38 protein-coding genes and 2 pseudogenes are annotated in these 43,843 nt (G+C 46.7%); 32 read left to right on the top strand and 8 right to left on the bottom strand.

Features of this window, described 5'->3' with window-relative positions; all coding sequences use genetic code 11:
- The 19 genes and pseudogenes from MSA64_RS05495 to MSA64_RS05585 all read left to right on the top strand — a co-directional run.
- Positions 1–522 (top strand): annotated as a pseudogene (locus MSA64_RS05495) (hypothetical protein); the annotation flags it as partial.
- Positions 523–551: 29 nt separating this feature from the next.
- Complete coding sequence (locus MSA64_RS05500) at positions 552–1,187, top strand: response regulator transcription factor (protein ID WP_287890908.1); 636 nt, start codon at positions 552–554, stop codon at positions 1,185–1,187.
- Positions 1,188–1,463: 276 nt separating this feature from the next.
- Positions 1,464–2,981 (top strand): SPFH domain-containing protein, encoded by a 1,518-nt coding sequence (locus tag MSA64_RS05505; RefSeq protein ID WP_287890909.1) that lies wholly within the window; start codon positions 1,464–1,466, stop codon positions 2,979–2,981.
- Between the two features lie 19 nt (positions 2,982–3,000).
- On the top strand, positions 3,001–4,137 hold the full coding sequence (locus MSA64_RS05510) for a DUF4428 domain-containing protein (protein WP_287890910.1): 1,137 nt from the start codon (positions 3,001–3,003) through the stop codon (positions 4,135–4,137).
- 119 nt (positions 4,138–4,256) lie between these two features.
- Positions 4,257–5,369, top strand: coding sequence for a hypothetical protein (locus tag MSA64_RS05515; RefSeq protein ID WP_287890911.1), 1,113 nt, complete (start codon positions 4,257–4,259; stop codon positions 5,367–5,369).
- 16 nt (positions 5,370–5,385) lie between these two features.
- Entirely contained in the window at positions 5,386–6,693 is a 1,308-nt protein-coding gene (locus MSA64_RS05520; protein WP_287890912.1) for a TPM domain-containing protein, read from the top strand.
- Positions 6,694–7,011: 318 nt separating this feature from the next.
- A complete protein-coding gene (locus MSA64_RS05525) occupies positions 7,012–7,860 on the top strand; it encodes a PIN domain-containing protein (protein WP_215636362.1) in 849 nt (282 codons plus the stop codon).
- 21 nt (positions 7,861–7,881) lie between these two features.
- Complete coding sequence (locus MSA64_RS05530) at positions 7,882–9,300, top strand: alanine/glycine:cation symporter family protein (protein ID WP_287890914.1); 1,419 nt, start codon at positions 7,882–7,884, stop codon at positions 9,298–9,300.
- 189 nt (positions 9,301–9,489) lie between these two features.
- Positions 9,490–11,742 (top strand): formate C-acetyltransferase, encoded by a 2,253-nt coding sequence (gene pflB / locus MSA64_RS05535; protein WP_154432163.1) that lies wholly within the window; start codon positions 9,490–9,492, stop codon positions 11,740–11,742.
- 129 nt (positions 11,743–11,871) lie between these two features.
- Positions 11,872–12,627 carry a pyruvate formate-lyase-activating protein gene (gene pflA / locus MSA64_RS05540; RefSeq protein WP_154432164.1) on the top strand — a complete coding sequence of 252 codons (756 nt, stop codon included), beginning with the start codon at positions 11,872–11,874 and terminating at the stop codon, positions 12,625–12,627.
- A gap of 164 nt (positions 12,628–12,791) precedes the next feature.
- Positions 12,792–13,577: an FAD binding domain-containing protein gene (locus MSA64_RS05545; protein WP_287890915.1), complete on the top strand. Its 786-nt coding sequence runs from the start codon at positions 12,792–12,794 to the stop codon at positions 13,575–13,577.
- A 4-nt stretch (positions 13,578–13,581) separates the two neighbouring features.
- Complete coding sequence (locus MSA64_RS05550) at positions 13,582–14,058, top strand: (2Fe-2S)-binding protein (RefSeq protein ID WP_022172293.1); 477 nt, start codon at positions 13,582–13,584, stop codon at positions 14,056–14,058.
- Positions 14,049–16,328, top strand: coding sequence for a xanthine dehydrogenase family protein molybdopterin-binding subunit (locus tag MSA64_RS05555; RefSeq protein WP_022172292.1), 2,280 nt, complete (start codon positions 14,049–14,051; stop codon positions 16,326–16,328). The genes MSA64_RS05550 and MSA64_RS05555 overlap by 10 nt, the downstream gene beginning before the upstream one ends.
- 8 nt (positions 16,329–16,336) lie before the next feature.
- Entirely contained in the window at positions 16,337–16,921 is a 585-nt protein-coding gene (locus MSA64_RS05560; protein ID WP_287890916.1) for a nucleotidyltransferase family protein, read from the top strand.
- A 46-nt stretch (positions 16,922–16,967) separates the two neighbouring features.
- Positions 16,968–17,759, top strand: coding sequence for a prolipoprotein diacylglyceryl transferase (locus MSA64_RS05565; protein ID WP_129258264.1), 792 nt, complete (start codon positions 16,968–16,970; stop codon positions 17,757–17,759).
- 272 nt (positions 17,760–18,031) lie between these two features.
- Positions 18,032–18,787: a class I SAM-dependent DNA methyltransferase gene (locus tag MSA64_RS05570; protein WP_022172289.1), complete on the top strand. Its 756-nt coding sequence runs from the start codon at positions 18,032–18,034 to the stop codon at positions 18,785–18,787.
- A 104-nt stretch (positions 18,788–18,891) separates the two neighbouring features.
- A complete protein-coding gene (gene hslO / locus MSA64_RS05575; protein ID WP_173884253.1) occupies positions 18,892–19,773 on the top strand; it encodes an Hsp33 family molecular chaperone HslO in 882 nt (293 codons plus the stop codon).
- Positions 19,774–19,788: 15 nt separating this feature from the next.
- Positions 19,789–21,702 (top strand): NAD(+) synthase, encoded by a 1,914-nt coding sequence (locus MSA64_RS05580; protein ID WP_287890917.1) that lies wholly within the window; start codon positions 19,789–19,791, stop codon positions 21,700–21,702.
- A gap of 73 nt (positions 21,703–21,775) precedes the next feature.
- Positions 21,776–22,675: an acyltransferase domain-containing protein gene (locus MSA64_RS05585; RefSeq protein ID WP_277664062.1), complete on the top strand. Its 900-nt coding sequence runs from the start codon at positions 21,776–21,778 to the stop codon at positions 22,673–22,675.
- A 14-nt stretch (positions 22,676–22,689) separates the two neighbouring features.
- Here the strand turns inward: MSA64_RS05585 and MSA64_RS05590 are convergent, their stop codons facing one another.
- The gene (locus MSA64_RS05590) at positions 22,690–23,151 is read right to left on the bottom strand and encodes a hypothetical protein (protein WP_277664061.1); all 462 of its coding nucleotides are present in this window, start codon (positions 23,149–23,151) and stop codon (positions 22,690–22,692) included.
- A gap of 128 nt (positions 23,152–23,279) precedes the next feature.
- Between MSA64_RS05590 and MSA64_RS05595 the strand changes: the two genes are divergently transcribed.
- The 8 genes from MSA64_RS05595 to MSA64_RS05630 all read left to right on the top strand — a co-directional run bounded on the left by MSA64_RS05595 (position 23,280) and on the right by MSA64_RS05630 (position 33,460).
- Complete coding sequence (locus tag MSA64_RS05595) at positions 23,280–24,173, top strand: radical SAM protein (protein WP_330639064.1); 894 nt, start codon at positions 23,280–23,282, stop codon at positions 24,171–24,173.
- 176 nt (positions 24,174–24,349) lie between these two features.
- Positions 24,350–27,805 (top strand): helicase-exonuclease AddAB subunit AddB, encoded by a 3,456-nt coding sequence (gene addB / locus MSA64_RS05600; protein ID WP_287890918.1) that lies wholly within the window; start codon positions 24,350–24,352, stop codon positions 27,803–27,805.
- Positions 27,765–31,388, top strand: coding sequence for a helicase-exonuclease AddAB subunit AddA (addA, locus tag MSA64_RS05605; protein WP_287890919.1), 3,624 nt, complete (start codon positions 27,765–27,767; stop codon positions 31,386–31,388). Before addB ends, addA begins: the two co-directional genes overlap by 41 nt.
- A gap of 219 nt (positions 31,389–31,607) precedes the next feature.
- Complete coding sequence (locus tag MSA64_RS05610; protein ID WP_022399506.1) at positions 31,608–31,937, top strand: PadR family transcriptional regulator; 330 nt, start codon at positions 31,608–31,610, stop codon at positions 31,935–31,937.
- Entirely contained in the window at positions 31,927–32,688 is a 762-nt protein-coding gene (locus MSA64_RS05615; RefSeq protein ID WP_117524061.1) for a DUF1700 domain-containing protein, read from the top strand. Before MSA64_RS05610 ends, MSA64_RS05615 begins: the two co-directional genes overlap by 11 nt.
- Positions 32,685–32,927 carry a hypothetical protein gene (locus MSA64_RS05620; RefSeq protein WP_022172279.1) on the top strand — a complete coding sequence of 81 codons (243 nt, stop codon included), beginning with the start codon at positions 32,685–32,687 and terminating at the stop codon, positions 32,925–32,927. Before MSA64_RS05615 ends, MSA64_RS05620 begins: the two co-directional genes overlap by 4 nt.
- Before the next feature lie 59 nt (positions 32,928–32,986).
- Positions 32,987–33,169, top strand: a complete 183-nt coding sequence (locus MSA64_RS05625; RefSeq protein WP_022172278.1) for a PspC domain-containing protein — start codon at positions 32,987–32,989, stop codon at positions 33,167–33,169.
- Positions 33,170–33,235: 66 nt separating this feature from the next.
- A complete protein-coding gene (locus tag MSA64_RS05630; RefSeq protein WP_118575615.1) occupies positions 33,236–33,460 on the top strand; it encodes a small, acid-soluble spore protein, alpha/beta type in 225 nt (74 codons plus the stop codon).
- On the opposite strand, the gene MSA64_RS05635 is transcribed toward MSA64_RS05630, so the two are convergent.
- From MSA64_RS05635 to MSA64_RS05645, 3 genes are all read right to left on the bottom strand, one after another.
- On the bottom strand, positions 33,438–34,040 hold the full coding sequence (locus tag MSA64_RS05635; protein ID WP_154432176.1) for an SGNH/GDSL hydrolase family protein: 603 nt from the start codon (positions 34,038–34,040) through the stop codon (positions 33,438–33,440). The two genes, MSA64_RS05630 and MSA64_RS05635, sit on opposite strands and share 23 nt — an antisense overlap.
- Positions 34,041–34,064: 24 nt before the next feature.
- Entirely contained in the window at positions 34,065–35,237 is a 1,173-nt protein-coding gene (locus tag MSA64_RS05640) for a YncE family protein (protein ID WP_287890922.1), read from the bottom strand.
- A 426-nt stretch (positions 35,238–35,663) separates the two neighbouring features.
- Positions 35,664–37,367, bottom strand: a complete 1,704-nt coding sequence (locus MSA64_RS05645) for an ABC-ATPase domain-containing protein (RefSeq protein WP_277664075.1) — start codon at positions 37,365–37,367, stop codon at positions 35,664–35,666.
- 204 nt (positions 37,368–37,571) lie between these two features.
- Between MSA64_RS05645 and MSA64_RS05650 the strand changes: the two genes are divergently transcribed.
- The gene (locus MSA64_RS05650; RefSeq protein ID WP_022172273.1) at positions 37,572–38,018 is read left to right on the top strand and encodes a CYTH domain-containing protein; all 447 of its coding nucleotides are present in this window, start codon (positions 37,572–37,574) and stop codon (positions 38,016–38,018) included.
- 136 nt (positions 38,019–38,154) lie between these two features.
- Here MSA64_RS05650 and MSA64_RS05655 read toward each other — a convergent pair whose 3' ends face one another.
- The 4 genes and pseudogenes from MSA64_RS05655 to MSA64_RS11985 all read right to left on the bottom strand — a co-directional run.
- On the bottom strand, positions 38,155–38,391 hold the full coding sequence (locus tag MSA64_RS05655; RefSeq protein WP_022172272.1) for a helix-turn-helix domain-containing protein: 237 nt from the start codon (positions 38,389–38,391) through the stop codon (positions 38,155–38,157).
- Between the two features lie 175 nt (positions 38,392–38,566).
- Positions 38,567–38,755: a hypothetical protein gene (locus tag MSA64_RS05660; RefSeq protein ID WP_022172271.1), complete on the bottom strand. Its 189-nt coding sequence runs from the start codon at positions 38,753–38,755 to the stop codon at positions 38,567–38,569.
- 333 nt (positions 38,756–39,088) lie between these two features.
- On the bottom strand, positions 39,089–40,519 hold the full coding sequence (locus MSA64_RS05665; protein ID WP_287890924.1) for an MATE family efflux transporter: 1,431 nt from the start codon (positions 40,517–40,519) through the stop codon (positions 39,089–39,091).
- Positions 40,500–40,823 (bottom strand): annotated as a pseudogene (locus MSA64_RS11985) (DUF6783 domain-containing protein); the annotation flags it as partial. The gene MSA64_RS05665 and the pseudogene MSA64_RS11985, both read right to left, overlap by 20 nt.
- Here MSA64_RS11985 and MSA64_RS11990 point away from each other — a divergent pair.
- The 4 genes from MSA64_RS11990 to MSA64_RS05680 form a co-directional block, all read left to right on the top strand.
- Complete coding sequence (locus MSA64_RS11990) at positions 40,734–40,922, top strand: DUF6783 domain-containing protein (protein WP_328597445.1); 189 nt, start codon at positions 40,734–40,736, stop codon at positions 40,920–40,922. The pseudogene MSA64_RS11985 and the gene MSA64_RS11990 sit on opposite strands and share 90 nt — an antisense overlap.
- Before the next feature lie 101 nt (positions 40,923–41,023).
- Entirely contained in the window at positions 41,024–42,382 is a 1,359-nt protein-coding gene (locus tag MSA64_RS05670; protein ID WP_287890925.1) for a M20 family metallopeptidase, read from the top strand.
- Positions 42,383–42,555: 173 nt separating this feature from the next.
- On the top strand, positions 42,556–43,143 hold the full coding sequence (locus tag MSA64_RS05675; RefSeq protein WP_118575631.1) for an HD domain-containing protein: 588 nt from the start codon (positions 42,556–42,558) through the stop codon (positions 43,141–43,143).
- A 164-nt stretch (positions 43,144–43,307) separates the two neighbouring features.
- Positions 43,308–43,843: ABC transporter substrate-binding protein (locus MSA64_RS05680; protein WP_442945312.1), on the top strand; the 536-nt coding region annotated here is incomplete at its 3' end.

A 43,843-nucleotide genomic window follows, 5' to 3' on the forward strand; every position in this document is an offset into this window, starting at 1 on the left:
CTGGCAGTCCGACAACTTCTGGAAGAGGAAGCAGAACCGGAGAAAATGAAAGGGCAGTTAAAGACCATAAGGCAGACGGCACAGATTTTGCTGGGAAATATGGAGGAAGTACAGGACGAGAATAAAGAGTCCATCACAGAAAAGGCAGAAAAGCTTGGAATCACTGTATTTGTCACCGGAAGCATGCCGGAGGAAGAATATCAGAAGTTATTGATCGACCAGGCGATTATGGAATGTATGACAAACTGTGCAAGGCACGCCGGTGGAACCAGGGTGTTTGTAAAGATCACAAACAATAAAGTGCTTTGTAAGGTACAGATCACCAACAATGGAAAGAAACCCGCAGAAGGATCCCAGGAGGGCGGAGGACTGACATCTCTTAGAAAAACAGTGGAGCGGGAAGGAGGAAATATGCAGGTGATCTTTTCGCCTGAGTTTGAACTGATTCTGTTACTGTCTCATGAAAAAGACAGAGAGATCAAAAGTTCAGAGGAAGTACCTGTGAAGATACTGAACAGTTAATAGAAGAATAAAAAGGGAAGTGATGAAAAATGAAAATACGAGTGTTACTTGTGGAAGACCAGAAGATCATGCAGAAATATTTCGCCAGCATGGTACAGGGGGATGAAAGATTCCTGTTGGTGGACGTTCTGAACGACGGAGAAAAGGCTGTTTCTTACTGTAATCATACAGTGGTGGATCTTGTCCTGATGGACGTGCAGACCTTCCAGAACCATGACGGATTGCTGGCTGCAGAAACTATCAAAAAACAACATCCGGCAGTGAAGGTCATCGTGATCACATCTCTGGTGGATCCGGAGATCCTTGCACGGGCAAAAGAGAGGGGCGCAGACAGTCTGTGGTATAAGGATCACGGACAGGAAGAAATTATGGAGGTGATCGACCGGACTCTGGAGGGGAAACATGTCTTTCCGGACAAGGCACCAGCCGTGGAACTGAAGTGGATGAAAAGCGATGAGATCAGCCCCCGGCAGCTGGAGATGCTGAGACTGTATATCAAAGGCTATTCCTATTCGGAGATTGGAAAACAGATGAACTGTTCGGCAGCAGGGGTTCGATGGAATTTTCAGGATATGATAGCGAAAGCCGGCTACTCCTGTAAGGAAGAATTACTGGCTGCAGTACTGGAAAGCAAGCTGGTCGTAAGTACATTAAAAGACTGGTAGACATTATAAAAAATCAATAAGTACTTCGTTTGCTATCACAAGTGTTAGTGACTGACAATAAGATATCTGTAATAATAATAATACAAAAAAAGAAAAAGATGTAATTGTCAGTAGCCACTGTTGCGCAAGGTGTTTTGGTATGACTATGCCAAGATCCTGAGATATACAAGACAAAATGCCGTCACTGAAAGGGATTTTACATGCATTTTGGCTCGTGACTGTGAAGGTACTGAACAGTTACGAAAAACTATGTATAAAAAGAAGGGAGAAAATCGTATGGGACTTATAAAAGCAGCTATGGGCGCAGCAGGCGGCGTAATGGCAGATCAGTGGAAGGAGTTTTTCTACTGCGACTCCATGGATAAAGATGTAATGGTAAAAAAGGGACAGAAACGTGTTTCAGGAAGATCCTCCAACACAAAAGGCAGCGATAACATTATTACAAACGGAAGTGGAATCGCTGTTGCAGACGGTCAGTGTATGATCATCGTAGAACAGGGTAAGATTGTTGAAGTTTGTGCAGAACCGGGACAGTTTACCTTTGATTCTTCCACAGAGCCATCTATTTTTACCGGCAGTCTTGGATCAAGTATCGAAGCAACTTTCGCAACCATCGGAAAACGATTCACCTATGGTGGAGATACCGGAAAAGATCAGAGAGTATATTATTTCAATACAAAAGAGCTGATCGATAACAAGTTTGGAACACCGAATCCGATTCCATTCCGTGTAGTAGATTCCAAGATCGGACTGGATGTGGACGTGGCAGTACGTTGCTCCGGTGTATATTCTTACCGTATCGCAGATCCGCTTCTGTTCTACAGCAACGTATGTGGAAACGTAGAAGACGAATATCGAAGAGAAGAACTGGAAAGTCAGCTGAAAACAGAATTTATCAGTGCACTTCAGCCGGCATTTGGAAAATTATCGGATCTGGAATTACGTCCGAATCAGATCGTCACTCATAATACAGAACTGGAAAATGCCATGAATGAATCTCTGTCCGCCAAGTGGGGACAGCTTCGTGGTCTGCAGGTAGTAAGTATCGCTCTGGGTTCCGTAACTTTACCGGAAGAAGATGCGGAGATGATCAAACAGGCACAGCGTACCGCGATCATGAGAGATCCTACCATGGCAGCAGCTACTATGGTTGGAGCACAGGCAGACGCCATGAAAGCAGCAGCATCCAATGAAGCAGGTGCAATGACAGGCTTTATGGGAATGGGAATGGCTATGAACGCAGGAGGCGGCGGTATGAATCCGCAGAATCTGTTCGCTATGGGTCAGCAGCAGGAAGAAGCCAGACGTCAGGAAGAAGCACAGAAAAAAGCCCAGGAAGAAGAGATCCGCAGACAGGTAGAGGCAAAACTCCGCGCAGAAGCAGCACAGCAGCAGGCAGCAGCTGCAGCGGCACCGGCTGCAGGTACCTGGACCTGCAGTTGTGGAAATATAGTAAGCGGAAAGTTCTGTCCGGAATGCGGATCCAAGAAACCGGAACCAAAACCTGCAGAAGGATGGAAATGCGCATGTGGCAATATTGCTACCGGAAAATTCTGTCCGGAATGTGGCGCACCGAAGCCGGCAGAAGAAAAACCAGCAGAACCGGAAGGATGGACCTGTTCTTGCGGAACTGTCAATCAGGGCAAGTTCTGTATGAACTGCGGAGCAAAGAAACCGGCGGATGCACCGTTATATCGCTGTGATAAATGTGGATGGACACCGGAAGATCCGAAAAATCCGCCGCGTTTCTGTCCGGAATGCGGAGATCCTTTTAACGAATCTGATATTCAGTAATCCGGAAGGGGGAAGAGGTATGGGTTTATTTGATAAAAAAGTATGTGATATCTGTGGTGAGAAAATTGGGCTGTTAGGAAACAGAAAACTGGATGACGGCAATCTGTGTAAGGATTGTGCAAAAAAACTGTCTCCCTGGTTTGAGGAGCGTCGTCACAGCACAGTAGAAGATATTAAGAAACAGTTGGCATACAGAGAACAGAACAAAGAAGCAGTTCGTAATTTCCGTGTGACCAGGGACCTGAAAGCAGACAATAATTACCATGTATTTATTGATGATAATCATCAGAAATTTGCGATTGGAACCAAGATGGATGTAGAGACCAATCCGGATATTCTGGATATTTCTCAGGTTACAAGCTGTCGTATGGATGTGGAACAGGATCGCACAGAAGAACAGTATCGGGATCAGAACGGCGAGATGAGAGATTATGTGCCTCCAAGATACAAATATTCTTACAAATACAAAATGATGATCGGCATCAACAGCCCTTGGTTTGATGATATGGATTTCCAGTTACATAATTTTGCCATCGATGCAAATGATCGCGGAAAGATCATGGCAGTAGAGCAGATCGGTAATCAGATCATCGCAGCACTCTCCGGCGGCAATATGGCAGGCAATATGAACAATGGAATGTATGGTCAGCAACCGGGGATGATGGGAAATACCCCAATGCATGGCAATCAGCAGCCGGGAATGATGAACCAGGGAGCATACGGTCAGCAGCCGGGAATGATGAATCAGGGAGCATATGGCCAGCAGGGCAATATGAATGCCGGTATGTATGGCCAGCAGGCAGGCATGATGAACCAGGGAGCATACGGCCAGCAGCCGGGAATGATGAATCAGGGCGCGTATGGTCAGCAGCCGGGAATGATGAACCAGGGAGCGTACGGCCAGCAGCCGGGCATGATGAATCAGGGCATGTATGGCCAGCAGCCGGGCATGATGAACCAGGGAATGTACGGCCAGCAGCCAGGAATGATGAATCAGGGCAGCTATGATCCGCGAGCAGGTGTTCCGAATCAGGATTACAGCCAGCCTGTACAGGGAAATCCTGCTGCAGCCGGTGGTGCCTGGGTATGCAGCTGTGGCGCATCCAACACAGGAAGATTCTGTGAATTCTGTGGACAGCCAAAACCAAATCAGTAATCTAAGCCTGTGTGTCCGTCCGCATTATATGCGGTCGACATTATACAAAAATATCTGAGCTACTGTCCCCGGAAAACTTTTTCGGGGACAGAGCGTAAAAAGGAGGGAGAGGGTGAGCTATGGCAGATATGATGGAGTACAAATGCCCTTCTTGTGGCGGAGCCATGGAGTTTGACAGTACGACTCAGAAAATGAAATGTCCCTACTGTGATACGGAAATGGAAGTAGCCCAGTATCAGCAGATGCAGGAGAAAGCCGAAGGAAATGCCGGTGGCAATCAGGGGGGCGATACCGGAGGAAACAATGAAAACTGGTCTGATATGGGCAACAATCAATGGATGGAAGGCGAGACAGACGGAATCCGGGTCTATGTCTGTCAGTCCTGTGGAGGAGAAATCGTTGCAGATGCCAATACCGGTGCAACAAGCTGTCCGTTCTGTGGAAACAGAGTTGTCATGAAAGGACAGTTTGCCGGAGATCTGAAGCCGGATTATATCATTCCGTTTAAGAAAGATAAAAAGGCGGCAAAGGCTGCTTATTTCAACCATCTGAAAGGGAAAAAATACCTTCCAAAGGTATTTAAAAAAGAAAATCATGTGGATGAGATGAAAGGTGTCTATGTTCCTTTCTGGATCTTTGATGTAGATGCAGAAGGAAGTGTCGCATATAACGGTGAGCGTATCACCAAGTGGAGAAATGGAGACACAGAGTACACAAAAACCGAAATGTATTCCATGCAGCGTGGAGGAAATCTGAGTTTCGCCCGCGTTCCGGCAGACGGATCCAGGAAAATGGATGATACTTTGATGGAATCCATAGAGCCTTTTGAATTCCGTGAGGCGGTTCCTTTCCAGGCGGCTTACCTTGCGGGATATATGGCAGATCGATACGATATGGACATGGAAGAACGTATGGAACGTGCCAGGGAGCGAGTGAAAAAAGCTACAGAAGATGCATTTCGAAAGACCCTGCCTCATATGGACCGTGTGACGGTAGCCAGCAGTAATGTAAATGTATGCAATGCCAGATACTGGTATGTACTGTATCCGGTATGGATCCTGAACACCACCTGGAATGGTGAAAAATTTACCTTCGCTATGAACGGACAGAGCGGAAAACTGGTAGGCAACCTGCCGATGGACAAAAAGCAGTTCTGGATCAGCGTATCGGTTCGCGGCGGTATCATCGGACTTGTGATCTATTTGTTACTTTGGATCATTGCACTGATGTAAGAAGGAGGGTGAGAATATGAAGCACAAATTAAAAATTACGATACTCTCCATTTTATTCGGATTGCTCTTCGGCATACCTGTATATGCGGACAGTAATACCTATATCATTGATCAGAGCGATGTGCTGGGGGAATATATTTCGACGCTGAACGAAAAAGCAGAAACAGTATCGGAAGAAGCGGGACTTCGCATTACCTGTATGATCACGAACACCACGGAGGGCATGGGAACTCCGGCAGTATCTGAGCAGGTGTACAAGGGACTGTTTGCCGATGATCCGGGCTTTATGCTGATCTACAGTATCGATGATCAGGAATGGTTTATCTACAGCTCAGGAATGGAGTCAGCTCCACTGACGGAGGAACAGGAAAATGAACTCTGGAACGAATTTGCCATTCAGGATTATTATGTGGATTGTGTAGATGCTTATCTGGATGCGGCAGCTGCTATCTGCAGCGTGGATTCTCAGGGAGTGGCAGAACCGGCTGCTACAGACAGCCAGGGCGATGACCAGACGGCAGGTGCCGATACTTCGGAAACTACAGAAGCTTCCGGTTCGAACACTCAGGAAGCCGGCAGCGCGATTCCGCAAGAAAGACAGCTTCCGCTGCTTGTGGATGATGCAGGTCTGCTGACTGAGGAAGAAGCAGATGCTCTGCTGGATAAACTGGAGGAAATCAGTGAAAGACAGGAATGTGAAGTGGCAGTAGTCACCGTGGATTCCCTGGAAGGAAAGACTTCACAGGATTATGCAGACGATTTCTATGATTATAACGGCTACGGATACGGAAAAGACGATGACGGTATCCTGTTGCTGATCAGTATGGAAGACAGAGACTATGCTATCACTACCTATGGTTTTGGTATCACAGCATTTACCGATGCAGGTCTGCAATATGTGGTAAATGATTTCAAACCTGCCTTAAGTGGCGGAAGGTATGGAGATGCCTTCAACAACTTTGCAGACTGCTGTGATAAGTTCCTTACCCAGGCCCATACGGGAGAACCATATGATGGGGATAATATGCCAAAAGGGACAGTCCATCCCGTATATATCCCCATCTCCCTTGCAATTGGTTTCCTGATTTCTTTACTGATAGGAAGATCGAAGAGTGCAAAACTGAAAAGTGTACGAAAAAAAGAATCAGCAGCGGATTACCAGGTGGCAGGAAGTATGCGCCTGTATCAGAATTCGGATGTGCTGGTTGCATCCAATGTGACATCCAGAGTGGTATCCAGCTCCAGCGGAAGTTCATCCGGCGGAAGCTCCACACACACAAGCTCTTCCGGAAGAAGCCACGGAGGAACATCCGGAAAGTTCTGATGGATGGAAACAATCGACAGCCAATATGAAAAAGGAAAAAGACGAATCATACATTTTCAGTAGATTCGTCTTTTTTGTGCGTGCAGATTGCGGGAATGATTTTTCAGACACGCTCTAAAGTACGTACATCTGGATAAACATTTGGTGTGTATGATAAGACAGGCATTTACCAATGGATCATTGGGAAAACTGTAAGAGAAAAAAGTAGCAGAGAAATGCACAGAGCGTTTGACAGTAATGTCGGGAAAGGGTAAAATAAAATGATGTGCGGTTAAAAGAATAGTATTTCACAAACATGGAAGAAATGGAGAAAAAATTATGGCATATTATCTCGTAGATTATGAAAATGTAAAAGCTGACGGAATGTACGGGGTGGATCAGCTTGGCAAGAAGGATTGTGTGTGTATTTTCTACAGTGAAAACGCATCCACACTTACCTTCGGTCTTCACGAAAAACTGAATCAGACAAAAGGAAAGATCGTATTACAAAAAGTTGAAGTCGGTGTGAAAAATGCACTGGATTTTCAATTGTCCACATATCTGGGATATCTGATCAGTGAAAATGAAGGTAAAAACGAGACATATTATATTGTGTCTGAGGATAAAGGTCTTGCGATCCTGACAGGTTACTGGGCAGAACGTGGAGAAAATGTGAAGACTGCGTCAGATATTGCAGCAGCAAAGGAAGATCTGGAAGAAGAAAAACCTTCAAAAACAGAAAAAAAAGAAAAGAAAGAAAAACCAGGAAACCCGGAAAAAATGGAAAAAGCGGAAAAGGAATCCGGTGAAGAGAGAGAAAAACCTGATCAGCAGAAGAAATTCCATGGAAAAAAACAGCAGAAGAAGGGAAATGCACATCCGGGGCAGACAACAAGACTGCAGGTACACACAAGAAAACAGGAAACAAAATCACAGAATCCGGCGCAGCAGAAACCGGATGTGGAAAACACAGAGATTCCGGTGGCAGAAAAGGTGCTGACAGAAGAGAAACAGGAACAGCAGGTAAAAGAAGTTGCAGTCCGTCAGGAGAATAACGGTGCAGAAATCAGAAAACCGGAACATCGCAAATACAGAAAATACCACAATTACCGGAAGTATCCGCAGAAAAACAGAAAAACACAGGAATCTTCCAAGGTAATCCGTCCAATCCTCTCAGCAGGAGAATAAAAAAAGAAAAGGATAAGTCATATGATAGCGATAATTGAAAAAGTATATCAGTTTTTATGGGGTGACTGGATCGTGCTTCCGCTTCCGGGAGGAAGTTCTTTTCGGCTTTCCCTGCTCGTAATGATACTGATTCCGGCAGGAATCTGGTTTACGATCCGGACGAGATTTCTTCCCATCCGTCTGTTTCCGGATATGCTGCATACATTGTTTGAAAAAAAGGAAAAGGCGGAAGGGGAGAGCCATAACAGTACATTGTCGGCATTACAGACACTGATCGTCTCTACCGCTACACGTGTCGGTATGGGAAACCTAGTCGGTGTGGTTGCGGCAATTTCCGCCGGAGGAGCGGGTGCGGTTTTCTGGATGTGGGTGACGGCACTCATCGGCTCGTCCACGGCCTTTGTGGAAGCAACTCTTGCACAGATCTATAAAGAAAAAGACCCGGTATATGGTGGCTACCGTGGTGGACCGGCCTATTATATGCACAGATTCATACAGGAAAAGCGGGGAGGAAAAAAGAAACGTTATGTGGGAATATCCGTTCTCTTTGCAATCTCCGGACTGATCTGCTGGTGTGGAATCAGTCAGGTTATCAGCAATTCCGTAACTTCTGCATTCCATAATGCCTTTCACATTCCGCCAATCTATACCACAGTGGTTCTGGTAGCACTTGCGGCAGTGATCATTTTTCGAAAAACTGCAACGGTAAAAGTGCTGGATGTGCTGGTACCGATTATGGCAGGATGTTATTTTCTGATTACTGTGATTTTGATCTGTATGAATTTTTCTGCCCTTCCGGGGGTGTTTTCCAGAATCTTTGAGGAAGCGTTTGGTATTCGTCAGGCAGTGGCAGGAGGACTTGGCACGGTGGTGATGAATGGTGTGAAACGTGGTCTGTTTTCCAATGAAGCCGGTTCCGGCTCAGCCCCCTGTGCGGCAGCGGCAGCAGAAAGCGATCAACCGGTAAAACTTGGGCTGACCCAGGCACTGGGAGTTTTTATTGATACGATCGTGATCTGCAGCTGTACGGCGATGATCATGCTTCTGACGCCGGAAAGCCTGACCGAAGGGGCGGTAGGAATGGAACTTTTACAGGCAGCAATGGGCTACCATCTGGGACAGTTTGGTGTGATTTTCATTGCAGCGACACTCTGGCTGTTCAGTTTCTCCACTTTTCTCGGTATTTTATATTATGCAAGATCAAATATATCATATCTGTTTGGAGATGGAATGCTGCCGCAGAATCTCTATAAAGTACTTGCATTGGTGATGATGTTTATCGGCGGACTGGCAGCATACACGGTGGTGTGGGATCTTGGAGACGTCGGCGTGGGTCTGATGACCGTGTTTAATATTATTATGCTTTATCCGATGTCCGGAATCGCCATGAAGGCACTGAAATCTTATGAAACAGAGAAGAAAAACAGAAAAAAAGGATAAAAAACACAAGATATGGAAATTGTTCCTGAATAAATACAATATCTGCCAAAAATTGTACAAAATTGCATACATGCCTATATTTCATGGATTTGGGATTATTTTCTATTTGTTTTTTGAAAAAAGTGATGTTATACTACACTTGACAAAAAGATAACAATTCAAATACACACAAACACAGGAGGATATGCAATGGCTAAGTTTGAACAGTGGGAAGGCTTCCAGGGTAAAAACTGGGTTAATTCCGTAGATGTACGTGACTTCATTCAGTGCAACTACACACCATATGACGGAGATGAAACTTTCCTGGAGGGACCTACAGAGGCAACAGATAAACTGTGGGGAAAACTGCAGGAGCTGCAGAAAGAAGAACGTGCAAAAGGCGGCGTTCTGGATATGGAAACAGAAGTAGTTTCCGGTATCACAGCATATGGCCCGGGATATATCGATGAAAGCATGAAAGATCTGGAAGCAGTCGTTGGTCTGCAGACAGACAAACCGCTGAAGAGAGCATTCATGCCTTACGGTGGAATCAAGATGGCTGAGAAAGCCTGCACAACACACGGATATACACCGAGTGAGAAACTGCATGAAATCTTCACAAAATATCATAAAACACATAACCAGGGTGTATTCGATATCTATACTGACGAGATGAAAGTTGCCCGTCACAATAAAATCATTACCGGTCTGCCGGATACTTACGGTCGTGGACGTATCGTAGGCGATTACCGTCGTGTAGCTCTGTACGGTATCGATTTCCTGCTGGAGAAAAAACACTACGATATGAAACGTTACGAAAGACATGGAATGAAAGGAACTGATTTCCGTCTTCGTGAAGAACTTGCAGATCAGATGAAAGCTCTGAACGAAATGAAAGAAATGGCTGCATCTTACGGATTCGATATTTCCGTACCGGCGAAAAACGCAAAAGAAGCAGCACAGTGGCTGTACTTCGGATATCTGGCAGCAATCAAGACTCAGAACGGAGCAGCAATGAGTGTTGGTCGTGTATCCACATTCCTGGATATCTATATCGAGAGAGACCTGAAAGCAGGCGTTCTGACAGAGAAAGAGGCACAGGAACTGATCGACCATATGGTTATGAAGTTCAGAATGGTAAAATTCGCAAGAATTACTTCCTATACAGAACTGTTCTCCGGTGACCCGGTATGGGCTACTCTGGAAGTTGGTGGTATGGGACAGGACGGACGTTCCATGGTAACAAAGAACGATTACCGTTTCCTGCATACTCTGGAAAACATGGGACCGTCTCCGGAACCGAACCTGACTGTTCTTTATTCTTCCAGACTGCCGGAATCTTTCAAAGATTACGCAGCAAGAATTTCTGTAACAACAAGTTCCATCCAGTACGAAAACGACGATGTTATGCGTCCGGTATGGGGCGATGACTACAGCATCTGCTGCTGTGTATCCGCTACTCAGACCGGTAAAGAGATCCAGTTCTTCGGTGCACGTGCGAACCTGGCAAAATGCTTACTGTACGCAATCAACGGTGGTATCGATGAGAAGACAAAAGTTCAGGTAGGACCTGCTTACAGACCGATCACAGCTGAATATCTGGATTATGACGAAGTAATGGAACATTACGATGTTATGATGGACTGGCTGGCAAAACTGTATGTAGATACTCTGAACATGATCCACTACATGCATGACAAATATTACTACGAAGCAGCAGAGATGGCCCTGATCGATACAGATGTAAGACGTACATTTGCTACCGGTATCGCTGGTTTCTCTCACGTAGTAGACTCTCTGAGTGCTATCAAATATGCAAAAGTTAAAGCAATCCGTGATGAAGACGGTGTGGTAGTAGATTTCGAGACAGAAGGCGAATTCCCAAGATACGGTAACGACGATGACCGTGCAGATGATATCGCAATCTGGCTGCTGAAAACATTCATGCACAAACTGAACAAATGCCACACATACAGAGATTCTGAGCCGACAACATCTATCCTGACTATCACATCCAACGTAGTATACGGTAAAGCTACCGGTACTCTGCCGGATGGTAGAAAACTGGGCGAGCCTCTGGCACCAGGAGCTAACCCATCTTACGGCGCAGAGAAGAGCGGCCTGCTGGCTTCCCTGAACTCTGTAGCAAAACTGCCATACGAACTGGCACTGGATGGTATCTCCAATACACAGACCATCAGCCCGAGCGCACTGGGTCATGACGATGACGAAAGAGTCAACAACCTGGTACACATCCTGGATGGTTACTTCGATCAGGGTGCACATCACCTGAACGTAAACGTATTCGGTACAGAAAAACTGATCGACGCTATGGAACATCCGGAGAAACCGGAATACGCAAACTTCACAATCCGTGTATCCGGATATGCTGTTAAGTTCATCGACCTGACTCGTGAACAGCAGCTGGATGTTATCGCAAGAACCTGCCACAAAACAATGTAATTTGTCTGACAGATTCAGGTGAATAAACAGTAATATAAAATAAAATCGTTTGGCGGTGCAGTGAAAAACTGTATCGCCAAATGTTTTCTATGGTAAAATATAAAAGAAAAAGAAAAAATGGAGGAGCTTATGTCAGAAGAAAAGAAAGAACTGACAGGATATATTCATTCACTGGAAAGTTTCGGTTCCGTAGACGGACCGGGAGTACGATATGTGATCTTTGTGTCCGGATGTGCGATGCGCTGCCAGTTTTGCCATAACCCGGATACCTGGGATATGAAAGTTGGAACGCCTTACACCGCAGATGAACTGCTGAAAAAAGCAGTCCGCTACAAAGGATACTGGGGAAAAGAAGGCGGAATCACCGTCTCCGGCGGCGAACCGATGCTGCAGATCGATTTTTTGACAGAACTTTTCCGGAAAGCCAAAGCCCAAGGCATCCACACCACACTGGATACCAGCGGCAATCCATTTACCAGAGAGGGCGAGCGCTTTGAGAAGATCAAAAAACTTCTGGAAGTGACCGATCTTGTGATGCTGGATATCAAACACATCGATGATGAACAGCATAAGATCCTCACCGGTCAGACCAACCGGAACATTCTGGATATGGCAAGATACCTTGATGAAATCGGAAAACCAATGTGGATCCGACATGTACTGGTACCGGAACGAAGCGACAAAGACGAATATCTGATTCGTCTGGATGCATTTATCCAGTCTCTTCACAATGTACAGAAAGTAGAAGTACTGCCGTATCACACACTGGGCGCGTACAAATGGAAAGAACTCGGTTATGAGTATCCGCTCGAAGGCATCGATCCGCCAACCCAGGAGAGAATCAAAAATGCAAATCAGCTGCTGCATACAGGAGCGCGGGTTTAAAGTGTTTACAGGGCACATTATAATAGGAAATGTCATGAAAAAAGCAAAGCATTTTTCATGACATTTTTTTCTTTACCCTTTCTGCATTTTCATGTATACTGTTTATGATAGGTGAATTATGTCCAATATTGTAAACATCAAGAATAAAGAGGTGATTGAAATACATGATTAAAATAAAAGAATACGTGATGGCAGAAAGCCTGGAGCAGGCGTATGAATTGAATCAGAAGAAGCGAAACTGTATCATTGGAGGCATGCTGTGGCTGAAGATGGGAAGCCGGATGGTTCCGACAGCCATCGATCTGTCCAATCTGGGATTGAATACCATCGAGGAAAATGAGGAAGAATTTTCCATTGGTTGTTTGACAACTCTGCGGCAGCTGGAGCAGCACGAGGGACTGAATAGCTACACAAACGGTGCAGTCAGTGAGAGTGTAAGAAGTATAGTCGGTGTACAGTTCCGGAATCTGGCAACCGTTGGCGGAAGTATTTTCGGAAGATTTGGCTTCTCGGATGTACTGACCTGTTTTCTGGCACTGGATACCTGGGTGGAACTGTACAAAGGCGGCTGCATCCCACTTGCCGAATTTGCCAGGCAGAAACCGGACCGGGATATTCTGGTGCGCCTGATTGTGAAAAAACATGAGGATAAAAGTGTCTATCTGTCTCACAGAAATTCAAAAACAGATTTTCCGGTACTGACCTGTGGTATTTCGTTACGTGATGGACATGTCTATACGTCAGTCGGTGCCCGTCCGTCGAGAGCAGTCTGTCTGTGTGTGTCAGAGGCTGACTGGAAGAAAAAGGGCAGTGAAGCACTGGCCGGAGAACTGGCTGCGCAGTTTCCGACAGAAGGTAATATGCGTGCGGGAAAAGAATTCCGAAGCCATCTGGCAGAAGTTCTGATTGGCAGAGGGCTCAAACAGATAGAAAAGATGCAGGAGGTATAACGGTATGAAGATCCAGATGACGTTAAATGGTAAAAAAATCACAGAAGAGATTCAGCCGGGGATGCTCCTGCTGGATTTTGTGCGTGCCCATGGGTGTAAAAGTGTGAAAAGAGGATGTGAGACGGCAAACTGCGGGTTGTGTACAGTATTTGTAGATGACAAACCGGTACTTTCCTGTTCCACTCTGGTGGCGAGAGTATCCGGCCATAAAGTAGATACTCTGGAAGGACTGCAGGAGGAAGCGGCGGAGTTCGGTGCATTTATTGCCAATCAGGGAGCAGAACAGTGCGGTTTCTGTAATCCTGGCATGATCATGAACGCACTGGCACTGTTTCGTGAGAATCCGGATCCATCCGAGGAAGAAATAAAAGAATATCTGGCAGGAAATCTATGCCGTTGTTCCGGATACGAAGGACAGCTCCGGGGAATCCAGCAGTTTCTTGCTTATAAAAAAGAGAAAGAAGGTGCAGTATGCAGGTAGTAGGACAACCGGTGATGAAAAAAGATGCAATGGCGCTGGTAACAGGAAAACCGGTCTTTACACAGGATGTGGCTCCGGCTGACTGTCTGGTGGTAAAAGTACTTCGAAGCCCGCATGCCAACGCAAATATTCTGTCAATAAAAACAGATGCAGCAAAGAAGGTTCCGGGAATCGAAGCTGTGTATACCTGGGAAGATGTACCAACCCAGCGTTTTACCATGGCCGGACAGACCTATCCGGAGCCAAGTCCCTATGACCGTCAGATCCTGGATCAGCATGTACGCTATGTGGGGGATCCGGTGGCCATCGTAGCGGGAGAGAATGAGGAGTGCGTAGACAAAGCACTGAAAATCATTAAAGTACAGTACGAAGTTCTACCGGCCATTCTGGATTTTCACAAAGCCAAAGATAATGAGATTCTGGTTCACCCGGAAGAAAACTGGAAAGCATTATGTCCGGTGGGAGCAGATAATAAGCGCAATCTGGTGGCAACAGGAACCAGCGGTTACGGGGATGTGGAAGCCGTTTTCAAAGACTGTGAAGTGATGGTGGAAGAGACCTATCATGTAAAAGCAGATCAGCAGGCGATGATGGAGACTTTCCGTACCTGCTGCTTTATGGATGCTTATGGCAGACTGAATGTGGTGAGTTCCACACAGATCGTCTTTCATGTACGAAGGATCCTGTCCAATGCTCTGGGAATACCAAAATCAAAGATCCGTGTCAGCAAACCGAGAATCGGTGGTGGATTCGGGGCAAAACAGTCGGTGGTAGCGGAAGTTTTCCCGGCTTTTGTCACCTGGAAGACCGGAAAACCGTCTATGATCATTTACAGCAGACAGGAATCCCAGACCGCATCTTCCCCACGGCATGAGATGGAAGTAACCGTACGGCTGGGAGCAATGAAAAATGGTAAGATCCGTGCTATCGATGTATATACGTTATCCAATTCCGGTGCGTATGGGGAGCATGGTCCGACAACGGTTGGTCTGTCCGGACACAAATCCATTCCACTATACGAAGGATCTCTGGAGGCTCATCGTTTTTCCTATGACGTAGTTTACAGTAATGTGATGTCTGCAGGTGCATACCGTGGATACGGAGCAACTCAGGGGCAGTTTGCGGTAGAATCCGCTGTCAATCAGCTGGCGGCAAAGATCGGCATAGATCCTCTGAAGGTTCGTGAGATGAACATGGTACGTGAAGGGGTGCAGATGCATTCTTATTACGATGAGGTAAGTAATAGCTGTGCCCTGGATCGTTGTCTGGAGCGTGCAGCAAAGATGATCGGCTGGGAAGACAAATATCCGGCAAGAGATATGGGAAACGGTAAAGTGCGAAGCGTGGGAATGGCTATGTCCATGCAGGGTTCCGGTATCTCCGGTGTGGATGTGGGGTCTGCGGATATCAAACTGAACGAAGACGGTATCTACACCCTTGCAATCGGTGCGGCAGATATGGGAACCGGCTGTGATACGATTCTGGCACAGATGGTAGCAGAATGTATGATGTGCCCGATTGAAAATGTGATCGTCAGCGGTGCGGATACCGATACCTCCCCGTATGATTCCGGATCTTATGCATCCAGTACCACGTATATTACCGGACGTGCGGTAGAAAAGGCCTGCAGAAAATTACAGGAACGGATCGTGCAGGAAGCTGCAAAGATCCTGAACTGTGAAAGTGAGGAACTGGAATTCGCCGGAGACAGTGTAAAACGTCTGGCTACCGGTGAGGAAGTTTCGCTTACCCAGATCGGTACCAGTTCCATGTGCGGAAGTATCAATGCCCTGGAAGCTGTGGAAGACAGCAGCTCACCGGTGTCCCCGCCTCCGTTTATGGCAGGTATGGTAGAGATTGAACTGGATAAAGAGACTGGTCATGTAGAGGTTCTTGATTATGTGGCAGTTGTGGACTGTGGTACGGTCATCAATCCGAATCTGGCACGGGTTCAGGTGGAAGGAGGCATTGTACAGGGAATCGGTATGGCACTGTATGAGAATATTCAGTACAGCCCGAAAGGACAGCTGAGAAATAATTCCTTAATGCAGTATAAAGTTCCGACCCGTCTGGATATGGGAAAACTGCGTGTGGAGTTTGAGAGCAGTTACGAACCGACAGGACCGTTTGGGGCCAAATCCATCGGTGAGATCGTTATTAATACGCCATCACCGGCACTGGCGCATGCAATCTATAATGCAACAGGTCTGTGGTTCCGGGAATTGCCGATCACAAGCGAAAAGATTGCGATGGGACTCCTGAAAAAATGAGAATTCGAATGATTTATATGGCGGCTGGAAACAGCCGCCGTTTTGGCAGTAATAAACTATTTTATCCGATCGATGGGAAACCGATGTACCGGCATGTCCTTGAACGGCTGGCTGCAATATGCGAACGGCACAGTGACTGGGAAATTGTGCTGGTCAGCCAGTATGAAGAACTTCTGGAACAGGGAAGAACATTTGCCCACCAGACAGTATTTTCACCGGAAAGCAGGGACGGTGCGTCCTGGACTATAAAAAACGGGCTGAAGGAAGCAGATGATACGGAAGCATTTGTATTTTTTACAGCAGATCAGCCCTGGCTTCGCGAGAAAACTATGGAAGGATTTGTCTGCGAAATGGAAAAACAGCATGCAGACCTGGGCAGTGTCTGCCATGGTGAAACGCCCGGTAATCCGGTCTGGTTTTCCAGAAAATATCTTCCTGATCTCAGGGCACTCTCCGGAGATCAGGGAGGGAGAAAGATCCTGAAAAAGCATCCGGAAGAGATTCGCTGGTATCCGGTAGCACATGCTAAAGAACTGGAAGATGTGGATTATAATTTTGATAATAATTTGATTGTACCGGACGGGGCATGCTGATATAATAAGGGGGACGCGAAAAGATAAAACATAAAAGGAGATATCCATGAAAAATGAATTGTTTTCCATTGGTCCGATCACAATCTACGGATATGGACTGATGATTGCCATTGGTGTGCTGGCGGCATACTTCAGTGCCACGTACCGGTCGAAAAAATATGCGCTGGATCCGGACAAAGTCTTCTATGTGACGGTCTGGGCGGTGATCGGTGGATTTGGAGGAGCAAAGCTTCTATATCTGATCACGCAGCTTCCGGCGATTCTTAAAGATCCTTCCCTTTTGAAAGATGCGCGGAACGGTTTTGTGGTTTATGGAGGAATCATCGGAGGAATCCTTGCCGCATGGCTCTACTGTAAGGTGGCAAAACTGAAATTTATAAAATATTTCGATCTGGTTATGCCGTCGGTGGCACTGGCACAGGGATTTGGAAGAATCGGGTGTTTTCTGGCAGGATGTTGCTATGGAAAAGAGACGAACAGTGCATTTCATATTCTTTTCCACGATTCTGCTTATGCGCCGAACAACGTGCCGTTGATTCCGACTCAGCTGATCTCCAGCGGGCTGGATTTTCTGAACTGCATCTTCCTGATGTGGTTTGCAGGAAAGAAAAAAGGTGACGGACAGGTGGCAGGGCTGTATCTGGTTTGTTACAGTGTGGGAAGATTTGTCCTGGAATTCTTCCGTGGGGATCTGGAAAGGGGAAATGTGGGAAGTCTGTCCACATCCCAGTTTATCGCTATTTTCACTGCGATTGCCGGCGTGGTACTGTTTTTCTGGTTTGGAAAGAAAAAGGCACAGGGACCGGAAAAGAATATACAGGAAGAAAAGGTTGTGTAACTATTCAGCAGCCACTATCCCACGAGGTGTCTTGGCATGAATATGCCAAAATCCCGAGACATACAAGCAAAAATGACATCACCGAAGGTGATTTTTAATGCAATTTTTTCTGTACCTGTGAAGGTACTGAACAGTTACAAGGTTACACAAGAGGAATCGGATACCTTCCGCAAATCGCTGGGATTGGATTTGTGGAAGGTATTACTTCTGAAAAACGTTTTGTAAAACAGGAAACCGGAAGAAAGAGAACGACAGGTCAGAAAGGAGACAGTATGGAAGAATCTTATGAAAGTTTTGCCGGTGTATACGATCTGTTCATGGATAACATTGATTATCCGGCATGGTGTACGTATCTGACCGGTATTTTAAAAGAATATGGAATAGAAGACGGACTGATCGCGGAGCTTGGCTGCGGTACCGGAAGTATGACAGAACTTCTGGCAGCTGAGGGGTACGATATGATCGGCATCGACAATTCCCCGGATATGCTGGAGGTCGCCCAGGAAAAACGGGTGGAATCCGGTCTGGATATTTTATATCTGATGCAGGATATGCGGGAATTTGAACTGTATGGAACGGTCAGGGCTGTTGTAAGTATCTGTGACTGTATGAATTATATTCTGGAGGAAGAAGATCTTCTGGAGGTCTTCTGTCTGGCCAACAATTATCTGGATCCGGGCGGAATCTTTGTCTTTGATATGAATACTCCGTACAAATACCGGGAGGTCATCGGCAACACGACGATTGCAGAAAACCGGGAAGAGGGAAGCTTTATCTGGGAAAACTGCTTTGATGAGGAATCACAGGTCAATGAATATGCATTGACATTATTTATTAAAGAAGAGGACGATCTTTACCGGAAGCACGAAGAATTCCATTACCAGAAAGCATATGAGCCGGAGAGAGTGAAAGAATTACTGGAGGAAGCAGGACTGAAAGTGGAAGCAATCTACGATGCATTTACCAGAGAACCGGTACGGGAAGACAGCGAGAGAATCTATTTTATTGCGAGAGAGTGTACAAAATAAAGAAATTGCAGAAAGTATGAAAACTTCCTGGAAGCAAGCATGCGTCAGATTTCTGAACTTTTGACCCTGGTGTCATAATATTATATGAAAGAAAGGAAACAGATATGAGTGATTATATTGTAAGAGCAACCGCAGCCGACGGACAGATCCGCGCCTTTGCGGCTAACACAAAAGATGTAGTGGAGACCGCAAGAAAGGATCATAATACCAGCCCTGTGGCAACCGCGGCTCTGGGACGTCTGCTGACCGGCGGTGCGATGATGGGAATCATGATGAAAGGGGACAAAGATGTCCTGACATTGCAGATCAAGTGTAGCGGACCGATCGGAGGTCTGACGGTGACTTCCGATTCCAAAGGAAGAGTAAAAGGTTATGTAAACCATCCGGAAGTCATGCTCCCGGCGAATGCACAGGGAAAACTGGATGTGGGCGGTGCGCTTGGTCTTGGTGTCTTAAGTGTAATTAAGGATCTGGGTCTGAAAGAGCCGTATGTGGGACAGACGGAATTAAAGACCGGTGAGATCGGAGATGATCTGACCTATTATTTTGCAAGCAGTGAGCAGGTGCCTTCCGCAGTAGGACTTGGCGTACTGATGGAGAAGGATAATACTGTCCGCCAGGCCGGTGGATTTATCGTGCAGCTGATGCCGAACGCAGAGGAAGAAGTGATTGAGAAACTAGAGAAAAATCTTGCACAGATCACTTCTGTTACCGAACTTCTGGATCAGGGTTATACACCGGAAATGCTGCTGGAAAAACTGCTTGGTGATATGGATCTGGAGATCAATGAGAAAGTGCCGACCAGTTTCTACTGCAACTGTGACAAAGTAAGGGTTGGAAAAGTATTGATCAGTCTGGGAGAAAAAGAACTGCAGGGCATGATCGATGACGGTGAAAACATCGAACTGAATTGTCATTTCTGTAACACCAACTATACCTTCAGCGTAGAAGAACTGAAAGAACTGCTGGAACTTGCCAGAAAATAGGCGGAAAGGAAATATATGAGACACGGATTTATCAAAACAGCAGCCGGTACACCGAAGATTCAGGTGGCAGACTGTGTATACAATGCAGGGGAGATTCTGAAGCTGATCCGGCAGATGGAAAACGAGGGTGCAAAGATCATGGCATTTCCGGAGCTTTGTATCACTGGATATACCTGTCAGGATCTGTTCTGGCAGACATTGCTTCTGGACAGTGCGAGAGAGCAGCTGATATGGCTGGCAAAGGAGACCAGTCAGGTGGACGCGCTGATCATTGTAGGCCTTCCATGGGAATATAATGGAAAATTATATAATGTGGCAGCTGTCTTAAACAGAGGAACCATTCTTGGTCTGGTACCGAAGACGAATCTGCCAAATTACGCTGAATATTATGAGGCAAGGCATTTTACACCGGCGGATCAGGACTCCCATATGGTTAAAATTGACGGGGTGGAAGTACCATTTGGAACAAAACTTCTGTTTTCCTGCCCGCAGATGACAGGAATGAAAGTGGCTGTGGAGATCTGCGAGGATCTCTGGGTACCGAATCCGCCGAGCGTGGCTCATGCACTGGCAGGTGCGAATGTGATCATCAACCTGTCAGCAGGGGATGAAATCACCGGAAAAGATACCTACCGGAGAGAACTGGTAAAAGGACAGTCGGCGCGCTTGATCTGCGGTTATATCTACGCAACGGCCGGGGAGGGAGAATCTTCTACGGATCTGGTATTTGGCGGACACAATCTGATCTGTGAAAACGGCTCCATCTTAAAAGAGGCAAAACGTTTTATCAATCAGACAATCTACGGTGATCTGGATATCCGGCGTCTTGTAACCGAGCGAAGGAAAATGACAACTTATCCGCCGGCAGATACGGCCGGTTATCAGGAAATTATATTTACACTGGAGAAAGAAGAAACCAGACTGACCAGAACTTTTCCGAGAAAACCGTTTGTACCGTCCGGAAAAGAAGAAAGGGAAAAACGATGTGACGAGATTCTGACGATTCAGGCAATGGGACTGAAGAAACGTCTGGAACATACTCACAGCCAGAGCGCTGTCATTGGTATCTCCGGCGGACTTGATTCCACACTGGCACTGCTGGTGACAGCCAGAGCCTTTGATTTTCTTGGCATGCCAAGGGAAAAAATTACGGCAGTCACAATGCCGTGTTTCGGAACTACTGACAGAACGTATCGTAATGCCTGCGATCTTACCAAAAAACTTGGTGCGACCCTGCGGGAAGTAGATATCCGTGAAGCCGTAACCATTCATTTCAGGGACATTGGACATGATATGGAAAATCACGATGTGACATACGAAAACTGTCAGGCGAGAGAACGTACGCAGGTGATCATGGATATCGCGAATCAGGCGGGCGGTATGGTGATCGGAACAGGTGACTTGTCGGAACTGGCACTTGGATGGGCAACCTATAACGGAGATCATATGTCCATGTATGCGGTTAATACGTCAATTCCGAAGACACTGGTACGCCATCTGGTGCGGTATTATGCGGATACCTGTGGAGATGATCGCCTGTCCGAGATTCTGCTGGATATTCTGGATACGCCGGTAAGCCCGGAGTTGCTTCCGCCAAAAGACGGCAAGATCGCACAGAAAACAGAAGATCTGGTGGGACCGTATGAACTGCATGATTTCTTCCTTTATTATATGCTTCGTGCAGGATATGAGCCGGATAAGATTTTCCGGATCGCAGTGCAGACTTTTGACGGTGTGTATGACCGGGAAGTGATCCTGAAATGGTTAAAGAATTTTTACCGGAGATTTTTTATGCAGCAGTTTAAGCGCTCCTGTCTGCCGGATGGACCGAAAGTCGGTACCGTAGCCGTATCGCCAAGAGGAGACCTGAGGATGTCTAGCGATTCCTGTGTGCGTATCTGGATGGATCAGGTGGAAAAACTGTCATAATAGTGAAAACGGATGGATAACTTCTGAAAATGTATTTTGCAGTCAGTAAGAAGGGAAAGGAATAAGACGGCAGATGAAGGAAACGGGAGAACAGATGAAACGTCTGATGGAAAAGATACAGATGCCGGAAGAAGGAATTGCACAGCTTCTGGAGGCAAGAAAAGAACTGGAAGAAGCAGATCACTGGGATGTGATCGTACAGACGGCAGAGCAGGTGATGGAAGCAGACGGAGAACTTTCCGTTCTTACCCAGGCACTGGCAGAGACAGAAGCCAGAGAAGAAGCACTGGGAGTGAACCGCTATCTTCTGGATGCACTGATGTTATGGTGTTGCTGGGAAGAAGTGAAAGTGCGTTATGAAAAACAGGGACTGCCTGTGGAAATTTACTATAAGAGTCTGGAAGATATGAAGTGGAAAATGCTGGAGTGTTATGAGATTCATGGCGTATACGGCAATTTTGTAGGTCACTGGTATGACGGATTCTTCAATCTGACCAGGTTCGGACTGGGCCGTCTGCAATTTGAACTGCGCCCGTTTGAGGGAAAGAAAGACTGTGGACTGGATGGTGTAAGGATTCATCCCGGGGATACTGTCATTAATATGCATATTCCATCCGCAGGTCCGATGAAACCGGAGCTTCTGGAGGATGCCTTTGCACGGGCAGAAGCATTTTTCAAAGACTACTTTCCGAAAGACTACAGGGTGTTTGGTGTGGAATCCTGGCTGATCGATCCGGATCTGGTACAGATTCTTCCGGAAGGGAATATGAAAGCGTATGCCAGGCGTTTTCATTTGATTGACACAGAAAAAAGTGATGAGATTTTCCCGGATGGTTGGAGAGTATTTGGTGCAGAATGGAAGAAGAAACCGGAAGAATTGCCCCGGAAGACCGGGCTGCAGAGAGCAATTGCAGACTATCTGCAGCAGGGAGGCAGACTGGGAAGCGGCTATGGCATATTTATCCGGAAATAATAACGGGATGGAAGCTATTGCTGCAGAACAGAAGCTTTGGCAAGGGCACTTTTGATGGCTTCTAAAAGCAACATGGAAGTATATTTGTTATCGTCTTCGTAGGTGATATCTTCCAGAGACTGTTTTTCATAAATCTGGGAGGCGAGTTCTTCGAGTGCCGGTTTCATCAGTGGATACATGGCAGCGGTGGATTCACTTAAGTTTACCAGTTCGATGGAATTGATGTGGTTGCTGTCTACGGTTACCTGCACATCGAAGGTATTGTCATTCAGTTCAATGGCGGTGCTATAGACGCCCGGAAGATATTGCCCGGTGAGGGCAGAAGTTGTCTGAACAGAGGCAGCGGTTTCTTTGTTTTTTGATGGTCCGAACATGATCAGAAGAAGAATGATCATCAGGAGACCGAGTAGGAGAAAGATAGCGGTATAGATCACTTCTTTCATATGTAGTACAACAATCCTGGTTTTGGAACTCATAGTACACACTCCTTTTCCGATGCTTTTCTATAGTGTATGAGAAATGGTGTGATTTTATGAAATATGGGCTTCCGGAAAATTGAATGGGAAACTTTCAGTAGTACAAGAAGAAACAGGGGGAAGAAACGATGGGAATGGATGCCTGTATGCTGTGTCCGAGAATGTGCGGCGTAGACCGGGAGTCCGGAGAGAAAGGTTATTGCGGAATGGACAGAAAACTGCGGGCGGCGAGAGCTGCACTTCATATGTGGGAAGAACCCTGTATCTCAGGAACACGGGGATCTGGTGCTGTATTTTTTTCCGGCTGCAGTCTGCGGTGTATTTTCTGCCAGAATTATGAAATCGCACAAGGAAACTGTGCCAGGGAGATTTCCGGGGATCGTCTCAGTGAGATTTTTCTGGAACTTCAGGAACAGGGAGCAGCGAATATCAATCTGGTAACGGCGACACATTTTGCACCGGCTGTGATCGGAGCACTGAAAAAGGCAAAAACGCAGGGAATGTATCTGCCGGTGATCTACAATTCCAGTGGTTATGAACGGGTGGAAACGGTGCAGATGCTTGAAGAAGTCGTGGACGTGTGGCTGCCCGATTTTAAATATATGGATCCGGAGCTTGCCTTTGCCTGTTCGAAAGCGAAAGATTATCCGGAAGTTGCGGTGGCAGCGATCCGGGAGATGATGTTGGCCGGAGGAAGGTGTGAATACGATGACAACGGTTATATTCAGAAAGGTGTGATCGTCCGCCATCTGATCCTGCCGGGCCATACGAAAAACTCCATAGCAGTGCTTGATGAGTTATATGAAACATATGGAAAGGACCTGACCATCAGTCTGATGAATCAGTATACCCCCCTTCCTCAGGTGCGTGATATCCCGGATCTGAACCGGAGGGTGACAAAACGGGAGTATGAAAAGGTACTAAATCATGCACTGGATCTTGGTATTACACAGGGGTTTTTTCAAGAAGGCGGGACAGCAAAAGAAAGTTTCATTCCACTTTTTGACTATGAAGGGTTATAATGCAATCAAACAGAACGGGAAGCTGCATATTCCGTGTGAACCAATCAGAAAAATGTAAAACACAGTTACGACCCCTGCCGGTAAAAAGACAGGGGTCGAACTGTCAGAGAGAAGAAGACAGACGAAAAGATGCTGAGCGCAGGCAGAAGCAGGAACAAAAAAGGAGGAAAAGATCCATGGCACTGCAATTTGTAACAGGTAATTCGGGAGCTGGAAAATCTTTTCAGTTATATCAGAAAATCTTACAGGAAGCCGGAACACATCCGGAGAGAAAGTATCTGGTGATCGTACCGGAACAGTTTACGATGCAGACACAGAAGGAACTGGTAGCTTTGAGTCCCCGTCATGGAATCATGAACGTGGATATTTTAAGTTTTGACCGTCTGGCACACCGGGTATTCGCGGAAGTAGGCGGTGATCAGACACCTGTTCTGGAAGACGTGGGGAAAATTCTTGTACTGGAACGCGTGGTGCAGGAACAGAAGAAAAAGCTGGGAGTTCTGGGTAGCAGTCTGGAAAAGCTGGGAACCGTCAGTGAGATGAAATCACTGTTATCTGAGCTGATGCAGTACGATATTCATCCGGAAGAACTGGATGAGATCGGCAATCTGGCGAAAGAAAGACCGTTGCTGTATCACAAATTAAAGGATGTGCAGACCATTTATCAGGGTTTTTTCGAGTTTTTGAGAAAACGGTATATCACGGCGGAGGAAGTTCTGGATCTGTTGTGTGAGAAAATCGGAAGTTCCCGACTGGTGAGAGACAGCTGGATCGCTTTGGACGGATTTACCGGATTTACTCCGGTACAGAATAAATTACTGCGGGAACTGCTGAAACTGACACAGCAGGTATGGGTGACGGTGACGCTGGAGGAAAAGGTGCCTGTGGCACAGTTAAAACGTCCGCAGCAACTGTTTCGTATGAGTGGGGAGATGGTGGAGTCGCTGACCAGGATGGCAAAGGAAGAACGGGTGGAAATTCTGGATCCCTGGTGGGTGCGTCCGGGAGAAAACAGCCGTTTTTGCAAGGCACCGGCACTGGAATTTCTGGAACAGCATCTGTTTCGATATGATAAACGGCAGTACCGGAAGGAACAGGAAGAGGTACAGATTTTTCAGGCTGCAAATCCAAAAGAAGAGATGGAAGAAATCGCCAGAAGGATCCGCTTGCTGGTGCGGACAAAGGGCTACAGGTATGGGGACTTTGCCGTGATCACAGGGGATATGGCGACGTATGGAAGTTATGCCAGACAGGTCATGGAACAGTGTGAGATTCCCTGCTTTATCGATGAAAAACATTCTATTCTGATGAATCCGTTTGTGGAGTATATCCGGGCGGCTGTCAATCTGGTGGTGGAGTATTTTTCCTATGAGAGTATGTTCCGTTATCTTCGCTGTGGGCTGTCCGGGATTCCGGTTTATCAGGTGGATCAACTGGAAAATTACTGTATCGCTGTGGGAATCCGCGGGGAAAAACAGTGGAAGGATCACTGGGTAAGACGGTACCGGGGGATGGAAGAAGGCAGTATCGAAGGAATCAACCAGATCCGGGAACAGGTCTGGAAAAAGATCGGTCCTTTTGCGGAGTATATGAAAGAAAAAGAGCACACAGTGGAAGAACGGACACGGATGCTCTATGAGATGATCGTAAAAGATGATATTCAGGAACGGTTATCTGAGAAAGAACGGGAATTTGCTACACAGGGCGATCAGGCGATGGTGAAAGAATACAGCCAGATTTACGGAATGATCATGGAACTTCTTGATAAGATGGTGCAGATGCTTGGCAGCGAGACGATCACGGCGAAGGAGTACGGACAGCTTCTCGATGTGGGATTTCAGGAGATGCGGGTGGGCATCATTCCACCGACGGCAGATCAGGTACTGATTGGTGAGATGGAGCGTACCAGACTGAAAGACATCAAAGTACTGTTCTTTGCAGGCGTCAACGACGGAATCATCCCGAAACACGGAGGGAAGGCAGGTCTGCTGTCTGAGTCAGATCGGGAATTTCTCGACAGCCGTCAGGTAGCACTGGCACCTACAGCAAGAGAATCCATGTATATCCAGCGTTTCTATCTGTATCTGAATCTGACGAAACCTTCCCGGTGTCTGTATCTTTCTTACGCTCAGTCAAATGCACAGGGGCAGGCACAGAGTCCGGCGTATCTGATCGCGCTGATTCTTCGGATGTATCCGAAACTGGTGATCCAGGATAATCCGAAAGACGAGATCAGCCAGATGCAGATGGCACAGCAGGCAACGGAAATTCTTCTGGCAGGACTTCGAAAGGATGGAGAACAGCAGCAGAACAATGGCTGGAGGGAACTGTTTTCCTGGTATCTGCGGTCAAAAGAGTGGAAGGAGCAGTGTCTTCGCTGGATCCAGGCGGCATACGAGGGCGCACCGGAGAGCAGCATCGGAAAAGCGGCGGCGGTGGCACTTTACGGGAAAGAACTGGAAAACAGTGCGACGGAACTGGAACGGTTTGCAGCCTGTGCCTTTGCACATTTTCTGCAGTATGGTCTGAAGATCGAGGAACGACAGGAATACGAATTTCGTCAGGCGGATCTGGGCAATGTGATCCATCAGGCACTGGAACAGTTTTCACGAAATCTCAAAAAAAATCGGCTGACATGGCGTAGTCTGACGGATCAGGAACGGGATCAGCTGATTGATACGAGTGTGGAGGAAACCATTCACGACTATGGCAATACGATTCTGGAGAGCAGTGCAAGAAACCAGTATATGATCCTGCGTGTAAAACGGATCCTGCGGCGGACGGTCTGGGCACTGCAGCAACAGCTGAAAGCAGGAAAATATGAACCAAGTCGGTTTGAAATCTCTTTTTCTATGGAGGAAGATCTGAAAGCATCGAATTTTCAGTTATCGGAGGATGAGCGCCTGCGCCTGCGGGGGCGGATTGACCGGGTGGACCGCTATGAGGAGGACGATACGATCTATGTGAAAGTCATTGATTATAAGTCCGGCAATACGGCTCTGGATCTTACTTCGGTGTATCACGGACTGCAATTGCAGCTTATCGTATATCTGAATGCAGCACTGGAGCTGGAAGAAAAGAATCATCCGGGAAAACATGCAGAACCGGCGGGGATGTTTTATTATCATGTCAAAGATCCACTGGTGGATGGAAAACCTGGGGATGAGGAAGAGGAGATTGAACGGAAACTGCTGGAAAAATTAAAGGTGGACGGACTGGTCCGGGCAGAAGAAAAGATCTTAAAGGATCTGGATCGGGAACTGGAAGCAGGGAAAAAATCGCTGGTGATCCCGGCAGCTTACAATAAAAACGGCAGCCTTTCAAGTCGTTCCAAAACGGCAAGCAAAGAACAGTTCGAAGAACTCTGTGCCTATGTCAACGATAAGATCCGTGAAAATGGAACACGGATCCTTGGCGGGGAGATGGAGAAAAATCCATATAAATTAAAACAACGGACCGCCTGCGACTATTGCAGCTTTAAGGAGATCTGCGGATTTGATGAAAAGCAGGAGGGAAACAGTTTCCGGAGACTTCCGACATTTTCCGATGAGGAACTGTGGAAGAAAATGAGAGAGAAAGGGGAGAAGGAAGATGGAAATGAAGTGGACACCGGAACAGCAGAAGGTCATTGAACTGCGGGACAGAAATATCCTGGTCAGTGCGGCGGCAGGATCCGGTAAGACCGCTGTTCTGGTAGAACGAATCCTGGGAAAACTGACCAGAAAAGATCATCCCATCGATATCGATCAGCTGCTGATTGTGACATTTACCCGGGCAGCAGCCGGAGAGATGAGGGAGAGACTGACGGAAGCTGTGGAGAATTATCTGGAACAGGATCCGGAAAATGAACATCTGCAAAGACAGCAGACGTTGATCCACAACGCACAGATCACGACGATCGACGGATTCTGCTCTTATGTGATCCGGAACTATTTTCACACCATCGATCTGGATCCCGGATTTCGCACAGCGAATGAGGGAGAGATCAAACTGCTGAAACAGGATGTGGCAAAAGAGGTGCTTGAGAGCAGTTACCAGGAGAGAACCGAAAGTTTTGAACGTTTTGTGGAGAGTTTTGCCACCGGAAAAAGCGATGAGGTGCTGACGGAACTGATTCTCCGGATGTATGAGTTTGCCATGAGTAATCCCTGGCCGCTGGAATGGCTGGACAGCTGTACGAAGGCATACGAGATCCGGACAAAGGAAGAGTTGGTGTCCTGTATATGGATGAAAAAACTGTGGGAGGATGCCGGACACCTGCTGGATCAGATCACTTATCTTCAGGAGCGGTGCAAAGAAGTGATCTACAGTCCCGGCGGACCATATATGTACGGAGAAGCGTTGGAACAGGATCTTTTGTTTCGAAGAGATCTGGAAGAGGCTTTCGCATCACAGGATTTTGACGGATGCAGAGTCCTGCTGGATAGCTGGAAGCCAAAAGCACTGTCACGAAAGAAAGATGACAGTGTGCAGGAGGATAAGCGGGAGCTGGCGAAGAACCTGCGGGATCAGGCAAAAGATGCTGTGAAAAAACTGCGGGAGAATTATTTTTATGAGACAACGGAGGAAGTGCTGGAAGAACTGGAACTTTGCAGGGAGCCGGTGCAGGAACTGATTCGTCTGACCCGTCGGTTTATCGAGACATTTTCGGAAAAAAAGCGGCAGAAAAATATCGTTGATTTTACAGATATGGAACACTTTGCGCTGGAGATCCTGGTCAAAAAAGAAGACGGGGAGATCCGGTATACCCAGGCAGCGGATGAGTTTTCCGATCGTTTTGAGGAAATCCTGATCGATGAGTACCAGGACAGCAATCTGGTGCAGGAGACTTTGTTGCAGAGTGTGTCACAGCTTCGCTTCGGGCGGCATAATCTGTTCATGGTGGGCGATGTGAAGCAGAGTATCTACCGGTTCCGCCTTGCCAGACCGGAACTTTTTATGGAAAAATACGAAACCTACAGTCTGGAAGACAGTGTATGTCAGAGGATCGACCTACACAAAAACTTCCGAAGCAGAGACGGAGTGCTCGAAGGGGTCAATCAGATCTTTTACCGGATCATGGGAAAGGATCTGGGAGCGGTGGAATACGATGCAGATGCGGCATTGTATCCGGGTGCGGTATTTGAAGAAAAGCCGGAGGGAGTACCGGAAGAACCGGCGTGCCAGGTGCTTGTGGCACAGACCGGCGCGGACGGTATGGATGAGAAGATGCAGGAACAGAGTGATCAGGAGCTGGAAGCACGGATGATCGGAGAAAAGATCCGCAGCATGGTGGGAACAGAACTGGTCTGGGATAAGAAAGAAAAACAGTATCGTCCCGCACGTTATCAGGACTGTGTGATCCTGCTTCGGACGATCACCGGCTGGGCGGAGAACTTTGTCAATGTGCTGATGGACATGGGAATCCCTGCCTATGCTACCTCAAAAACAGGATATTTTTCCACGACAGAAGTACAGACGATCCTGAACTATCTGCGGATCCTGGATAATCCGATGCAGGAGATTCCATTTACCGGTGTCCTGTTATCGCCGTTAGGCGGGTGCAGTGCGAGAGAGCTGGCACTGTTAAAAGCCTGCTATCCGCAGGAGAAAATCTATGGCTGTGCCTGGAACTATCTGCTGGAGGGACAGGACGGGGAGTTGTGTGAAAAACTTGGCAATTTCTGGTCTGTCTATGAAAAACTCCGTGAAAAGGTTACTTATACGCCGATCCATGAACTGATCGGAGAGATTCTGACAAAGACCGGGTATGGGTTATACGCAGGTGCGATGCCCGGCGGTGCACAACGGCGGGCAAATCTGCAGATGCTGGTGGAAAAAGCCATGGAATATGAGAGTACCAGTTACCGTGGGTTGTTTAATTTTATCAGGTATGTGGAACAATTGCAGAAATATCAGGTGGATTTTGGTGAGGTCAATATCCGTGGAGAACAGGAAGATACGGTGCGGATCATGAGCATCCACAAAAGTAAGGGACTGGAGTTTCCGATTGTCTTTGCGGCAGGGATGGGGAAACGGTTTAATATGTCCGATGCCAGCACCGGTCTGGTGATTCATCAGGATCTCGGTATCGGCATGCAGGCGGTAGACCCCAAGGAGCGGACGCAGGCATCGTCACTGGTACGGCAGGTGATCCAGAAACAGATCCGGCTGGAGAGTCTGGGTGAGGAACTGCGTGTATTATATGTGGCACTCACAAGAGCAAAAGAAAAACTGATCCTTACCGGAACCGTTAAAAAAATAGAGGATTATCAGGCAGTACAGGCGGAGGCGCGGGACTGGCAGGAAGAGAAACTTCCTTACGGCATGCGGGAAGGCGCGCGCTGCTACTGGGACTGGATTTTTCCGGCACTTGCCGGAGCAAACGAAGAGTTTCCGGTGCAGATCCTTGAGATGGAACATCTGATCACGGATCAGGTAACAGACCGGGAAGACCGGGTACGGCAGAGGGCCGCATACGAAACCTGGGATCCGCAGGAGGTGTTTGATGCGACGATCCGAAAAGATCTGGAAGAGAAATTTTCCTATGTGTATCCGTATGGATATCTGCAGGAGATTCCGGCGAAAGTCAGTGTATCCGAACTGAAAAAACAGGGAAGAGAAGAGCCGGAGGAAGAAACTGTCTATCTGTACGCGGAGAAAGAACAGGAGCCAATCATTCCTGATTTTATGAAAGAAGAACAGGAGCCACTGTTACAGGGGGCTGCAAGGGGAACGGTATACCACCGGATCCTGGAATGCCTGGACTACGCAAGAGTCGACTCACAGCAGGCGATCGAGAAGCAGATTGAAGAACTGCTGAAGGAAGAAAAGATCAGCAAAGAGACGGCAAAAGTGGTACGCTCCAGTCAGATCAGCTGGTTTGTGCGTTCGGCTGTGGGAAAACGGATGAAAGAAGCCTTTGTGCTTGGCACACTGCACCGGGAACAGCAGTTTGTGATGAGTATCGATGCCAGTGAGAGAAATCCCGCGTGGAATCAGGGCGAGCAGATCCTGGTGCAGGGAATCATCGATGCTTTCTGGGAAGAGGCGGACGGCCTGGTGCTGGTGGATTATAAAACTGACCATGTAAAAGAGGGACAGGAACTGATCGACCGGTATCAGAGGCAGATGCATTATTACAGTCAGGCGTTGGAGCGCGCGTATGGAAAAAAGGTAAAAGAGTGTTATTTATATTCATTTGCGCTTGGAAAAGCGGTTGCTGTGGAGGTGTAACCTCCGCGGCAGCCGCTTTTTGTAGATATTTAGAAGAAGTCTTAAGATATTTTAAAGATTCCCAGGATTTGTTGACATCTAATATTATACGGTGTATAGTATTAAATGCAAAACAACATACGGTCCGGGAAACCGGGGGAAAGGTATGAGCGGAGTCTTTTCGTGAAAACAGATCGGGAAAGCGTTCGAACATACAGAAAAAAGAAAAAGGGGTGCGATATGGTATTTAATACAGGAGCGGCTCTTTTGGATGCCATTGTTCTTGCCGTTGTCTCGAGAGAGAAGGAAGGCACTTACGGATATAAGATCACACAGGATGTGCGGAAGGTTATCGACATTTCCGATTCCACCCTGTATCCGGTGCTTCGCAGGCTGCAGAAAGATCAGTGCCTGATGGTCTATGATCTGGAATGTGCGGGGCGCAACCGGAGATATTATAAAGTAACCGAGCAGGGACTGGCCCAATTGGGGTTATACAAAGAGGAGTGGAAGAGATATTCATCCAATATTTCCATGGTTTTTGAGGGAGGAATCAACAATGAATCGTGAGCAGTTTATTGCACAATTAGCGAGACTTCTGCAGGATCTGCCGCCGGCAGAACGGCAGGAAGCCATTCGCTATTATCAGGAATATTTTGACGATGCCGGGGAGGAAAACGAGGATGCCGTGATCCAGGAACTGGGAAGTCCGGGAAAAGTAGCAGCAAGCATCAAGGCAAACCTGCAGTATGGCGGATCGACATTCGGAGCGAATGATACCGATATGGAAAATACAGGGACAGAAAGTCAGACGAAGGACGCCGATGGCTGGCAGCAGAATGGGCAGACAATGAACAGATGGAATCAGAGTACACAGCAAGGCTGGCAGAATAGCAGTACGCAAAGCCCGTATGCGATGCAGGCGAGAAAACCGAAACGCGGTGTTGGCGGATGGGCACTGCTCATCATTATACTGGTCTTTGCATCTCCGGTGCTTCTCGGCGTTGGCGGTGGAGCACTTGGCATTTTTATCGGAATCCTGGCAACCGTATTTGCCCTGTGGATCAGCTTTTTCGCCGTAGCGATTGGAATGATCGGAGGCGGGATCGCCGTTCTGATCAAAGGGATCCTTCATGCGATCAGTTCACCGGCAGCCGGACTGGTAAGCATGGGCGGCGGTCTGATCTGCATCGCACTGGGAATCTTATGCGCAGTATTTTTCCTGTGGTTTACCTTTCAGCTGTGTCCGCGTGTATTACGTACCACGCTGAATTTTATCTCAAGAATCGTACATAAAGGAAAGGAGGCAAGGGCAGAATGAAGCGTTTGAACAAAGGGTTACTTGTAACCAGCGGAATCTGCGGGGGACTCGGGCTTGCCCTTCTGATCTGCGGGATGCTTCTCGGAGGAATCCGGGGAGGAAATGATCTGGTGGATGCACTTTCCATCAACAGCGGGGATTTTCAGGAGATGAAAGATGAGGTTATGAGTGAAATCAGTGACCATACCAATTTTGATCCGGTTAACTGGTTTGTGGAATGGGTAACGGATATATTTTAAGCGTGGGTCGAAAAAATAACAGAGAGTAAAAATTTATATGATAAAAGGAGAATCAGAATATGGAAAATAAGAGATTATATCGTTCCTCAACCAATTATATGATCTGTGGAGTCTGCGGCGGAATCGGAGAATATTTTAACATCGATCCGACGCTGGTGAGACTGGCATGGGTGATCTTTTCCTTTATGGGAGGATCCGGAATCCTTGCGTACATCATCGCATCGATCATCATTCCGAAATAAAGAAAAACGTGAATAGAAAGAGAAAAAAAGGTCATACTTCAAGAGAAAAGGAGTGTGACTTTTTTTATGGGAAAAGAGAAAAAGATAAGCCGGGAGGATATCGCAAAGATGAGCCGGGAAGAGCAGATGAAATATGAGATCGCGCAGGAACTAGGACTTCTCGATCAGGTGCTTGAAGAAGGGTGGAAGACTCTGTCTGCAAAAGAGACAGGAAGAATCGGTGGGATCATGAACCGGAGACGAAAGCAGAAAGAAAAAGAAGGCGGGGTCAGTCATGGAAAAGAGCAGTAAACGCCTGATGCCAGAGATCAGCAAGGAGCGTGTTGCCATGTGGCGTCAGATGAATCCCGTCGGTCGTGATCGCATCGACTCCTTCCTGGCGAGCTGCCTGTCGGAGGATTGAGTCCGTCGTGATAAAATGAGCAGAATAAGAGAGTGCCAGATCGTGGATGATCTGGCTTTCTTTTTCGATATAAGAATGCCAGGCGGAGTATTCTGCCGGTTCATCAAAAAGAAACGGTTCCAGTAACAGGATGGTGGAAGTATGCTGGCATAAAAGATCCAGCACTTCCCGGTAAAAAGCAGAAAACTCCAGAGGAATCCTGGAGTGAGAAGTAAAAAGTTCCACGGGGATATCATTGACTCCGGCAAGGAGGGTGATCGCATCCCAATGACCGCCGATCCCATCCCGACGGAGCATCTGTAACACCCGTTCAATGGTAAATCCTTCATGTCCCCGATTTACAAATCTGGCGTCTACATATTCCGGTCTGCGGGCAAGGAGAGAGACATAGCCGTATCCAAGATTGGCAGGATCAAAAAGATGATCCGCATCGGTGATGCTGTCGCCCAGAAAAAGATACTGCTTCATATAATCCCTCCTTTGGTCATAATATTAGTTCGTGCTGTTTGTCAGCAGGGTATTCAGATTTAATTTTAAGATCCGGTCAAACTGTGTCAGCGAAGTATAGCGATAGCCATATGCAGCGGATTCAAACAGTACATAGAGATCGTCACCATCCACATAGATCTGTTCGAGTTTTGACGGAAAACGGATATTCTGCAGCATGGTGTCTTCTTCAAGAAGCATCTGCAGAGAGTTCGGAAATACTTTCAGGGATCCCGGAAGCACCCCGTAAGAGTGAGAGGTGAGGATCCTGTTTTTATAAAATGCCACACCCTGTGCCCGTTCTGTGATCACGCGCATCCCGGATGGCAGGGCAAGTGGTGTCAGCGAATCCACACCCAGCTGACCGGTTGTTATCGTGTCATCATCGACGGTACTGGTCTGTAAGGTTCCATCTTCGGTGATATCATATTCTTCCAGTACGCTTGCAGAATTGGAAGTATAATAACCGATATATAATGCATTATTATGATAGGTCAGAAAAGAATTCCGTGTAATTGCATACAGATCGTAAGACTGCGAGTAGGAAATCGGCTGATGGCTATTCTGAAAACAATAGTTTTTCAGCTGTTCCAATGTGATTGCATTGACCTGTGGAATACCACGGGACATACAGGAGATCCAGATGTTGTTATGAATCGTATCGTATGCGATCCCGCCGACATGGGATTTATTTCGAAGAACAATTTCTTTTACAAATTCATGGGTCTTTTTATCGATGACGTAGATGACAGAGTTATGCGTATTGGTATGACAGTAAGCAGTGACCAGAAGGTAATCTTCGGTAACGGCAAGTCCCTGAGGAGTCATGGAAGTACAGATGGAAGAAGTATTTTTTTCTCCGAAAACCTGTGTTTCTGTAGCATTAAGTCCAGGAATAATATAAGTACCATAATCAATTTCGGTAGCACGTCCGTATAAAGCTGCCCGTTTGACCTCCGGTGTCAGGGAAAGCAGATCCCGTCGGCTCTTAAAACTGTAGATTTCTTCCTGCACGGTGCCGGTAGCCATTGCCTCACGTTCCACCCGTCTGGTATATGCAGAAAAAAGGAGAATATATGAGGTAACTCCGATTCCGACCACAAGGAAAAAGACGAATATCCAGAAAATCCGGCGATGCTTTTTTGTGGATTTATTTTCTTTTTTGTGCCTGTTTTTCATAAGTTGTCTCCCAAGATGTGATGATACTGTCAATCTAACTGTTCAGTAGGTTATATTCCGCGAGATGATTTTAAATGCATGTTGGCTTATAACTGTGAAGGTACTGAAAAGTTACCTGTTAATCATATCTTATTTTAAGAAAAAATACAATTAAATATATAATATTCCTGAGTGGTTTAAAAATCTCCGGATAAAATGAGGAAGGGCCGATACCCTTTCGGATACCGGCCAATATGAAAAAGGAAATCTAAAAATAACTGTTACCACTTAATGAGGGGGAGGGTGTCACAACAGGCGATGTTGTGACATCCTTTAACAAAGTGTGGTTCGCTTTGTTGAGTATTATATTACATGGAAAATGTGATAAAAATGTGTCTATGTAATGAAGACTTTATAAAATTTCAAAAAAAAACAGAAAGAAATTCTTTAGATTTTCAAACCGCGATATCGGTTGATACACGCGTAGACTTCCTGGATTCGTGGCATGGCGAGGTTCGGAGCAAGCCGACCGCCCTCGGAGAGAATCTCGAGTCCTCTGTCGGATAATTCTGTATCAAGTCGATCTATGATCTGCTGCAGTGTGTCTTTCCCATTAAAAAGCCGACGTTCCGCATAGCAGAGAATAGCTGAAAGTGCCTGGATCTGTTCCTGATCAGCCAGCTGTTCGAGACAGCGCAGATCGATGGTATCGTGATTGACGGAGATACTGTCCATACCGAGTACCTTCATCTTCAGACGGCGATCCGGACGGAAAGCGGGATCAGGCTGAATCACACGGCGATAGTCTGCAACAGCACCTGCAGGAGCGGAGGGCTGAATAGAAGGGAAAGCTTCCGCTTCTTTTTTGGCAAATGCTGTGATATCCACCGGTTTGTAATGATCCATCTGTAAAATCGTATCTGCCACATGAAAATAAGATCCCGAACTACCGGCAACCAGAATCGAGGAGATTCCCTGTGTATCACTCAACCATTGCACACGCTCAATGAATGGTGTGATCGGTTCCTGATTGCGGTTGACTACCCGTTGCATCAGTTCATCGCGAATCATAAAGTTTGTGGCACTGGTATCCTCATCAATCAGAAGCAGGTGACTTCCCGTTTCCAGTGCTTCGATGACATTAGCGGCCTGAGAAGTACTCCCACTGGCATCTTCCGAATAAAAGGAATGGGTATCCTTGTGGTTCGGCAGATCATTGATAAAGAAAGAAATGTCTGTGTGTTTGATGCTTCGACCGTCCTCGGCACGGATCTTTACTGCGTCATCTCTGGTGATCACATATTCTCTTCCGTCTCCCGCAATATGGTTATAGACACCCAGTTCGAGCGCTTCAAGCAGAGTGGATTTGCCGTGATAACCGCCACCTACGATCAGCGTGATACCACACGGGATCCCCATACCGGTCAGCGGACCGTGGTTTGGAAGATGCAGTGTGACTGCCATGGAATCCGGTGAGACAAAGGAAATTCCGTTTTTCATCGGAAGAGGAGACACGCCGGATTCCCGCGGAAGAACAGCACCGTTTGCGACAAAAGCGGTAAGATTTCGTGCAGCCAGTTCTTTTCGGATAAAGGTCTGATCTTCGGCAAGTGCCCGCACCTGTTCCAGCTTCCGAGCATCCAGATTCCGGTAAAAAAGAGAAGCTTTCACACAGACCGGAAGAAAATCAAAGAGAATCTTGATCAGTTCACCGGAATTGACCGTACGTCCGTTTGCAGGAAAACCGACCTCCAGACGAAGAGTTAGATCACCGTTTTTTGCATCCATCGTGCAGGCGGAACGCTCCAGGATTTCCTGTCCGGGTTTTGAGATGGAGATCAGACCGCTTTTTCCGGAACCTTTGGCGCGAAAACTGTATTTTTCAATGTGCGCAGCAAATCCACGGATCAGCTGATCCTGAAGCGCGATCCGCATCTCGCGTGTCGCATACAGAGTCTCCGGGAAACCTGCCTGAGCACCTTTGATATGAAGGCTGAGCTTCGACGGTGCGGCAAAGGGATCGCCCTGTACATGGTCGATAGAGAGTACATAGCCCGGAAAACGGTAACTGCCCTTTGTGTCTTTATACGCCGGATAACTTTTACGGTTGATCCGGAAAAGAAGATCTTTTAGATCCTGAGAAGTATTTATCATGGTATTCATCCTTTCTGGAAAATTCCTTTGATACCGGATTGTTCCGTACGTCGTACTCTTTTAACCCCGGTATCATTCCATAAAACAGTATAACAATATTGTAAAATACAGACAAGCAGGAAGAAGGACTTTTGTTTACGGGATTTTGCAGTTATAATAAAGAACAGAAAACGTTCAAAAATGAGCAGAAGGAGAAATGGGATGGAGATCGAAAGAAAATATCTGATCAAAAAACTGCCGGAAGATCTGGCACAATATCCGCATATGGAGATGGAACAGGCATACCTTTGCACGGAACCGGTGGTGCGGGTGAGAAAAGAAGGAGAGGATTATGTGCTGACCTACAAGTCCAAAGGACTGATGGTGCGGGAAGAATATAATCTGCCACTGACAAAAGAGTCTTATGAACATCTGCTGGAAAAAGCGGACGGAACGGTGATCACAAAAACCCGTTATCGCATCCCGGAGAAGAACGGACTGACAATTGAACTGGATGTTTTTCACGGAAGATATGGAGGACTGCTTCTTGCAGAAGTGGAGTTTGCAACCGAAGAGGAGGCAAACAGCTACTGTCCACCGGAGTGGTTCGGAGAGGACGTTACGATGTCCAGTGCGTACCATAACAGCACGCTGAGTCAGAAAAAATAAAGAACAGAACGAAAAAGAGACTATTTTGTGATGCTTTCAAGGGGATACCTCAGTTTTCACAAAACAGTCTCTTTTTTACAAGAGCAACGGGTCAAAGTCTGTGCTTTTACAAAAACGTATCGACTATCGCGATTCGTCAGGTATCACGAAAATCAAACAGATCTTTCACCGGAACTTCCAGAACATCTGCAATATCAAAAAGTTTATTCAGAGAAATTGATGTTTTTCCATTTGGTGCCTCAATATTGCTGATATGTGTACGGCTGAGGTTTGTTGCCTCTGCCAGTTCTGCCTGTGTAAGTCCACGAAGTTTGCGATAATAAGCAATGGTCAGACCGAGAAGCCGAAACTCATTGATGCGTTTATAGTCCATATCCCTGTTCCTTTCTCCATACAAACAGACGTATCGCCTGTGTTTTTCTTAGCGTACAGCAGAATATATCGAAAAGAAACAATGTGAGAATTTGCAAATATAAAGTAAAATATTGCAAAATAGAGGAGAAATTTTAAAAATGCAAGAAAAGGACAGGCAGGTACACAGTTTCAGACTATTTTTCTTCTGTATCAGGAGAAGAGTTCATTCTGGGAGGACGGTAATGATAGACATCCTCATAAGATTCGAGTTCTGCTTCACTGACCGGCGCGGACGGAATCAGTCCGGTGCAGTCATGCGTGGATGCCGCATTGGACAGATAATCATAGGAATCGATCAGTTTCTGGTTTTCTTTCTCTTTCATGGGCGGTGACCTCCGTAAAGGTAATTATAGGATTAAAATATGCAAAAAAATATTTTTTATACAGAAGGGAAAGAACTGGTGGGATAAAAGCCTTTTTAAGACACGCTCTAGTACAGCGTTTTCAAAATAACTACACCATACTCTTGTTTACGAATCCGATTGCACAGGTCTAAAAGCCTCAGCGTAGCCCGCTACGCCTACGTTTTTAAACCTGCACACTCGAATCCGTATCCCGCGTGTATGGTATAGTTATTTATGAAACGCTGTACTAGAATATAAAAAGAGAAGAACATTTCAGAGAATCGTTCCCTAAATATTCTTCTCTTTTCTACATTATTTTACAGACGCTGCATATTTCTGCTTTATTTTAATTCCATGTTTCTGACGGAAAGCATCAATCGTAGCAAGTCCCGGTCCGGATACCGGGCGGATCCATTTGCCGGAATAAAGATGATGCTGCATCAGAGTATACCGGATCGGTTCGTCAATATAGCAGAAGGCAAAAACGAGAAGGAACGGCGCATGAAAATAAAAGTTCGAGAGATATACGAAAGGCAGAACCATCAGATACATAAACGTAATCTCAAGAATCGATCCAAATGCCGCATCGCCGGCGGAACGGTAGGTATCGTTCTGCGTCCAGTTTCCCATACGGATGATCGCTGCCATACTATAGATGATCAGCATACCGGTACCGATCCGATAGGATTCACCGGAAAGCCCCAGTGTATGTAACAGTGGGTTGTGGATCAGTAACAGGGTAAGACAGGCAACTGCGATGATGCCGCTGCACAGATAGACCAGACGCTTTGCTCTCTGATAAGCGACTTCGTGATTACCTGCGCCAACCTCTTTTCCGACGAGAACGGAGGCAGCATTGGAAAATCCGCTGAAAAAGGCGATAATCAGTCCTTCCAGGGTACGGAAGACGGCGACAGCAGCGATAGCCTGCTCGCTTTGACGACCGAGAACTATATTGATCAGCATATTTCCGACACCGATAAATACTTCATTACAGATGATCGGGAAACATTTTTCCAGGTACTGTTTTACATAGACTTTACTCCAGCGAAAATGTCTGGAAAACTCCAGGACATACGGGATTCTCTTATACAGAATGCAGATGACCAGAATCAGGACATTTACGATACCCGCCATAACAGTTCCGACGGCAGCTCCTGCTGCACCCATTTTCGGAAGACCAAACTTTCCGAAAATGAACAGGTAGTTGAAGAAACAGTTAGCGACAACGGAAGCGATACCGCCGTAGAGCGGAATCTTCACCTGTTCGATGGAACGGAGCAGAGCACTGGCAGCCATTGCGATGACCTGAAGCGGATAGGCAAATCCGACGATACGCAGATACGAAATCCCGATTTTCTGGATCTCCGGCTTGTCCGTGTACACACCCATGACAAATTCCGGTGCGAAGATGGCAAGACAGGCGAAAAGAACACCTACCGTCATCATGAAAAGCAGTGTCATTCCATAGGAACGGGTGATGCCGTCATGATCCCTGGCTCCCCAGTACTGAGAGAAAAACAGCATACCGCCGCCGACAAATCCCCAGTACCCTGCAAACATCAGGCTGGAAAACTGTGCACACAGACCAACGGCTCCAACAGCCTTTTCACCGATCGAAGCAAGCATGATCGTATCCACCATACTGCCTGTTGTGGTAAGCAGGTTCTGAAGTGCTACCGGTACTGCGATGATCGCAATGTGCTTCAGAAAGTAGCCCCAGTCAAAGTTTTTGTGATTCATTTGTAAAAACCTCCAATAACATATAATGTAGCATTATGCTCCCAGTGTAACAGTTTTTGAAACGGAAGTCATTAAAAGAAGTCAGAAAAACAGCACAAAAAAATCCTAACGTTTTCATGATTTTGTACAGGAAAACAGCTGTCAGGAAATGCCCTGTCCTGTTAGAGCGTGTCTGAAAAATCATTTCCGCAATCTGCAAGCCCCACTTTGCGGTATATTTTACCCTCATTCGGTTGCCGTAGCCCGCTACGCCGCCCTCATTCGGATAAACTCTCCCACAAACTGGAACTTGCAGCTCACGAAAAGCCTTTTTCAGACACGCTCTAGCCCGGATGAACCTGAAGAGTTACTGTTCACTGGTAATATTCCGCGAGGCGTGTTGCTGGCACGGAATGAACCGTAATCCTGAATATGATGAATCCTGCAACTACAAAATGCAAATTGTCAACAATTCCATTATCTGGTATAATGAGCATATTAAATGAAAATTTGGAGGAAAGATTAATGAGTATAAAAGAAGAAATCCATGATTTGACAGACGAGATGCTGACGAACCTGGGAAGACTGGTTGCCATTGATTCTCAGCTTGGTACACCGGCAGAGGGAATGCCTTTTGGAGAAGGACCTGCAAAAGCACTGGAAGTAGGACTGAAAATAGCGGAAGAACTGGGATTTAAGACCGTGAATCTGGATAACTACTGCGGATATGCAGAGATGGGTGAGGGGGACGAGATCGTTGGTATCGCCGGTCATCTGGATATCGTGCCGGCAGGCGGTGACTGGACACATGATCCATTCACCCTGACACGTGACGGTGACTATGTGTACGGCCGCGGAACCACCGATGATAAAGGACCGATTCTTGAAGCTCTGTATGCGATGAAACTGCTGCGTGATTCCGGTGCGAAATTAAACAAACGTGTCCGCCTGATCATGGGATGTAACGAGGAAAACGGTTCCAAATGTATGGAACACTATAATGAGGTTGCAGAAGAATTGTCCTGCGGTTTTACACCGGATGCAAGCTATCCTTGTATTCACGGAGAAAAAGGCGGCGTGCATATGATGGCTTATTCCAAAAACACAAAGATCATCTCCATGAACGGAGGATTTGTGGTCAATGCGGTCTGCGACTCCTGTAATACCGTGATCCCTGCAGAAGCGGGACTGAAAGAAAGACTGGAAACAGCACTTTCCGAGACAAAACTGCAGGAATATAAAGTGACCGAAGAAAAGGGAACTCTGAACATCTATGCCAAAGGTGTTCCGGCACATGCAAGTACACCGACACTGGGTGTCAATGCAGCAGGGGTTACCTTCGAATGCCTGGAAAAAGCAGGATTTGAAGATGATTTTGTTACCTTCTATAATACCCATCTGGGAACTTCCTGCGATGGTGCAGGAATCGGACTGAAGTTTGCCGATGCTTACGGAGATCTTACTTTCTGTAACGGTATCGTAAAGACTGAGGACGGTGTAATCTCCTGTACGATCGATATCCGTGTTCCGGTTACTTTGAAAGAAGAGGAGCTTCGCAGCATGTGTGAAGGAAAACTGGAAGACGAAAATGGCCGTATTGAGATCCGGAGCGTAGGGGAATCCCTGTTCTTCCCGGCAGATTCACCGCTGGTGACTGCTTTATACAAAGCCTATGTCGATGTAACCGGAGATACCGAGAACAAACCGATGGTAATCGGCGGTGGAACATACGCAAAATCCCTGAAAAATATCATCGCCTTCGGTCCGGAGATGCCGGGCATCGATTATCGGATCCACAGCGCGGATGAGTATATTCTGGTGTCAGGCATGGAAGAGTCTGTGCTGATTTATATGGAAGCAATCAAAAATCTGCTGGCTATCTGATGAGAGTCGGAGAAAAACTACTGTCAACATCCGGGGTAGAAGTTGACGGTAGTTTTTCTTTTATGGTATTTGATTTCCGTGTGCAACGAGTCAAAGTCTGTGTTTATATGAGAGTTGATCAGTGCCGGATAACCGGAGATAAATAAAGAGAGCATGCGCAGAAGGAGAAAAATATGGATGAGAGATTAAAACAACAGCTGGAATTTGTTCTGGAAATTGATAAAGAAAAGAATATTTTCCGGCAGACCCATCTGTCCGGTCAGGGCAGAAACGAAAACGATGCGGAACACGCATGGCATATGGCGATCATGGCGTATCTGCTGCGGGAATACTCCAACGAGCCGGTGGATATCGGACGGGTGATGCTGATGTGCCTGATACACGATATCGTGGAGATCGATGCCGGAGATACCTATGCATATGACGCAGACGGTCTGAAAACGCAGAAAGCCAGAGAAGATGCAGCAAAAGAGCGGATTTTTTCCCTGCTCCCGGAAGATCAGAAGCAGGAACTGGTTCGGATTTTCGATGAGTTCGAAGCATTTCAGACGCCGGAGGCGAAATTTGCCCGTGCCATGGATAACCTGCAGCCACTGCTATTAAACGACAGTAACGACGGCGGCGACTGGAAAGAACATGAGGTAAATGCTGAAAAAGTGTACGGAAGACAGAGAAAAACAAAACGTGGTTCAGAAAAACTTTTTGAAGTGACAGATCAGATTCTGAAAGAAAATATTGCAAAAGGGAATTTGCCGGAATAATGGTAAATACAGAACACGGAATCTTTTGTCTGATAAAATTGGAGTAGACATAAAGAATATAATTTATCAAAATTGGCACCTTCCAGCCTGGTTTTCCATAATGTAATATTATGAAACAGACCCAGGAGGTTAGGATGAAACAAGTAAAATTCATAACAGGGCTGATGGCTTTCGGGGTGGTCAGTCTGTTTGCCGGATGTGGGGAAAAAGAGAATGAAATGACAAAGGTTACCCTGAATGAGGTGGCACATTCGATCTTTTATGCCCCACAGTATGTCGCACTGGAAAATGGATATTTTACACAGGAAGGCCTCGATCTCGACCTGGTGACCGGGTACGGGGCGGATAAGACGATGGCAGCGGTCATTTCCGGGGAGGCGCAGATCGGATTTATGGGAGCGGAAGCATCCGTGTACGCGTATCTTGAAGGCGCCAACGACCCGGTGATAAACTTCGCACAGGGAACCCAGCGTGCGGGAAACTTTCTGGTAGCAAGGGAAGAGATGGCGGATTTTCAGTGGAGTGACCTGAAAGGAAAAGAAGTGCTGGGAGGACGAAAAGGCGGTATGCCGGAGATGGTTTTTGAGTATATCCTGAAAGAGAACGGTCTGGATCCGGCAAAGGATCTTTCAATTGACCAGAGCATTGATTTTGGTTCTACTGCTGCAGCTTTCTCCGGTGGAAAAGGGGAGTTTACAGT

This window comes from Oliverpabstia sp. (assembly GCF_022785585.1).
Lineage (GTDB): Bacteria > Bacillota > Clostridia > Lachnospirales > Lachnospiraceae > Oliverpabstia > Oliverpabstia intestinalis.

Bases quoted from the DNA above. Each gene is read 5' to 3' on its own strand.
- MSA64_RS05500 (WP_287890908.1), top strand. From the start codon at position 552: ATGAAAATACGAGTGTTACTTGTGGAAGACCAGAAGATCATGCAGAAA.
- MSA64_RS05505 (WP_287890909.1), top strand. From the start codon at position 1,464: ATGGGACTTATAAAAGCAGCTATGGGCGCAGCAGGCGGCGTAATGGCA.
- MSA64_RS05510 (WP_287890910.1), top strand. From the start codon at position 3,001: ATGGGTTTATTTGATAAAAAAGTATGTGATATCTGTGGTGAGAAAATT.
- MSA64_RS05515 (WP_287890911.1), top strand. From the start codon at position 4,257: ATGGCAGATATGATGGAGTACAAATGCCCTTCTTGTGGCGGAGCCATG.
- MSA64_RS05520 (WP_287890912.1), top strand. From the start codon at position 5,386: ATGAAGCACAAATTAAAAATTACGATACTCTCCATTTTATTCGGATTG.
- MSA64_RS05525 (WP_215636362.1), top strand. From the start codon at position 7,012: ATGGCATATTATCTCGTAGATTATGAAAATGTAAAAGCTGACGGAATG.
- MSA64_RS05530 (WP_287890914.1), top strand. From the start codon at position 7,882: ATGATAGCGATAATTGAAAAAGTATATCAGTTTTTATGGGGTGACTGG.
- pflB (WP_154432163.1), top strand. From the start codon at position 9,490: ATGGCTAAGTTTGAACAGTGGGAAGGCTTCCAGGGTAAAAACTGGGTT.
- pflA (WP_154432164.1), top strand. From the start codon at position 11,872: ATGTCAGAAGAAAAGAAAGAACTGACAGGATATATTCATTCACTGGAA.
- MSA64_RS05545 (WP_287890915.1), top strand. From the start codon at position 12,792: ATGATTAAAATAAAAGAATACGTGATGGCAGAAAGCCTGGAGCAGGCG.
- MSA64_RS05550 (WP_022172293.1), top strand. From the start codon at position 13,582: ATGAAGATCCAGATGACGTTAAATGGTAAAAAAATCACAGAAGAGATT.
- MSA64_RS05555 (WP_022172292.1), top strand. From the start codon at position 14,049: ATGCAGGTAGTAGGACAACCGGTGATGAAAAAAGATGCAATGGCGCTG.
- MSA64_RS05560 (WP_287890916.1), top strand. From the start codon at position 16,337: ATGATTTATATGGCGGCTGGAAACAGCCGCCGTTTTGGCAGTAATAAA.
- MSA64_RS05565 (WP_129258264.1), top strand. From the start codon at position 16,968: ATGAAAAATGAATTGTTTTCCATTGGTCCGATCACAATCTACGGATAT.
- MSA64_RS05570 (WP_022172289.1), top strand. From the start codon at position 18,032: ATGGAAGAATCTTATGAAAGTTTTGCCGGTGTATACGATCTGTTCATG.
- hslO (WP_173884253.1), top strand. From the start codon at position 18,892: ATGAGTGATTATATTGTAAGAGCAACCGCAGCCGACGGACAGATCCGC.
- MSA64_RS05580 (WP_287890917.1), top strand. From the start codon at position 19,789: ATGAGACACGGATTTATCAAAACAGCAGCCGGTACACCGAAGATTCAG.
- MSA64_RS05585 (WP_277664062.1), top strand. From the start codon at position 21,776: ATGAAGGAAACGGGAGAACAGATGAAACGTCTGATGGAAAAGATACAG.
- MSA64_RS05590 (WP_277664061.1), bottom strand. From the start codon at position 23,151: ATGAGTTCCAAAACCAGGATTGTTGTACTACATATGAAAGAAGTGATC.
- MSA64_RS05595 (WP_330639064.1), top strand. From the start codon at position 23,280: ATGGGAATGGATGCCTGTATGCTGTGTCCGAGAATGTGCGGCGTAGAC.
- addB (WP_287890918.1), top strand. From the start codon at position 24,350: ATGGCACTGCAATTTGTAACAGGTAATTCGGGAGCTGGAAAATCTTTT.
- addA (WP_287890919.1), top strand. From the start codon at position 27,765: ATGGAAATGAAGTGGACACCGGAACAGCAGAAGGTCATTGAACTGCGG.
- MSA64_RS05610 (WP_022399506.1), top strand. From the start codon at position 31,608: ATGGTATTTAATACAGGAGCGGCTCTTTTGGATGCCATTGTTCTTGCC.
- MSA64_RS05615 (WP_117524061.1), top strand. From the start codon at position 31,927: ATGAATCGTGAGCAGTTTATTGCACAATTAGCGAGACTTCTGCAGGAT.
- MSA64_RS05620 (WP_022172279.1), top strand. From the start codon at position 32,685: ATGAAGCGTTTGAACAAAGGGTTACTTGTAACCAGCGGAATCTGCGGG.
- MSA64_RS05625 (WP_022172278.1), top strand. From the start codon at position 32,987: ATGGAAAATAAGAGATTATATCGTTCCTCAACCAATTATATGATCTGT.
- MSA64_RS05630 (WP_118575615.1), top strand. From the start codon at position 33,236: ATGGGAAAAGAGAAAAAGATAAGCCGGGAGGATATCGCAAAGATGAGC.
- MSA64_RS05635 (WP_154432176.1), bottom strand. From the start codon at position 34,040: ATGAAGCAGTATCTTTTTCTGGGCGACAGCATCACCGATGCGGATCAT.
- MSA64_RS05640 (WP_287890922.1), bottom strand. From the start codon at position 35,237: ATGAAAAACAGGCACAAAAAAGAAAATAAATCCACAAAAAAGCATCGC.
- MSA64_RS05650 (WP_022172273.1), top strand. From the start codon at position 37,572: ATGGAGATCGAAAGAAAATATCTGATCAAAAAACTGCCGGAAGATCTG.
- MSA64_RS05655 (WP_022172272.1), bottom strand. From the start codon at position 38,391: ATGGACTATAAACGCATCAATGAGTTTCGGCTTCTCGGTCTGACCATT.
- MSA64_RS05660 (WP_022172271.1), bottom strand. From the start codon at position 38,755: ATGAAAGAGAAAGAAAACCAGAAACTGATCGATTCCTATGATTATCTG.
- MSA64_RS05665 (WP_287890924.1), bottom strand. From the start codon at position 40,519: ATGAATCACAAAAACTTTGACTGGGGCTACTTTCTGAAGCACATTGCG.
- MSA64_RS05670 (WP_287890925.1), top strand. From the start codon at position 41,024: ATGAGTATAAAAGAAGAAATCCATGATTTGACAGACGAGATGCTGACG.
- MSA64_RS05675 (WP_118575631.1), top strand. From the start codon at position 42,556: ATGGATGAGAGATTAAAACAACAGCTGGAATTTGTTCTGGAAATTGAT.